The sequence below is a fragment of the Pseudoxanthomonas suwonensis 11-1 genome, assembly GCF_000185965.1.
Classification (GTDB): domain Bacteria; phylum Pseudomonadota; class Gammaproteobacteria; order Xanthomonadales; family Xanthomonadaceae; genus Pseudoxanthomonas; species Pseudoxanthomonas suwonensis_A.
Window position 1 is genome coordinate 3300423 of record NC_014924.1, and the last position, 57671, is coordinate 3358093.

The window sequence follows — 57671 nt, forward strand, 5'->3', positions numbered from 1 at the left end:
CTGGCCGCCTGCGCCAACAACGGCACCCTGAGCGAAGAGGAAGAGCAGGAGCAGGCACTGCTCGCGGCACGCCGGGCGCTCGAGTCCGCCGCCGATCCCGGCGAGGCGGCGACCGCGCCGCCGCCGGCCAGCTGCGACGCCACCGCGGTGCAGGGCCTGGTCGGCGAGGACGCCAGCGAGGCCGTCGTCGAGCAGGCACGCACCGATGCCGGCGCCGATTCCGTGCGCACCCTGCGCCCGGGCCAGGCGGTGACGCTCGAGTTCAACGGCGCCCGCCTCAACGTCGAACTCGACGACGGGAACCGCATCGTTTCCCTGCGTTGCGGATAAGCCTGCCGGGCCGTTACGCGGCGCGCGGAAGACGGTTGCAATTGCATGTATTTTCCGTGCGCCCGCGCACCTTGCGGCACCGCAGCAACTGTGTTTAATTCGGGTATTCCGGCGGCAAACTGGTAGCGCACGTTTCTTCTGAAACGTTGTGCGGTGCCGCCCTCGCCCGCGTTCGGGAAACACGACCCGGACGCACGCTTTACTCGAGGCACAGATGGCCCTCCGTAACCGCCACGGGCACCAGCAACCGCACGGGCTCTACGATCCTTCCTCCGAGCGCGATGCATGCGGCTTCGGCATGATCGCCCAGCTCGACGACCAGCCTTCGCGCGGACTCGTCGACACCGCGATCGCCGCCCTCTCGCGCATGACCCACCGCGGCGGCGTCGCCGCCGACGGGCTCACCGGCGATGGCTGCGGCCTGCTGATCCGCCGGCCGGAAACCTTCCTGCGCACCCTCGCCCACGAGGCCGGGATCCCGCTGGAGGACGGCGGGCGCTTCGCCTCGGGCCTGGTGTTCCTGCCGGACGAACAGGCGCTGGCGCAGCGCTGTCGCGAGACCCTGGAGCACGAGCTCCGCCGTGCCGGCCTCAGCATCCTTGGCTGGCGGGCGGTACCCACAGACACGCGTGTCTGTGGGGAACTGGCACGGCAGACCCTGCCACTGATCGAACAGATCTACGTCCAGGCCGGCGCCGGGCAGGACGAGGAAGCATTCAACCTGGCGCTGTTCCTGGCACGGCGCCGCAGCGAGCGGCAGCTGGCCGACGCGGCGAACTACTACGTGGTGACCCTTTCGGCCCACGCCATCGGCTACAAGGGCATGGTCCTGCCGGACAAGCTCTCCGGCTTCTACCTGGACCTGCAGCGCCCCGAACTGGCCTCCAGCGCCATCGTCTTCCACCAGCGCTTCTCGACCAACACCCTGCCGCGCTGGCCGCTGGCGCATCCGTTCCGGCTGCTCGCCCACAACGGCGAGATCAACACCATCGAGGGCAACCGTCGCTGGGCCCAGGCGCGCGGCAAGGTGTGGAAGACCCCACGCTTCGACATCGCCGAGCTCGAACCGATCGTGTCCATGCACGGCTCTGACTCGCAGAGCCTGGACAACATGCTCGAGCTGCTGGTCAACGGCGGCATGGAGCTGATCCAGGCGCTGCGCATCCTGGTGCCGCCGGCGACCCAGTCGCTGGAGTTCAAGGATCCGGACCTGGCCGCGTTCTACGAGTTCTACGGCCTCAACACCGAGCCGTGGGACGGCCCGGCCGGCATCGTGTCGATGGATGCGCGCTACGCGGTGTGCACCCTGGACCGCAACGGCCTGCGTCCCTCACGCTGGATGCTCACCTCCGACCGCCACTTCATCGTCGCCTCCGAGGCTGGCGTGTGGGAGGTGCCGACCGAGCGCGTGGTGCGCAAGGGCAAGCTGGGCCCGGGCGAGATGATCGCCATCGACCTGCGCCGCGGCGACCTGCTCGACAGCGAGGCGGTGGACCGCATCAACCGCACCCGCGCCCCGTACAAGCAGTGGCTGCACAGCGGCGTGACCTGGCTGCAGACCGAGCTGATCGACCCGTCGCTGGCCGAGGAGCCGTTCGACGAGAAGACCCTGCGCAGCTACCACAAGCTGTTCCAGCTCACGACCGAAGAGGTGGAGCTGGTACTGCGGCCGATGGCCGAGACCGAGCAGGAAGCCACCGGTTCGATGGGCGACGACACGCCCATGGCGGTGCTCAGCCAGCGCAACCGGCCGCTGTACGACTACTTCCGCCAGGCGTTCGCGCAGGTGACCAACCCGCCGATCGACCCGCTGCGGGAAGACTGCGTGATGTCGCTGTACACCCAGCTGGGCAAGGAGACCAACATCTTCCATGCCGGCCCGGAGACGGTGAACCACGTCATCCTCAACTCGCCGGTGCTGTCCCAGCGCAAGCTGCGCCAGCTGCTGCAGATGCCGCAGTACGCCGAGCGCAACCGCCTGATCGACCTGTCCTACTCGGTCGAGGAAGGGCTCAAGGCCGGCATCGAGCGGATCTGCCGCGAGGCCGAGCAGGCCGCGCGCGACGGCATCGTCATGCTGCTGCTGTCCGACCGCTACCCGGTGCCGGAGCGGCCGATGATGCATGCGCTGCTGGCCACCGGCGCGGTCCACCACCACCTGTGCCGGGTGGGCCTGCGTTGCGACGTCAACCTGATCATCGAGACCGGCACCGCGCGCGACGCGCACCACATGGCCTGCCTGCTGGGCTATGGCGCCACCGCGGTGTACCCGTACCTGTCGTACCAGACCCTGTTCGACATGGGCCGGCGCGGGATCCTGCAGCTGAAGAAGGGCGAGGTCGCCCAGGTCGGCCGCAGCTACCGCAAGGGCCTGTACAAGGGCCTGAGCAAGATCATCTCCAAGATGGGCATCGCCACCATCGCCAGCTACCGCGGCGCGCAGCTGTTCGAGATCGTCGGCCTGGAGCCGGAGGTGGTGGAGCTGTGCTTCGGCGGTACGCCCTCGCGCGTGGGCGGCGCCGGCTTCGCGCGGCTGGATGCCGATGCGCGTGCGCTGCAGTCCGCGGCCTGGAACGAGCTGAAGAAGCCCGAGGTCGGGGGCCTGATCAAGTACGTCCACGGCGGCGAGTACCACATGTACAACCCGGACGTGGTCATGACCCTGCAGAAGGCCACGCGCAGCGGCCGTCCGGAGGACTGGAAGGCCTACACCGAGGCGGTGCACTCGCGTCCGCCGTCGGCGCTGCGCGACCTGCTGGAGCTCAGGCCGGCCGACGCGCCGACGCCGCTGGAGGAGGTCGCGCCGGCCTCGGACCTGCTGCGCCGCTTCGATACCGCCGCGATCTCGCTGGGCGCGCTGTCGCCGGAGGCGCACGAGGCCCTGGCCATCGCCATGAACCGCCTCGGCGGCCGCTCGAACTCGGGCGAAGGCGGCGAGGATCCGGCGCGCTACGGCACCGAGAAGCGCTCCAAGATCAAGCAGGTCGCCTCGGGCCGCTTCGGCGTCACCCCGGAGTACCTGGTCAACGCCGAGGTGCTGCAGATCAAGGTCGCCCAGGGCGCCAAGCCCGGCGAGGGCGGCCAGTTGCCGGGCCACAAGGTCAACGAGCTGATCGCGCGCCTGCGTTATGCACGCCCCGGCATCGGCCTGATCAGCCCGCCGCCGCACCATGACATCTACTCGATCGAGGACCTGGCCCAGCTGATCTTCGACCTCAAGCAGGTCAATCCACAGGCGCTGGTCTCGGTGAAGCTGGTCTCGCACGCTGGCGTGGGCACGATCGCCGCCGGCGTGGTCAAGGCCGGCGCCGACCTGATCACCGTGTCCGGCCATGACGGCGGCACCGGTGCCAGCCCGGTCAGCTCGATCCGCTACGCGGGCGGGCCGTGGGAGCTGGGCGTGGCCGAATCGCACCAGGCGCTGGTGGCCAACGACCTGCGCGACCGCGCCATCCTGCAGACCGACGGCGGCCTGAAGACCGGCCTGGACGTGGTCAAGGCCGCGCTGCTGGGCGCCGACAGCTTCGGCTTCGGCACCGCGCCGATGATCGTGCTGGGCTGCAAGTACCTGCGCATCTGCCACCTCAACAACTGCGCCACCGGCGTGGCCACCCAGGACGAGCGCCTGCGCATGGACCACTTCACCGGCCTGCCGGAACGGGTGGAGAACTTCTTCCGCCTGCTGGCGGAGGAAGTGCGCGGCTGGCTGTCCTACCTGGGCGCGCGTTCGCTGGACGAGATCGTCGGCCGCACCGACCTGCTGCGGCAGATCGAGGCCGCGCCGCGCGAAGGCGTGCGCCTGGACCTGTCGAAGCTGCTGGTGCCCAGCCCGCGCGACGAGGAGCGTTGTGCCGCCGCGCGCCTGTACGAGTCGCCGGACAGCCTGGCGACCCAGCTGGACGTGCAGCTGGCCGACGCCATCGCCAACAAGACCGGCGGCGACCACCGCTTCCTGATCCACAACACCGACCGCAGCATCGGCGCGCGCCTGTCCGGCACGATCGCGCGCATCCATGGCAACCACGGCATGGAGGATGCACCGCTCACCCTGCATTTCCGCGGCACCTCGGGCCAGAGCTTCGGCGCGTTCAACGCCGGCGGCCTGAACCTGGAGCTGGAGGGCGAGGCCAACGACTACGTCGGCAAGGGCATGGCCGGCGGCCGCCTGGTGGTGCGCCCGCCGCGTGGCGCGCGCTTCGAGGCGCGCAGCACCCCGATCATCGGCAACACCTGCCTGTACGGCGCCACCGGCGGCGAGCTGTATGCCGCCGGCCGCGCCGGCGAGCGCTTCGGCGTGCGCAACTCCGGCGCGCTGGCGGTGGTCGAGGGCGCGGGCGACCACTGCTGCGAGTACATGACCGGCGGTTGCGTGCTGGTGCTGGGCCGCGTGGGCCTGAACTTCGGCGCCGGCTTCACCGGCGGCCTGGCCTACGTGCTCGACCAGGACCGCGACTTCGTCGACCGCTACAACCACGAGCTGATCGACATCCATCGCATCAGCCCGGAGGGCTTCGAGAGCTACCGCCAGCACCTGCACCGGCTGATCAGCCGGCACCGCGAGCTGACCGGCAGCATCTGGGCCCAGCAGATCCTGGACGAGTTCCGCGACTACGTGGGCAAGTTCTGGCTGGTCAAGCCCAAGGCCGCGAGCATCGAATCGCTGGCCGACAGCCTGCGGAGGGCCGCGTAATGAGTCGCAAGCAAGTCTTCCAGTTCCTCGAGATGCCGCGCGAGATGCCGCGGCGCATCCCGGTCGAACTGCGTACCGCCGGCGACTGGGGCGAGCTGTACGGCCGCTTCGGCGCCCAGGAAGCCCGCCACCAGTCCGGGCGCTGCCTGGACTGCGGCAACCCGTACTGCAGCTGGAAGTGCCCGGTGCACAACGCCATCCCGCAGTGGCTGCAGCTGGTGCAGGAGAACCGCATCAGCGAGGCCGCGGACCTGTGCCACTCGACCAATCCGCTGCCGGAGGTGTGCGGCCGCGTGTGTCCGCAGGACCGCCTGTGCGAGGGCAGCTGCACGCTCAACGACGGCTTCGGCGCGGTGACCATCGGCGCGGTGGAGAAGTACATCGTCGATACCGCCTTCGAGCAGGGTTGGCGTCCGGACCTGTCGGCGGTGGAGCCGACCGGCTACCGCGTGGCGGTGGTCGGCGCCGGTCCGGCCGGCATCGCCTGTGCGGACCGCCTGGCGCGCGTGGGCGTGCAGGCCGTTATCTACGATCGCTACGAGCAGATTGGCGGCCTGCTGCAGTTCGGCATCCCGACCTTCAAGCTGGACAAGGCGGTGATCGCCCGCCGGCGCGAGGTGCTGGAAGGCATGGGCATCCAGTTCAGGCTTGGCGTCGAGGTCGGCCGCGATGTGAGCATGGAGCAGCTGCTCGAGGAATACGACGCCGTGTTCCTCGGCACCGGCGCCTACCGCTACACCGATGGCGGCCTGCCGGGCCAGGACGCCGAGGGCGTGCTGCCGGCGCTGCCGTTCCTGGTGCAGAACGGACGCATCGTCACCGGTGCCGATCCGGCCACCACCCAGAGCCGCCCGATCGCGGGCTGGGAAGACCTCATCAAGGTGCCCGACCTGGCTGGGCGCCGCGTGGTGGTGCTGGGCGGCGGCGACACCGGCATGGACTGCGTGCGCAGCGCCATCCGCCTCGGCGCCGGCCGCGTCACCTGTGCCTACCGCCGCGACGAGGCTTCCATGCCTGGTTCGGCGCGCGAGGTGGCCAATGCCCGCGAGGAAGGCGTGCGCTTCCTGTTCAACCGCCAGCCGCTGGGCATCGAGACCGACGCGCAGAACCGGGTCACCGGCGTGCGCGTGGTCGAGACCAGGCTCGGCGAGCCGGATGCGCGTGGCCGCCGCGTGGCGGTGCCGATCGAGGGCAGCGAATCGGTGATCGAGGCCGACGTGGTGATCATCGCCTTCGGCTTCTCGCCGACGGTGCCGGAATGGATGACGAAGCTCGGCATCGAGGGCACCTCCAACGGCCGCATCGTCGCCGGTGGCGAGGAGCGCCTGCCCTACCAGACCACCCACCCGCGCGTGTTCGCCGGTGGCGACGCCGTGCGCGGTGCCGACCTGGTCGTGACCGCCGTGGCCGAGGGCCGTGACGCCGCCGCGAGCATCGCCGAGCTGCTCGGCACCCAGACCCCCGTGCGCACCCCTCAGTACGCCGAAGCGGTGGCGTGAGCGATAAAGCCCCTCCCCCACCGGGGAGGGGTTGGGCAGAGGGCCGGGTGCTGAGCCCTGCACGCACCGGCGTCCCTTCTTCCGTCTTTCCGGCAACACATAGCCCGGATAAGGCCGAAGGCCGCATCCGGGACAGCCGCCACGTCGTCCCGCGGTGGTTCCGCAGCGCATAGCGCTGCCACGCACGCACACCTGCGCACGCAACCTCGCGTTATGCGGCGCCAGCCGGAAGGACTGTTGCGTCCTTCCTGCCACAAGCCCGCCGCCCTTGCCCCACAATCCCCCCATGCCCGCCGAATCGCCATTCGCGCGCCTGTGGCGCGACAACTCCGTATCCGCCATTGCCGCCGGCTTCGTCACCGTGCTGGTGGGCTTTGCCAGCTCGGCGGCGATCGTGTTCCAGGCCGCGCAGGCGATGGGTGCTACGCCGGGGCAGACCGCATCGTGGATGTGGGCGCTGGGGCTGGGCATGGGCGCGACCTGCATCGGCCTGTCGCTGCGCTGGAAGATGCCGGTGGTCACTGCCTGGTCCACGCCCGGCGCGGCGATGCTGGTCACCAGTGCGGCCGGTGTACCAATGGCCGAGGCGATCGCAGGCTTCCTGCTCTCCGCCCTGCTGATCACCATCGCCGGCTTCTCCGGCGTGTTCGAGCGGTTGCTCGGACGCATGCCGCTGTCGCTGGCCTCGGGCATGCTCGCCGGCGTGCTGTTGCGCTTCTGCGTGGATGCATTCGGCGCGATCCAGCCGCAGCCGCTGCTGGTGCTCACCATGCTGGTGGCGTGGCTCGCCTCGCGCCGGCTGTGGCCGCGCTACGCCATCATCCTCACCCTCGTCGCCGGCACCCTGGTGGCGGCGCTGACCGCGCAACTGGATGTGGGCCAGCTGCGGCTGGAACTGGCACGTCCGGAATGGACCACGCCACGGCTGAGCCTGGCCGCGGTGCTGGGCGTGGCCCTGCCGCTGTTCGTGGTGACCATGGCTTCGCAGAACGTGCCGGGCGTGGCGGTGATCCGGGCCTCGGGCTATCCGGTGCCGGTATCGCCGGTGATCGGCTGGACCGGCGTGGCGACCCTGCTGCTCGCACCATTCGGCGCGTTCGCGCTGAACCTTGCGGCGATCACCGCGGCCATCTGCATGGGTCCGGAAGCGCATCCCGATCCGGCGCGCCGCTACATGGCCTCGGTGTGGGCGGGCATCTTCTACCTGCTGGTGGGCGTGTTCGGCGCCACCGTGGCCGGGCTGTTCGCCGCATTCCCGCAGGCACTGGTACTGGCGATCGCGGGCATCGCGCTGATCGGCACCCTCGGCAACAGCCTGGCGACTGCGCTGCAGGATCCAGGCGAGCGCGACGCGGCGCTGGTGACCTTCGTTGTTACCGCCTCGGGCCTGTCGCTGCTGGGCGTGGGCGCGGCGTTCTGGGGACTGGTGGCGGGGGTCATCGTGCGGGTGGTGCTGCGGCCCTGACGTACGCGCCTCCCACCCGGGGCGAAGGAGAGCGCGGAGCGGGGGCTGGGGAGGCGGCCGCCCGCAATGTTCTGGATGCGACGCGATCTGTTCCCGTGTCGGTCTCCGACCCTCTCCCCTGCCCCCTCTCCCGCAGGGAGAGGGGAACCCGGGTGCGCTTCGCTTACCCGGGCTACATGGGCAGGCGAGGCGGCCTGGGTCCATGCCAGCACCTGGCCGCCACCGCTGCCCGCGCTCCGTGCGCTGACCCGCGCCCAAGTGGAGCGGCGTCGACGGCGCGGGCGCCAGTAGCCTGCAGGCGCGCGCCTCACCCCCACAGGGAGAGGGGTGTTGCTTCCCTCGGTGGCAGTGGGCCGACAGCACTCCGTGTCATTTCCTCTTGGCGAATCGCCATCAGGAATCGCGGTCATGGGCGTGGACTGGCTTTGTGACGCGCTTCTAGAGTCGTTCCCGTCATAAGCCGAACGCCCGCAGCGGGCCGGCACCCCCAACGAGAACCGATCATGAAGCAGCCCGTTCCCACGGCCGCCGCGCGCCGTCGTCTTGTCCTCGGCCTGGCCATCAGCCATGTCCTCGCCCTTCCCGCGCTGGCCGAGCCACAGGCCACCACCCTCGACAAGGTCGTCGTCAGCGGCGCGCGCGTGGCCGAGGCGGACATCGCCATCGGCACCGACCAGGTGCGCAACACCATCGCCATCGACCACGAGGCGCTGCTGTCGGCGCCGGCGGGCATCTCCGGGCTGAAGATGCTGGAGTCGCTGCCGGGCTTCAACGTGCAGGCGAACGATGCGCTGGGCCTGTACGAGTTCGGCAACTCGGTGTTCGTGCGTGCCTTCGGCTTCCGCCAGATCGGCTTCGTGCTCGATGGCATCCCGCTTGGCCGCAGCGACCAGTTCGGCGGCAGCCCCGTGTTCCGCTACGTGGACAACGAGAACACCTGGCGGGTCACCGCTTCACAGGGCGCCGGCGATGTGTCGGTTCCGAGCTACGCCTCGCTGGGACCGATCGTGCAGTACCAGACCCTGGCCCCGGCGGCGGAGTCCGGCGTGCAGCTGTCGCAGACCTTCGGCGCGGACGACCTCAACCGCAGCTTCATCAAGCTCGACAGCGGCGAGCACCGCGGCTTCTCCGGCTACGTCAGCCGCTCCAAGATCGACAGCGCGCTGTGGCGCGGGCCAGGCACCATCGACCGCGAGCACCTCGAGGCCAGGGGCCGCTACCAGTGGGCCAACGGCAGCACCGTCGACCTGAAGATCGTGCACAACGACTTCTTCGACTACGACACCCCGTCGATCAGCAAGGCCCAGTACCACGGCACCGCCGGCGACATCTTCGGCCGCAGCGGCCGCCACTACGGCTACCTGGGCTACGTGCCCGACCTGCCGCCCACCGCGCCGGGCATCGTCTACAGCAACAGCGCCTACAACCAGTACTACCAGCAGGCGATCAACCAGCGCACCGACACCCTCTACGGCCTCAACGGGGTGTTCGTGGCCGGACCGGAGCTGGAGCTGCGCGCCACCGCCTACTACGAGGACAAGGAAGGCTATGGCGTCTCGCCCGAGGCGTATGCCACCTCGCTGTCCAGCCACAACGCGCAGCGCCTGCTGGTCCCGGGCCTCAACGCGCCGCTGGGCCTGCAGTACGGCCTGTCCACGGTGGCTGGCACCCGCAAGGGCCTGGTCGCCGGAGCGAACTGGGTGGTCGGGGCGCATACGCTCGATGCCGGCGTGTGGCGCGAGCGCGACGAGTACCACCGCACCCAGGCGCGCTACAACCAGGTCGGGGGCAATCCGGCCGGGCGGCCACTGCTGGACCAGCCGGTGCACCTGCAGCGCGATTTCTGGTCCACCCGCGAGAGCACCCAGCTGCATATCAAGGACACCTGGCGCCTGCTCGACGATCGGCTGGCGATCGAACTGGGCGCCAAGGCGCTGGACCTGGACTACCGGATCGCCGGCGCGCGCAATCCGGGCGACTACATCGCCAACCGCCGCCCGGTGATCCGCGACGAGTGGAAGGACAGCTTCCTGCCGCAGGCCGGCGCGGTCTGGTCGTTCGGGCGCGAGCAGCTGTTCGCGTCCTGGTCGCAGACCCTGGCGCTGCCGCAGGGCGCGGACGACATCTACTCGCAGGCCAGCCCGGCCGCGCCCGGGCCCGAGGCCGAGACCGCGGAGAACCTCGAGCTGGGCCTGCGCAGCAACCGCGCCACGTTCAACGGCGTGGTCGCGCTGTACGGCTCGCGCTTCGACAACCGCCTGCAATCCTATGCCTCGCCGGTGCCGGGCAGCGGCACCACCGAGACCTTCTTCCAGAACGTCGGCGCGGTCGAGGCCTACGGCGTGGAGGCCAGCGGCGTGTGGAAGCCGCGCGTGCTTGGCGACCGGGTCGCGTTCAACGGCAACCTCAGCTGGAACCGCGCCGGGTTCAAGGACGACTTCGCCAGCTTCGCCATCGCCGGCAACCGCGTGCCGGACAGCCCGCAGTGGCTGTCGCAGGCCGGCGTCACCTGGGAGGCGGGGCGCTGGGGCGTGCTCAACCTGTCCGGCCGCTATGTCGGCGAGCGCTACAGCAACTACACCAACACCGAGCGCGTGGGCGGCTACGCGGTATGGAATGCATACCTGGACATCGGCGGCGAGGCATTCGGCCAGGGCCTGCTGCGCAACGCGCGGCTGCGGTTCAACGTCGACAACCTGTTCGACCGCGACTACCTTGGGACCATCAACCCGGTGGTCAGTGGCCCGGCCACGTACCGGCCGGGGCCCGACCGCACCTGGCAGGTCTCGCTCAGCGTGGACCTGTAGGCCACCGAGGAAGACCGACGTTGTCCAAGACCGCCGTTCCCGCCCTGCTCGCCCTGGCGCTCGCCGCCGCCCTGCCCGCCCACGCCGCCAAGCCGGAAGGCAGCCCCGCGCGGGCGCTGCATGACCGCATGCTGGTGCTCGACACCCACCTGGATACGCCGCTCAACCTCGGCCGTCCGGGCTGGAGCATCGTCGACGACCATCGCGACGAGGGCCCGTTCTCCCAGGTCGACTACCCGCGCATGGTCGAAGGCGGGCTGGATGGCGGCTTCTGGGTGATCTACACCGGCCAGGGCGACCGCAGCCTGGAGGCCAACCGCAAGACCCGCGACGAGGCGCTGGGCCGGCTGCTGCAGATCCGCGAAATGGTGGCGCGGCATCCGGACAGGTTCGAGCTGGCGCTGACCGCGGACGACGCGCGCCGGATCAAGGCTTCGGGCAGGAAGGTGGTGTTCCTGTCCATGGAGAATGCCTCGCCGCTGGCGCTCGATCCCAGCCTGCTGTCGTTCTTCCATGCCCAGGGCCTGCGCATGGTGGGCATCACCCATATCGGCAACAACGAATTCGGCGATTCCTCCAACCCGCGCGAGGGCGAAGGCGCCGAGTGGGGCGGCTTGAGCCCGGCCGGCAAGGCGCTGGTGGCCGAGGCCAACCGCCTGGGCATCGTGCTCGACCAGTCGCATTCGGCCGACGCGGTGTTCGACGACCTGATCGAACTGTCCAAGGTGCCGTTCGTGCTCTCGCACAGCTCGGCCGACGCGGTGCACGACCACCCGCGCAACATCGACGACGAACGCCTGCGCAAGCTGGCCGCGCATGGCGGCGTGATCCAGGTCAACGCCCTGGGTGCGTACCTGGTCGACACCCCGCCGAATCCGGAGCGCCGCGCCGCATTGAATGCGCTGTTCGACGAGGCCGAGGCCCAGGGTGGGCGCAGTCCCGCCGTGCTGCGCGAGCTTGCGCGCAAGTGGAGCGAGGTCGAGCGTCGCCATCCGGCCCCGGAGGCCACGTTCGAGGACTACATGCAGCACCTGCTGCACATCCTCGAGGTTGCAGGACCGGACCATGTCGGCATCGGCGCCGACTGGGACGGCGGTGGCGGGGTCAAGGGCCTGTCCGACATCTCCCAGATCCCGCGGATCACCGAACGCCTGCTGCAGGCCGGCTACACCGAGCAGCAGATCGCCAACATCTGGGGCGGCAACGTCCTGCGCGTGCTGGAGCAGGCGCAGGCGTATGCGGCGAAGGTGGCGGCGGAGAAGAAGTAGGCCGTTTGAAGCCCCTCCCCAACCGGGGGAGGGGTTTGGCAGGGGGCCGGGCGCCCAGCCAGCAGCACGCCCGCTCCATCGGCCAGGTTCCGGGCATCGGCCACGGCGGAAGCCCTGGACACCATCCCGCGGTAGATGCGCCCTGACCGCGTCCCGGGACCCTGCTCTTCCCGACCCCGAACCCGGACCAGTGGTCCGCAATCGTCGCTTCCCCTCGCCCCGGCGGAAGAGGGGAGATCAAGCTTGTTGCATCCGCAACTCGTGCACGCCGCTAGACTCTGGCCTCCCACAGCCATTGGAGCGCCGTACATGCGTCTGGGCCTTGCCGCCAACCGTCTGCACCATGCCAACGAGGAGGCCGCGCTGTTCCGGCTGCTGCGCGCCAGCGGCCAGGGCATCCGTGAGCTGGGCCTGGAGCTGCATGCGGTGGGACGCACCCACGACGCCATCGCCGCGGCTGGCATGCTCGCCGGCCATCCGGGGCTGAAGCGCTACCCTTACGGCCGCGAGGGCGGGCTGATGAAGCTGGTCGCCGAGATCGTGGGCATGGAAGGCGATGCGCGCACGCTCGATGGCGCGATCTACCTGATCGACCCGGTCGACCCGTCCTCGGTGTTCCCGGAGGCGATCGCGCTCAAGCGCCAGTGCGTGATCCACGGCAAGCCCTTCATCTCCACCGTGGCCAGCGCGCGCGACTGGATCGAGAACGAGCGCATCCACGCCGGGCTGGCACCGGACCCGGGCGCCGACCGCTTCCACGACTTCGAATCGCAGACCCTGGCGCTGATCGCGCACGACGCGATGAAGCCGCAGATGCTGGCCTTCGCCGCCGAGAACTACGACGTGCTGTCGCGCTTCGCCCGGCGCGTGGCCACCGGCACCACCGGCCAGCGCCTCAACGAGATGGCCTGGAGCCGCGGCTGGCCGCAGGACACCCCATGGGTGCACCGTTTCCTCAGTGGCCCGATGGGCGGCGATGCGCAGATCGCCGACCTGGTGCTGGAGCGGCGCTGCCAGCGCGCGGTGTTCTTCGAGGACCCGCACGTGGCGCGCCAGCACGAGGCCGATATCCAGCTGCTGGAGCGTGCGGTGACCACGGTGACCGACGAGGCGGTGTGCATCACCTCGCCGGCGGTCGCGGCCCGCTGGGTCGCCGCGGTGCGCATGCGCCAGGCCCTGCGCGCGGCCTGACATGTGCGTCGTCGCCTTCGCCTGGGATGCGCATCCGCGCTGGCGGCTGGTACTGGCCGGCAACCGCGACGAGTTCCATGCGCGGCCCACGGTGCCGCTGGCGCGCTGGGAGGATGCGCCGGTCATCGGCGGCCGTGACCTGGAGGCCGGCGGCACCTGGCTGGGCGTGGACGACGCCGGCCGCTGCGCGCTGGTCACCAACGTGCGCGACCTCCGCGCGCCGCAGGACGGCCTCTCGCGGGGCCTGCTGGCCAGCGACTGGCTGCGCGGCACGCAGGACGCCGACAGCGCCTCGCGCGACCTGCTCGCACGCGCGGCAACCTATCGCCCGTTCAACCTGCTGCTGGTCGACCGCGGACACTGCACATGGACCAGCAACCTGCCCGCGCCGCGGCGCGCGCTGGTCGGGCCCGGCGTGCACACGCTCTCCAACGCGGCGCTGGATTCCGGCTGGCCGAAGGCGGTGGCACTCGGCACGCGGCTGCGGGCGTGGCTGGATGATGGCGGTGATGGCAATGACCTCTCGCCGCTGTTCGCCGCACTGGCCGACGACCACCTGCATCCGGACGCCGCATTGCCGGATACCGGCATCGGCCTGGAGCGGGAGCGCTGGCTGTCGTCGGCCTTTATCCGCGGCGAGGACTACGGCACCCGGGCGAGCACGGTGGTGCTGCTGGATCGCGACGGCGGCGGCGTAGTCGTCGAGCGGCGCTGGGGGCCGATGGGCGCGGCGCTCGGCGAAACGCGGGTGGAATTGGTTTCGTAGCCCGGATGAGGTCGAAGGCCGCATCGCGCCACTGCGCGGTTGAAGTGCGACGACGCCAGGCCGTCGCCGCGGCCCCGCCCCCTTGAAGCGGGACTCTCGGCTTGCGTAGCCCGGATAAGGCCGAAGGCCGCATCCGGGGTGGAGGGCATGGATCCCGCACTCGTGACACGTCGGCGCCCCGCCCCCTCGCCCGTCACCCCGCTCCGCGCCCCGGCGGGCGTGCATGGGAGGCGGGCGTTCGCCTGGCGCGCGCACCAGTGGCGCGCAAACGCGCCTCCCCAACGGGAGGGAACCCGGGTGCGCTTCGCTTACCCGCGCTACGTCGGTGTCCGATCCTTTCCCGGTCGTGGTTAGGGCTCACCGGCGGGGCGCAGCTGCACCAGCCAGTGCGCGCCGGCTTCGGGCAGGGGTTCGAACTCGAAGGCCCAGGGTGTGCGGCGGCCGTCCTCGCCACGCAGGGGCAGCAGCTCGCGCAGGGATTCGCCCTTCGACAGGCGGCCTTCCAGGTCGCTCCCATCGATCGCGGCAGCCAGGGCCGGGTCGAGGTCGCGCAGGGGCATGCCGAGCGCGGCGCTGGACAAGGTGCCGCTGGCGCGCGCGAAGGCCGGGTTCACGAACACCAGGCGGCTGCGCGGCGGCTCGCCGGTGCGTTCGATGATGGCCACGCCGTGGCGCATGCGCGCGAGGGTGGCTTCCAGCAGGACCAGGTCCTGGCGGTCGCGCTTGCGCTCCATCAGTTCGATCAGCACGCGCAGGCTGCGTGCCGATTCCAGGTGCAACGGCGACCACGCGCGCGAACGGCCCCGCACCGTGTCCTGCCACAGCTCGAAGCTCTTGCGCGGCGACAGCCGGCCCGGAAGGATCTCGAGCTTGGACAGCTGCGGGTTGCCGGCCCAGTTCACCGTGCGCACCTGCTCGCGGCGGGTCCACAGCAGGGCGCTGCGCGCCTTGGGCTGCAGCGGCACGTAGATCAGGCCGGCAGCGTCCGGCGCCAGGTCGGCCAGCTCCGGGAACATGCGTCCGATCTCGGACAGGTGCAGCAGGCCGGCGTGGTCGGTCTCGCGGCGCACGCCGGCACTTTCCTCCAGCGCGGCGCGGATGCGGCGCAGGCCGGCCTCGTCCGGGGTGCGGCCGAGGCGGCTGAGCTGTTCTCCATGGAACACCGCCACGCCGTCGGCATCGACCACGTCCAGCAGGTCGCCGGCCATGTCGGTCAACAGCCCGGGCGTGAAGCCCTCGGCCTCGGAGAAGGCGGTGATCAGCTTCTCGCGCACGGTCAGCAGCGACAGCTCGGCCTCGCTGCGGGTGATCGCCTCCAGGCTGCCGACGCGCGCGGCCAGGGCCAGGGCCACCGCCTCGCAGGCATCGCGCACCACGTGGTCGACGAAACGGGTCTGGTAGTGGTGGCAGGCGATCAGGCCCCACAGGCGGTCGTTGACCACCAGCGAGACCACCAGGGTCGCGGCCACGCCCATGTTGGACAGGTACTCGCAGTGCACCGGGGAGACGCTGCGCAGGCCACAGTCGCTGAGGTCCAGCGGCTGGCCATCGCGCGGATCCAGGGTCGGCCGTACCGGCACCGGGGTGTAGCCCACGTCCACGATCTGGCGGATGCGGCTACGCAGGTACAGTGCGCGCGCCTGGGCGGGGATGTCGGTCGCCGGGTAATGCAGGCCCAGGTAGCTCTCCAGGCCGGGGCGGCGCACCTCGGCGATCACGTCGCCATGCCATTCCTCGTCGAAGCGGTAGACCATCACCCGGTCGTAGCCGGCGAGGGCGCGGATCTCGGCGGCGGCGCGGCGCGCGGCCTCGGTCACGTCGGGCGCGCGGTCGATCTCGCGCTGGGCGCGCAGGGCATCGCCCAGGGCCAGCGACTGCTCGCCCCGGGCCGGCTCCAGCTCCACCAGCCAGCGTTCCGGGTAGAGATGCCAGGCCGCTTTCCAGCGCTGCTCGCCGCTGGCGGCCAGCCGGCACGGCGCATGCAGCAGGTGGAGCGGCTCGCGCACGGGCTGGAGTGACGCCGCCTGGGCCGGATCCGGGTGGAGCAGCGCGTTCCACGGCTGGCCCAGCACCTCGCCCTCGCCACCCAGCAGTGCGGTGGCGGCATTGGCGCTGGCCTGGATCACCCGACCATCGGCCGGATCGATCACCAGCAGGATGCCGTGCGGCTGGATCGAGCCGGGAATATGGATCGGCTCGCGCGCGCAGGCGTCGAGGTCGGGGACTTCTGGAACAGGCGTGCTCATGCGGTAACGGTTCCTGCGTCGCCGGTGACGACGGTGGGCCGGGCAAGCTGCCCGTGGAAATGGCTGAACATGGCCGCCGCCGCGGTTGCGGCGCGGGAGCGCGCGGCGTCATCCGGCAGGGCCTGCTCGAGGGCGGCGCGGAACGCGGGCCAGCCGGGGCCGTCGCCGGCGCTAGCGAAATGGCGGACGACGGCGGCAAGGTCGGGCACGTGCCCGCGGAGGTGGCGTGCGATCAGGCGACCGCCAAGCGCGGAGCCCTCGACCACGTAGAGCATGCCCCAGGCCTCGGCTTCGCAGCCGGCGATCGGCGCAGGCAAGTCCTGGGCAGTCGGGCGCACGCCCAGGGCCATCAGGTCACCGCGAAGCACCTGGGCACGCGGGCGCCAGGGCCAGGGCAATGCCTGCAGGCGCGCGGCATTGGCCTGCTCCCAGCCGGAATGGATGCGCAGCATGCGCTGCAGCACCTCGGCGAGGATTTCGCGGTTCACGTCGGGCGACATCAACTCCGCCATCAGCGGAGCGGCTTCGACCCTGGCGTGAAGCTCAGCAGTGGCGGCCTGCAGGGCGCGCCAGGCGGCATCGGCACGGGGCGCGGCGGCCGGCACGGGGCCGTGCGAATGCGGGGTGGATCCATCCATGGCGCGCAGCCTAGCAGAGCGCCGATAGCTCCCACGGCATGTTCACCGCGCTGAACCGCGCCGGCAGCAGCATTCCCGGATTCACCCGGCGCTGAGCGCAGGGGCGGCAGGGTGCTGCCACACCCGAAGCAGGAGATCGACGATGAAGCGTACCGCCCGATATTCCTTCCCGGCCCTGGTCGCCATTGCCATGGCCCTGCCGGCCGCGGCCAGCGAGCCCACCAAGCCGCTGGACACGCCCGCCCCCACGCGCCAGCAGGCCGCCGACCAGGCCCTGACCGAGGCCCAGGTGCGCAGCCTGCTCACCAGCGCCGGCTACACGAAGATCAACGACGTCGAGTTCGACGACGGCATGTGGGAAGCCGATGCCACCAGCGCCAACGGCAAGAAGGTCGATGTGCGCGTGGACGCCGGCGGCCGCATCTACACCGATGAGCAGGTTTCCAACCTCAGCGCCGAGGACGTGAAGGCGCGCCTGACCGCCGCCGGCTATTCCAAGATCCACGACGTGGACTTCGACGACGGCATCTGGAAGGCCGAGGGCGAGCGCAAGGACGGCCAGGAGGTCGAGATCCGCCTCGACCCGAAGGACGGCCGCATCATCAACGTCGAGAACGACTGACGTAGCCGGCGGGCCGCACATTGCGGCCCGCCGCTTTCAGGCCCCGGCCCGCGGGGTGTAGCGCCAGCCGACCAGGAAGCCGGTGCCCAGCAGCACCGCGGCCAGCAGCCAGGGCGCGCCCGGCAGGCGCAGCGGCGCGTCGTCGCCGATGAAGACCGCGAACACGTTGGCGAAGAGCAGCGGACCGACGATGCCGGCCAGGCTGACCAGGCTCATCAGCGCACCCTGGATGCGGCCCTGCACTTCCGCGCCCACTTCGCGCGTGATCAGCGCCTGGGTTGCCGGCGCCGCCAGCGCCCACAGCGCACTGACCGGCAGAGCCGCCAGGAACAGCCAGGGCGTGCCCGCGAAACCATAGACCGCGAACCCGGCCACGCCGCAGCCCAGGCCCAGCAGCAGGGTGCGGCGCTCGCCAAGCGTGCGCACGGCACGCCCGACCAGCAGCGCGTTGACGATGATGCTCATCACGCCCACCGCCGCCAGCACCCAGCCCACTTCGGTCGGCCCCCAGCCGAAGCGGTAGTCGGCGAACAGCACGAACACGCTCGGATAGACGTAGTGGGCGAGGTTGGCCAGCACGACCACCGCCGCCAGCGCGAATACCTGCGGGTACTGCCGCAGCAGCGCCACCGCGCCGAAGGGGTTGGCGTGGGCGATGTCGAAGCGCGCCGTGCGCCGCCCTGGCGGCAGCGACTCCGGCAGCACTAACAGGCCGTAGAGGAAGTTCAGCAGTGCCAGGCCGGCGGCGAACCAGAACGGCAGGCGCAGGTCGATGCCGCCCAGCCAGCCGCCGATCATCGGCCCGACCACGAAGCCCAGGCCGAAGGCGGCGCCGATCATGCCGTAGCTTTTGGCGCGCTTCTCCGGCGGGGTGACGTCGGCGATATAGGCATTGGCTGTGGTGAAGCTGGCCGAGGCCACGCCGGAGATGATCCGCGCCACCAGCAACATCGGCAGCGAGGTGGCCAGGGCCATGACCACGAAGTCCAGGCCCAGGCCCAGGCAGGAGACCAGGATCACCGGGCGCCGCCCGAAGCGGTCCGACAGCGCGCCCTGCACCGGCGTGGACACGAACTGCACCGCGGCGAAGACCATGCCGAAGATGCCGACCCAGCGCGCGGCGCTGGCCAGGTCGCCGCCGGTGAACTCCTCCACCAGGTGCGGCAGCACCGGGATGATCACGCCGAAGGACAGCACGTCGATCAGCACGGTGATGAAGATGAAGACCAGAGCGGCCGTGCGCCGGGGGTTAGCAGCAGGTTGACTCACGCGGGTGGCCGGCTGGAGTGAGCGCGCATTATCGCCACAGGCGGGAGCTTGCGCGCGCGGGTGGGGGGCCGTTGCCGTGACCGGGGCCACGGTCCACCGCTGACGTGGCGCGACGGAGCAACGGCGAGCCTTGCGTGCGTGCGACGGCTGACCGGAACCACGTGCGGCGGTGCCTGTCGGTCCGCATTGCCGGACGGCGACGTGTCACCGGGTCCCGTTCCTTGGCACCTGGATCTGGAGCGGTGCCCGGGCGAGCCGGGTATCGGCGGCGCCAGCGCGCCAGGGACCGTCCAGCGGACCGGACGCTGGACCTGAAGCTCCCCGCTCCGCAACCGCATGCTTCCGCTGATGCGGGGCGTTTCGACTTCCGCCTGGCCCAGGCCTGGCGGGAAGTGGCCTGCAGCCTCCGCAGCCGTGGACCACGGCCGCACAGGGCCGGGCCGTGCACGCGTGCTATGGCACGGGGAGGGCGGTGGCGGCGCGCAGCGCCTCGAGGATGCGCTGGCCGGCGCGGCCGTCGACGGGGTGCAGGCCTAGGCGGCGCTGCTCGTCGGCGATGGCCTGGCGGGTGCGGGTGCCGACCAGGCCGTCGGGTTCGCCGATGGGATGGCCGCGGGCGAGGAGCAGCTGCTGCAGCTCGCGGCGCTGGGCGCGGGACAGGCCCGGATCGTTGGTCGGCCAGGGCGTGGCCAGGCCGGGGCCACCACGGAGGCGGTCGGCCAGGGTGGCGATGGCCAGGGCATAGCTTTCGGCGGCGTTGTAGGCGTAGATCGCGTCGTAGTTGCGGAACACCAGGAACGCGGGCCCGGTCCTGCCTGCAGGCAGCAGGATGGCGGCGCGCGCATCGGCCGGGCCGAGCTCGCCGCCATCGATGCGGCGCACGCCCAGCGCCAGCCATTCCTGCAGCGGCCTGCGCTTGGTGCGCCCGGCCAGGCTGGCGTCGAAGCCCGGCGGCAGCTGCACCTCATGGCCCCAGTGCCGCCCGGTCTGCCAGCCGGCGCGCTGCAGGTAGTGGGCGGTGGAGGCCAGTGCATCGGGGATGCTGCCGACCAGGTCGCGACGGCCGTCGCCATCGCCATCCACCGCGATCCGCGCATAGGTGCTGGGCATGAACTGGGTGTGGCCAAAGGCGCCGGCCCAGGAGCCGGTGATGCCCGGATCGCGCAGGTCGCCGGCATGCAGCAGCTGCAGCGCGGCCAGGAACTCGCCGCGGAAGAAATCCTGCCGCCGCCCGAAGCAGGACAGTGTCGACAGCGACTGCAGCAGCGGGCGCTTGCCGGAGACGCGGCCGTAGTCGCTCTCCACGCCCCACACCGCCACCACCGTCGCCGGATCAACGCCATGGCGCGCGGACACGGCCGCCAGCAGCTCGCGATGGGTCTCCAGCATGGCCAGGCCATCGGCCACGCGCTCGTCATCGACCAGGCCGGAGAGGTAGTCCCAGATCGGCGTGGTGAACTCCGGCTGGTGGTCAAGCAGGTCGAGCACGCTGCGGTCGGGAACGACCTCGGCCATGTAGCCGTCGAACGCGGCGGCGGGAATGCCGCGCGCCACCGCCTGCGGGCGCAGGCGTTCGTTGACGCAGGTTTCGAAGGCGGCGTCGGCGTGCGCATCCAGCGCGGGCCACAGCAACAGCGCCGCCAGGCAGAAGCTGGCTCTCATGTCGATGCATCCTTGCAGGATGCGGACTATAAGGCCGTGAGCACCGCGACGGTCAGTACGTGCACGCATGGGCTGGCTGCCCCGCGCACGCGCGGATGGCTAGAGCGCTTCGACCGAGACCGCCTGGACCAGGGCGTGTTCCTGGCCGGGGGCCAGTTCGACCAGGTCCGGACCGGCATTGGCCGCCTCCACGCACAGGAAACCGGGCCAGTGCGGACCGACGTCGGCCATCTTCGCCGCGCCGGCTTCGCCCGGGTTCCAGACCACCACGCTGCGTCCGCCCTGCACGTCCAGCCGGATCGCGCGGCCCAGGCCCGGATCGACGATGCGGTAGCGCCCACCCGCGCCCGGATAGGTGCGGTCGCTGCGGCCGGGATCGCGCGGATCGGCCAGGGTCCAGTCGCCGTGCTGGGCGTGGGCGCGGTAGCCGTCGTTCTTGTCCAGGTAGGTGCGCCCGTCCAGGCCCTCGACCCGTACCTGCTCCACGTCGGCGACGCGGAAGTAGTTGTGCAGCGCCTCGGTGAAGACCACCGGCGCGCTGCCGGCGTTGGTGGTCAGCAGCGCCTGGCGCAGGTGGCGGCCGACGTGGACCTCGGTGCGCAGGCGCAGGTCAAGGCCCTGCAGCGCCGGCGGCTCCAGCACCACGGTGATGCCATCGTCCGCCGCGCGTGCCGCCACCAGGCGCCACGGCAGGGTGCGCACGAAGCCATGCGAGGGCACGTCGTTGCCCTGGCCCTGGCGGCCGAAGAACGGCCAGCACACCGGGGTGCCACCGCGGATCGGCGTGGGCAGCTCCGCGCGCAGCGGCGACAGCCAGAACACGTCCTGGCCGCCGCGCGGCACGTACGACAGCACCTGGCCGCCGAACAGCGCGATCGCCGCGCTGGCGTGCGGGGTTTCCACCAGCACCGCGTCCAGGCCCTCGAACCGGCCCAGGCGTACGCCAGGTACATCGATGGCCGTGTCGCTGGCGGTAGTGGCGGGCGACTGCTGCCAGGCGGCGAAGTCGGGAGGCATGCCGAAGACGGTGGGACTGGTCACGGTGGTAGCGGTCGCTGTGGGAGGGGCGGGCGCCGCGTCCGGCAGCGGCGCACGCGCCTCCGGCCCGCTGCAGGCGGTTGCCAGCAGGCAGCACAGGACCAGGCGGATGCGGGACGTCGCTCGGCTCATGCGGTATGCGGACGTGGAATCCGCTGCATGATACCCGGCGCACGTGGCCTGCCCTCGGTCAACGCGCGGCCTGGCGCAGCAGGCGCAGGCCGAAACCCTCCGGCTCGCCACCCCAGCCGTCGACCACCTCCAGCCCGGCGCGCGCGGCCAGCGCGGCGAAGCTCTGGTCGCTGTACTTGTGGCTGTACTCGACCTCGATCGGCTCGCCCTCGGCGAAGTCGAAGGCCAGCCCGGCCACGTGCACGCGCTGCGGCCGCAGGCTCACGATCCGGGTCTCGATGCGCTCGCACTGCGGCACGTAGCGCGCCTGGTGGGCGAAGGCGGAAAGGTCGAAGTCCGCATCCAGCTCGCGGTTGAGCCGCGCCAGCAGGTTGAGGGTGAACTCGGCGGTGACCCCGGCGGCATCGTTGTACGCGGCCTCGAGCACCGCCCGGTCCTTGACCAGATCGATGCCGACCAGCGCGCGGCCGTCGCGACCGATGGTCTCGCGCATCGCTGCCAGCAGCTTTACCGCCTCGGCCGGGGTGAAGTTGCCCAGGGTCGAGCCGGGGAAGAACACCAGGGTGCGGGTCGGCTCGCGTGGTGGAGACGGCAGGCGCAGCGGGCGGGTGAAGTCGGCCTCCAGCGGGAGCATCGCCACCCTGGGGAAGCGCGGGCGCAGCCTCGCCACGCAGCCTTCCAGTGCCGCCGGCGAGATTTCCACCGGGGTGTAGGCCAGCGGGTCCTGCAGGCCGGCCAGCAGGCGCCCGGTCTTCAGGCCACTGCCGCTGCCGTACTCGACCACGTGCACGTCCGGGCCGACCGCGGCGGCGATCGCCGGCATGTGCGTGGCCAGCAACTCCAGCTCGACCCGGGTGAGGTAGTACTCCGGCTGCCGGGTGATCGCCTCGAACAGGGCCGAGCCGCGGGCATCGTAGAAATACTTGGAGGAGATCCGGCGCGGCCGCGCGGCCAGTCCGTCCAGCACGTCGCCGAGCAGGGTGGGATCTACAGGGTCGTGATGGTGGCGGGCGGCGGCTGCGGGGGTCATCAGGGCTCCGGGGGGATCGGCCGGCTCAGTCGCGGGCCAGGCGCAGGCCGGCGAACTGCCAGCGCGCATGCGGGGGAAAGAAATTGCGGTAGCTGGCGCGCATGTGCCCGCGCGGGGTGGCGCAACTGCCCCCGCGCAGCACGAACTGGCCGCTCATGAACTTCGCGTTGTACTCGCCGGTGTCGTCCTGCCAGGGACGGAAGCCGGGATAGGCCAGGTAGGCCCTGCTGGTCCACTCCCACACGTCGCCGAACAGCTGCAGCGGGCCGGGACCGGCAGCGGGCCTGGTCGGGCACGGCTCGAGCATGCCGCAGTCGGCGTAGTGGCCGTCCGGCGGCTGGCGGCGCGCGGCGTGTTCCCACTCCGCCTCGGTGGGCAGGCGCGCCCCGGCCCAGCGGGCGAAGGCATCGGCCTCGTAGTAGCTGACGTGGGACACCGGCGCGTGCGGCGGCAGCGTGCGCATCCCGCCGAGGGTGAAGGCCTGCTCCAGGCCAGGCTCCCAGTACAGCGGGCGCTCCCAGCCCTCGGCCTGGACCCTTGCCCAGCCATCGCTGAGCCACAGCCGCGGATCGCGGTAGCCGCCGTCCTCGACGAACTGGCGGTACTCGGCATTGCTGACCGGCCGGCTGGCCAGGGCGTGCGCCGGCAGCAGCACCCGGTGCGGCGGCGACTCGTTGTCGTAGGCGAAATCCGGCGCCTGCGGCCAGGCCGGCACGCCCATGGCCGCCAGCTGCTCGGGAACGGCGCTCCAGTCCATGGGCAGCGTTTCGGTGGGCGCAGCGGCCGGATCAGGCAGGTCGCTGCGGTAGGCCGGCCGCAGCGGCTGGCTCCACAGCGCGTGCTTGATATCGGTCAGCAGCAGCTCCTGGTGCTGCTGCTCGTGGTTCAGGCCCAGCTCCAGCCGGCGCAGCTGCGGTACGTCCAGGCTGCCGGCCTTCAGGGCACGCATTACCCGCGCATCCACTGCCTCGCGCCAGGCCAGCACCGCCTCCAGCGACGGCCGCGACAGCAGGCCACGACGGGGCCGCGGCTGGCGCGGGCCGGCGCTGTCGTAGTAGCTGTTGAACAGGTAGTGCCACTGCGGCTGCAGCGGCTCCATCCCGGCCGGGGCCAGCACGAAGTGCTCGAAGAACCAGGTGGTGTGGCCAAGATGCCACTTGGCCGGGCTGGCGTCCTCCATGCTCTGCAGCATCGCGTCTTCCGGCGACAGCGGCGCGGCCAGGTCGACCGTAGCGGCGCGCACGCCGGCGTAGCGAGCGGCGGCGGCCTGCAGGTGGCGGGCGGGCGGTGCGACGGAAAGGGCCAGGTCCATCCCGGGCACGCTAGACGCGTGGCCATGAGCATTACGTCAGCGGGGCGTTAGCAGGAAGTAGCGGTCGGGGAGCCCCTCCCTACGGAACGAAGAAGAGCGGTTGCGGACCACGGGTTCCCAGTCCCTAGGCGCCCTGGCTCTGGCGCAAGGGCCGTGGCGCGCACCAGTGGTGCGCAAGCGCAACGTCTCACCCCCTAAGGAGAGGCGAGACCCGGTCAGGAAACGTCGCCGTCCACGTAGAACCAGCGGCCGTTCTCGCGCACGAAGCGGCTGCGTTCGGTCATGCGGACGGCGGAGCGGCCGCCGGTGCGGTAACGGGCGACGAACTCGACCTCGGCGCGGTCGCCGGCGGCGCGGTGGGACTTGATCGCCAGCCCCAGCCAGACCACGCGCAGGCCCTCCGGATCATCCAGGTCCAGCAGGGTGGGCCGGGTCGAAGGGTGCCAGGTGGCACGCAGGTAGTCCGGCAGGCCCAGCACGTAGGCGCTGTAGCGCGAGCGCATCAGCGCCAGCGCGTCGGGGGCCGGTTCGCCGGCGTGCCAGCGGCCGCAGCAGGCCTCGTAGGCCCGGCCGGTGCCGCAGGGACAGTCGCGGGGCTCGACCGCGGCCATGGCCTCAGCGCCGGCCCTCGATGAAGCGCAGGAACTCCGAGCGGGTGCGGGCATCCTCGCGGAAGCTGCCGAGCATGCACGAGGTCACCATGCTCACCCCGCGCTTGTGCACGCCACGGGTGGTCATGCACTCGTGCGCGCCCTCGACCACCACGCCCACGCCGAGCGGGTGCAGGGTTTCCTGGATGCACTGGGCGATCTGCGCGGTCATCTTCTCCTGGACCTGGAAGCGGCGCGCGTAGGCGTCCACCACCCGGGCCAGCTTGCTGATGCCCACCACCTTGCCCGCCGGCAGGTAGCCGACGTGGACCCGGCCGATGATCGGCGCCATGTGGTGCTCGCAGTGGCTTTCGTACTCGATGTCGCGCAGGACGATCATCTCGTCGTAGCCGGCGACCTCCTTGAAGGTCCGGGCCAGGTACTCGCGCGGGTCGTCGCGGTAGCCGCTGAACCAGTCTCCGTAGGCCTCGGCCACCCGGCGCGGGGTGTCCAGCAGGCCCTCCCGCGAGGGATCCTCGCCGGCCCAGCGCAGCAGGGTGCGGACGGCCTCCTCGGCCTGTTCCCGGGTGACCTGGGGGGTGGGGACGCTGGAAGTCATGGCTTTGGCATTGCTGGCTCGGGGGATGGGCATCGTACCCGACCAGCTCCCGACAGGCGGCGCTCAACTTTTCCCGATGGCGGCCGTTCTCGACTGGGACCACTTGTCTCCGGGGGGGCCGCCACAGGGGTCCGGGGGCCCGGGGCGGGAGCCAGATGCCTACAGCAGGACCCATCGCCAGGTTGCGGGAACTCGTGTCGGTGACGTCGGCAGAACCGGCGTTGCTGAAGGCGCAGTATCGCGCGTTCGCCGGGCAGCTCCCGCTGATGTACGTGGTCCTGGCGGCCAATACCTGGCTGCTGGCCTCGACCCATATCGGCCACGCGCCGGCCTGGCTGACCGTGGCGGTGCCGGTCCTGCTGACAATGGCTGCCGCCGCGCGCTGTACCCACTGGTACCGGCGCCGTGGCAAGGGCGCGCCGGATGCGGCCGAGGCCCAGCGTGCCCTGCGCTGGACCGGGCGCCTGGCCCTGGCGATGGCCCTGGCCTTCACCCTGTGGGCGCTGGCCCTGTACCCCTACGGCGACGCCTGGACCCGCTCGCACGTGGCCTTCTACCTGGCCACCACCTCGCTGGTGATCCTGCTCTGCATGATGCACGTGCGCCCGGCGATGCTCAGCGTGGCGCTGGTATTCAACGGCGGCTTCGTCCTGTTCTTCGCCCTCACCGGCCAGGCCACGTTCGTGGCCATGGCCGCCGCCATGGCGACGATGACCCTGGTCTTCATCTACACCCTGCTGCGCCAGTACCGGCGCTTCACCGACCTGGTCGGCGAACGCCTGCGCGCCGAGCGCCTGGGCGCGGAGAACCTGCGCCTGGCCAACCTCGACAGCCTGACCCGGCTGCCCAACCGCCGCGCCTTCTTCACCGCCCTGTCCCGTGCCTGCGAGCGCGCCGACCAGCGACGCACCCGGCTGGCGGTGGGCATCATCGACCTGGACGGGTTCAAGCCGATCAACGACCTGCACGGCCATGCCGCCGGCGACCGCCTGCTCAAGCAGGTGGGCAAGCGCCTGGCGCAGCTGGCCGACGCCCACGTCCACCTGGCCCGCCTGGGCGGCGACGAGTTCGCGATGATCGCCGAGGACCTGGGCGACGACGAGGCCTATGTCGCCTTTGCCCGGCAGGTCTGCGCCCGCCTGCGCGAGCCGTTCCAGCTGCAGGACCTGTCGCTGCATGTCACCGCGACCATGGGCCTGGTGCTCTACCCGGACCTGGCCGGCCATGCCGAGGACCTGTACGAGCGCGCCGACTACGCGCTCTACCACGGCAAGCGCGAGCACCGCGGAGGAGTCAGCCTGTTCTCGGCCGACCACCACCGCCGCATCCAGCACGAGGCGGCGATCGAGCAGGCCCTGCGCAACGCCGACCTGGAGGCGCAGCTGACGGTCGCCTTCCAGCCGATCATGTGCGTGGCCAGCGGCGCCCCGCTGGCGTTCGAGGCCCTCGCACGCTGGTGCCATCCCAAGCTGGGCCAGGTCCCGCCGGCGGACTTCATCCCGGTGGCCGAGCGCACCGGCCTGGTCCACCGCGTCACCCGCATCCTGCTGGCCAAGGCCCTGGCCGAGGCGGTGCACTGGCCGGAGGCGGTGGGCCTTTCGTTCAACCTGTCCATGCACGACCTGGGTTCGGCCGAGGACCTGTCCGGGCTGCTGGAGCTGATCCGCGCCAGCGGCGTGCATCCGGCGCGGATCGACATGGAAATCACCGAGACCGCCATCCTCAACGACACCGCGCAGATGCAGCGCGCGGCCGGGCTGCTGCGCGGCCTGGGCTGCGGCGTGTCGCTGGACGACTTCGGCACCGGCTTCTCCAGCCTCAGCCAGCTGCTGGCGCTGCCGCTGACCAAGATCAAGATCGACCGCCGCTTCGTCACCGGCATCCAGGACAAGCCGACCAGCATGAAGATCGTGCGCTCGCTGCTGGCGCTGAGCCGCGACATGGAACTGGGCTGCGTGATCGAGGGCGTGGAGACGGCCGACGAGCTCGCCGTGCTGCAGGAGCTCGGCGGCAACCTGATGCAGGGCTACCTGTTCGCGCGGCCGATGCCGCCGGAAGCGGTGGCCGGCTGGCTGCGGCACAGCCTGCCAGCGCTGGCCGCGCGCCCCTGATCCTCAGCGTGCGGGCGCCTGCGCGCGTTCGCCCTCCTCCGCCAGCGGACGCACGTGCTGGAGCAGCGCCACCAGGGTGTGGCCCGGCTCCTCCCACGGGATCATGTGCGAGGCCCGCTCGAACCACTCGCCATGGCGGTACGGCGCACGCACCTGGCGCAGCCAGTCCTCGGTGGGCTGGGACGGCGTGGTGTAGTCGTGGCGGCCCATGAACATCACCACCGGGATCGGGAATTCGCGCACGTCGCGGAAGTCGACCTCGAGGAACTCCTCCAGCACCTGGGCCAGGGTGAAGACGTTGCCGTCGTTGATCGCGCAACGGTCGGCATCCTCGTAGTCCGGCGACAGCCGGGGGCCGCGGTAGAACCAGTCCGAGTTGTCGCGGAACGCGCTGAGCCCGCCGTAGAACTGCGGCCACTTGCGGGCGATGACGATGCGCTCGCGGGTCAGCGGCGCATCGCCCGGGTAGGGCGCGATCGACTCCATCTCCGCCACCGCTTCGGCGTTGCCCGCGGCGCGGGCGCGCTGCAGCCCGTAATCGAAGCTGAGCTTCTCGTTGGTGCGCACGTGGATCACCTGGCCCATGCCGACATAGGCGTGGAACAGGTCCGGCCGCTGCAGGGCCGCGTGCATGGCGACGATCGTGCCCCAGCTGTGCGCGGCCAGCACGAGCTTGCGCTTGCCGTAGCGGGTGCGCAGGTGCTCGGCCAGGGCGATGGCGTCGTCCACGTACTGCTGGACCTGCAGGGTGCCCTCGACCGCTTCCGGCGGATTGAGCAGGAAGGTGCGCCCGGCGCCGCGCTGGTCGTAGTGGGCGACGGTGAAGTACTCCTCCAGCGGGCGCTGGAACTGCCACAGGGTCGGGATCACCGGTGATGCCGGGCCGCCATGGATGAACAGCACCAGCGGATTGGCGCGGTCCTGGCCACGCACGTTGACCCAGTGGCGCACGCCGTTGACCGGCACCTCGTAGGCTTCCTGCACGCCTCCGGGCGCGACGATGCGCTCGAGCTCGGCGACCAGTTCGCGTGCCGGCGCATAGGCCGAACGGTCGGGGCACTCGCCTGCGGCAAGGGCTGGGGCACAGGGCACCAGGCAGGCCAGGAGGATGGTCGCGATGCGGCGCATGGGCTTCTCCAGTCGGGCTTGCTTCCAGTCTGGGGACGCGAGGACGCGATGCCATATGCCATGTGTCCCATGTGGCGTGACGTGGTTCGCGCACGCCCATGACCATTTCCACGGTGCGCCGCCACCCCGCCATGCAGCAGAATGCGGCGGTTGTTCCTATCCAGGAGAGTTCCACCGTGCGTCCTGTCATCGCCCGCAGCACCCTCGCCATCGCTCTTGCCCTCGCCCTGCCCCTGGCCGTGTCTTCCTGCAGCCGGGACGACGGTGCCGGCAACGGCAACGGCGCCACCCAGAACGCTGCCGCAACGGACGCGGAGCAGATCCAGGCCGAGAGCCAGCGGCTCAACGCCTGGTTCGACGCCAAGTACGAGGAACTCCTGCAGTTCAGCCCGATCCAGCTGACCTTCCTCGGCCGCAAGGACCTGTACGACCAGATCGAAGACATGTCCGAGGCCGGCCAGCGCAAGCGCGTGGAGTGGCTGGAGGCCACGGTGCGCGAGATGGAGTCGCAGTTCGACTACCAGAAGCTCGACCCGGAGGCCCGCCTGTCCTGGGACCTGTGGAAGAAGCAGTACGAGAACGCCCGCGTCGGCCTGGAGTACGCGGCCCACGACTACCCGTTCGAGCAGATGGGCGGCATGCAGAGCCAGGTGCCGACCTTCCTGATCGGCTTCCACAAGGTCGACGAGGAACAGGACTACGTCGCCTACGTCGCCCGCCTGCAGAAGGTCGGCACCGCCTTCGACCAGCTGCTCGAGCGCGCCCGCGCCTCGGCCGCCGCCGGCATCCTGCCGCCGAAGTTCGCGCTGGAAGGCGTGATCGACCAGTCGCGCAAGGTGATCACAGGTGCGCCGTTCGGCAAGGGCGCCGACAGCGCGCTGTGGGCCGACGCCCAGGCCAAGGCCGACGCCCTGGTCGAGGCCGGCAAGATCAGCGCCGAGCGTGCCGCCGAGCTCAAGGCCGAGGCGCGTGCCGCCCTGGTCGAGTCGCTGGGTCCGGCCTACGGGCGGGTGATCGCCTTCGCCGAAGGCGAGCTGCCCAACGCGCGGGTCAATTCCACCGGCGTGGGCCAGACCCATCCGGACGGCGCCGCGTTCTACGCCGCCCAGCTCAAGCGCCACACCTCCACCGACATGACCGCCGACCAGATCCACGAGCTGGGCCTGTCCGAGGTCGCGCGCCTGCGTGGGGAGCTGGAGCAGGTGCAGAAGCAGCTGGGCGTGGAAGGCGACCTGCAGGCGTTCTTCAAGCAGGTCTCGGTCGATCCCAAGCGCCTGTACCCGAACACCGATGCCGGCCGCCAGGCCTACATCGACGACGCCACCGCCAAGATCGACAACATCAAGAAGCAGCTGCCGGAGTACTTCGGCCTGCTGCCGAAGGCCGACCTGGTGGTCAAGCGCGTGGAAGCCTTCCGCGAGCAGGACGGCGCCGCCCAGCACTACTACCCGGGCACCCCGGATGGATCGCGTCCGGGCATCTACTACGCGCACCTTTCGGACATGAACGCCATGCCGAAGACCGAGCTGGAGGTGATTGCGTACCACGAGGGCCTGCCGGGCCACCACATGCAGATCGCCATCGCCCAGGAGCTGACCGGCGTGCCGCAGTTCCGCACCCAGATGTTCGACACCGCCTACACCGAGGGCTGGGGCCTGTACTCGGAGTGGTTGGCCAAGGAGATGCCGGGCACCTACGAGGATCCGTATTCCGAGTACGGCCGCCTGATGTCGGAGATGTGGCGCGCGATCCGGCTGGTGGTGGATACCGGCATGCACGCCAAGGGCTGGACCGAGGAGCAGGCGGTGCAGTACTTCCGCGACAACAGCTCGGTGCCGGATGCGGCGATCCGTTCGGAGATCCAGCGTTACCTGGTGATCCCCGGCCAGGCCACCGCCTACAAGGTCGGCATGATCCGCATCCAGCAGCTGCGCAGGAAGGCCGAGGAAGCGCTGGGCGAGCGCTTCGACATCCGCGGCTTCCACGATGCCGTGCTGGGTGGCGGCGCCATGCCGCTGGACCTGCTGGAGCGCCGCGTGGACGCCTGGATCGAGTCGCAGAAGCAGGCCTGATCCAAGCCCAGGAAGCAGGAAAGGCCCGGCGAAAGCCGGGCCTTTTTTTCACCACATGAGGCGGGACAGAGCCTTGCAGGCTCCAGGCGGAGGGGCTGGACTACGCCGGGTGTGCCCCGACTGCGCTCCGTTGCCGTTTGCGCAAGTAACTGCGACAAGCCCGGGAATCGCAACCCCGCTACCGGTCAGCGCTCTTAACGAATCACCAATCACGAATCCCCAATCACCAGTCACCAATCACGAATCCCGGCTCCATGCGCCCCACCTCCCAGCAGCCGCGCCGGCAACATCAGCAGCGCGCGCAGGAACTCGAACAGGGCCGAGCAGGTAATGCCGACCAGGCGCAACGGCAGCGAAAGCAGCCACAGCACCGGCCAGGCGACGAGGGCCAGCAGCGCCAGCGGCCAGCACAGGACCAGCAGCACGCACCAGGCGGCAACGGCGAACAGGGTGCTCATCGGCGGGGTTCCTCCATCAGGCAGGGCCACAGGCTGGCGCCTGCCCCGCCAGCCCTTCAAATGGTTTGCGACGGAACCGGGAATACGCCGACAAGGCACGGCCGGCGGCGCATGAATCCAAATGCCGCTTCCGATCCCCTGCCTGCTCCGCGCGTCGGATCGCGCCAGCGCGAAGTGCCCGATGGGAGCGCGAACCGATAGTCCCGGGCAGTCCCCGAACGCTCGCTCCTGGCCCCCACGCAAGGCGGAACCACGACGCACGCTGGCGCTATGGCGCCGCCTCCGGTGCGGCGAAGGACTTGCTGTAGATGCCGGAGCGGTCGAAGCAGCAGGCGCGGCGCTTGCCCTTGGCGAGCATGTCGCAGGCGCTGGCGATGCGCTTGCCGCGGGTCTCGGCCTTCTTTCCGGAGGTGATCCACTGGATCCAGTCGCGGCGTGCGACCGCGGTGATGTCGCGCCAGGTGGCCAGGGCCTGCGGGTTGGCCTGCAGCGCCTGCTCCAAGTCCTCCGGCACCTGCGGCTCGGGCTCCTGCGCCAGCGGCGCGATCACCACCTCGACGTCCCGGCCTGGTTCGACAGCGGCGGCCACGCATAGCGCGGGCTCGACCCGCAGCCAGTGGCTGCCGCGACCGTCCGGCTCGAGCGTGGCCTGGAACGGCTGGCCGGCGAGCGTGCCGGAGACGCTGACCTGGCTGCGGCTGGGCAGGCGGGCGCTGGCTTCGGCGGGCAGGACGAGGAAGCTCCACGCGGCCCCAGCCGGCTCGAGTGGCCGGCACAGGCGGGCGCGGAAGCGGATCTTCGTGGATGGAGTCCGGGCCATGGGCCCAACTTACACCGGCCGCTCACGGCCGGGCTCGATAAAGTCACCGTGGCCGCGCCCCTCCCCCCGGGACGCGGCCACGGCCAGCGGGTCACCAGGTTGAGGCGGTAGCCGCCGCGACCCCCGTCACGGCGTCACGTCCCAGCGCCTCGCGGCGGTGGTCGTGTGACAGTTCCAGCCTGCCAATTGTCCGGTACATCCGAACCCCCTTTGGACCCCTGTACCCGACCGCTCACGCTGCCGGGGGGAGGCGACCCCGGCTTGCGCCGGGACTGCTGAGGCGCTGCGCTCCCCCGAGTCGCGCGCCCCTCCCGGTTGCAACATAGCGCGGTTTTTTCCCTGTGGGAACGCTACCAAGCCTGCGGCGTATGGTGCAGCGCAATACCAGCGCGCCGGGACGGGCACCGATACACTGCTTTCATCGCGGTGAACCTCAACAAAATCTTCACGGAACAAGGGTTTGCAATTTAATTAATTCGCCAATTAAATCCTTGGCATGACTTCCAAGGCTCCCTCCCCCAGTGCCGCGGCGTCCGTGACCGCGGTCAACCACCGCGCGGAAACGGCTTCGGACGCGCCCCGCGACACCCCGCCAGCCACCCCGCGTCGCAGCCGCGGACGCCCCCATGGCGACGGCCCGGACCAGCGCCACCGCCTGCTCGATGCCGCCCTGGCGTGCTACGTCGCCCGCGGCATGGCCGCGACCCGCCTGCGCGACATCGCCGCCGAGGCCGAGGTGACCCCGGCACTGGTGCACTACTACTTCAACGACGCCACCGGCCTACGCGAGGCGGTCATTGCCGAACGCCTGATGCCGGTGTTCGAGCAGGTCCGCGACAGCCTGCTGGGCATGCCCGACGCGCCCCTGCGCGAGGTCGTGACCGCCTTCGTCGACGGCATCTGCGCCCAGGTCGAACGCCATCCCTGGCTGCCCGGACTCTGGATCCGCGAGGTGGTCAGCGACGGCGGCGACCTGCGCGACCTGCTCGTCACCCGCCTGGCGCCGCAGATCGCCACGGTGATGGCCGCGCGCTTCGCCGCCGAGCAGGCCGCCGGCCGCCTCAACCCGGCGCTGGACCCGCGCCTGCTGATGGTCTCGCTGGTCGGCCTGACCCTGTTCCCCGCCTCCGGCACGCCCATCTGGCGGCAGCTGTTCGACGCCGCCGACCTGGGCATCGAGGACATCCGCAAACACGCGCTCGCGCTGCTGGGGCACGGCCTGGAGCTTCCCGCATGAGCCGCCTTTCTTTCGCCCGCGCGGTGCGCGCTGCCGGCCTCGCGCTGCTCGCCATCCTCGCCCTCGGCGCCTGCACCCCGGCCGCGGACCAGGCGCTGGGCACGCTGGAATACGACCGCATCACCCTGCCCGCTCCGGCCGCCGAGCGCATCGCCAGCATCGAGGTGCGCGAGGGCGAGCGGGTCGAGGCGGGCCAGCGCCTGCTGGTGCTGGAGGGCAACCGTGGCGAGGCCCAGCTGGCGGCCAGCGAGGCCGAGGTCGCGCGCCAGCGCCAGGTGCTGGAGGAACTGCGCAACGGCGCGCGCAGCGAGGACATCGCCCAGGCCCGCGCCAACCTGGCCGCGGCCGAGGCCCAGGCCCGCGATGCGCGTGCCTACTACCAGCGCGTGCAGCCGCTCGGCGCGCGCCAGCTGGTGGCGGCGGCCGAGGTCGATCGTGCCCGCGCTGCCGCCGGCAGCGCCGATGCCCAGGTCGCCGTGGCCCGCGCGGCGCTGCAGGAGCTGCAGAACGGCGCCCGCCCCGAGCAGGTTGCCCAGGCCGAGGCCGCGCTGGCCGGCGCCGAGGCGCAGCTGCGCGGCCAGGCCGATACCACCGGCCGCCTGGAAGTGGTCGCGCCGCGCGCCGGACGCGTGGACAGCCTGCCCTACCGCGCCGGCGACGAGGCCCCGGTCGGTGCGCCGCTGGCGGTGCTGCTGGTCGGCGAGAACCCGTATGCGCGCATCTACGTGCCCGAGCCATTGCGGCCGCAGGTCGAGGTCGGCCAGGCGGTGCGCGTGCATGTCGGTGCCAAGGGTGAGCGCAGCTATCCGGGCCGCGTGCGCATGGTGCGCAGCGAGCCCGCGTTCACCCCGTACTACGCGCTCACCGGCAAGGACGCCGCGCGCCTGAGCTACCTGGCCGAGGTCGAACTGGAGGGAGCTGGCGACCTGCCTGCGGGCCTGCCGCTCCGGGTGGAGTTCGGCGATGCACGCTGAGGGCGACGGGATCGCCATCCGCGCCCGTGGCCTGAGCAAGTGCTTCGGCCAGCTGCGCGCGGTCGATGGCGTGGACCTGACCGTGCCGCGCGCCAACGTGTACGGCTTCCTCGGGCCGAACGGCTCGGGCAAGTCCACCACCATCCGCATGCTGTGCGGGCTGCTGACGCCCAGCGAGGGCCAGATCGAGGTGCTGGGCCTGCGCGTGCCCGAGCAGGCCGACGAGCTGCGCCTGCGCATCGGCTACATGACCCAGAAGTTCTCGCTGTTCGAGGACCTGTCGGTACGCGAGAACCTGGAATTCCTGGCCGCGGTGTACGGCATGCCGCGCCAGCGCAGCCGCCAGCGCGTGGACGAACTGGTCGAGCGCTACCGCTTCGGCGACCGCCAGCAGCAGTTGGCCGGCACCCTCAGCGGCGGCCAGAAGCAGCGCCTGGCCCTGGCCGGTGCGGTGATCCACGGCCCGGAGCTGCTGTTCCTGGACGAGCCCACCAGCGCGGTGGACCCGGAATCGCGCCGCGACTTCTGGGAGGCGCTGTTCGCCCTGGCCGATGCCGGCACCACCCTGCTGGTCTCCACCCATTACATGGACGAGGCCGAGCGCTGCCATCGCATCGCCATCCTCGACCGCGGCCGGCTGGTGGCCGATGGCAGCCCCGGCGAACTGGCCGGCCAGCTGTCCGGGCGCACGGTGGAAGTGCTGGCGCCGCAGCCGCGGCGCGCGCACGAGGTGCTGGTCGGCCTGCCGCAGGTGATCAGCGTGGCCCAGATCGGCAACAGCCTGCGGGTGCTGGCCACCGCCGACGCGGGCCAGGTCGAGGAGGCGGTGCGCGATGCGCTGCGACGCGCGGGCGTGGCCGGCGAGGTGGGCGCCTCCGAGCCCAACCTGGAAGACGTGTTCGTCGCCGCCACCCGCGGCCGCGCCGGCATGGAGGACGCGGCATGAACCTGCGCCGGGTATGGGCCGTGGTGCTCAAGGAACTGCGCCAGATCCGCCGCGACCGCATCAGCATGTCGATGATCGTGGTGATCCCGGTGATCGACCTGCTGCTGTTCGGCTACGCGATCAACTTCAACCCGCGCAACCTGGCCGCGGCGGTGGCCGACCAGGCCATGACCTCGACCTCGCGCGCGGCGGTGATGGACATCACCGCCACCGGCGTGATCCGCACCCATGCGGTGGCCGACACGCCGCAGGAGCTGGTGGACATGCTGCGCCGGGGCGAAATCAGCGTCGGCATCGCGGTGCCGCCGGACTTCGACCGGCGCCTGGCCGATGGGCGTCCCGCGCTGCAGGTGATGGTCGACGGCACCGACACCGTGGTGCAGGCGGCGGCCAACCAGATCGCGCAGACGCCGCTGGAAGGTACCTCCGGCACGCGCCCTGCGCGGGCCTCGCCGCAGATCGAGGTGGTGAGCTTCTACAACCCGGAGCGGCGCAGCGCGGTCAGCATCGTGCCCGGCCTGATCGGCATCATCCTGACCATGACCATGGTGATGTTCACCGCCATGGCGATCGTGCGCGAGCGCGAGCACGGCAACATGGAGCTGCTGATCGCCACGCCGCTGGACCGCAGCGAGCTGATGGTGGCCAAGGTCCTGCCCTATGCGGCGATCGGCCTGATGCAGACCACGCTGATCCTGGCGCTGGGCATCTGGATGTTCAACGTGCCGCTGCTGGGCAGCCTGCTGCACGTGTACGTCGCCGCGCTGTTGCTGATCGTGGCCAACCTGGCGCTGGGCCTGCTGATCTCCACCCGGGCGCAGTCGCAGTTCCAGGCCATGCAGATGACGATCTTCGTGTTCCTGCCGTCGATCCTGATCTCGGGCTTCATGTTCCCGTTCGCGGGCATGCCGGACCCGGTGCAGTGGGTGGCCGAGGTGCTGCCGATGACCCACTTCCTGCGCCTGATCCGAGGGATCATGCTGCGCGGCGCCAGCCTGTGGGAACTGTGGCCCTCGGTGGCGGCGCTGGTCGGCTTCACCGCGGTGATGATGACGACGGCGATCCTGCGGTTCCGGAAGCGGCTGGACTGACCGGATCGCGCAAGCCCGGACAGGGCCGGAAGGCCGCATCCGGGATCGAGCTCCCCCATGGTCGGCGCGGCACGGCCCCGGGTGCGCTGCGCTTACCCGGGCTACTTCTGCTGGTACGTGGCTGGGCGCCGGGATGCGATGCCTGCTGCCCTCCATGTCCCCCGGCTCCGGCCTCGGGAGGCCGGAGCCTCCTCCTTTACTTCCGGGCAACAGGCATCGCATCCCGGCATTCGACCTTTGCCGGGAGCGTTCCGGAAAAGCCAGAAGCGCCGCAATCGCGTGCCCGCGTAGCCCCGATAAGGCCGGAGGCCGCATCCGGGGCAACGTGCGGGCGGCGTCTTGGCTCCATTGCGCGGTCGTGCCTGCTGCGTGACCCCGGGTGCGCTGCGCTTACCCGGGCTACGCAGCCATGCTTGGGCGCTCCAGCCGCGTGGCCTGCCGGCCGGAAGCAGAGGAGGAGGGCCCGGCGGGGAGGGCGGGACCGGGGGACATGGAGGCCGGCAGGCCACGCGCCGGAACGCCGCGGCGTCAGTGTCCGGGTCTTCCCCACCGCCTGGAACCTTGAAAACGGCCGCCGCGCCAACACATCGGATCCCTGCATTCCGTGTCCCAAGGGACTTTCCGATGACCACCGAGACCACCGAAACGTCCACGCCCGCCCCCGAGACCCGCCGCTTCGAGGCCGAGGTCGCCCAGGTGCTGCACCTGGTGACCCACTCGCTGTACTCGCACAAGGAGATCTTCCTGCGCGAGCTGGTGTCCAACGCCTCCGACGCATGCGACAAGCTGCGCTTCGAGGCCATCGGCAAGCCGGAGCTGCTGGCCGGCGAGGGCGAGCTGCGGATCGAGATCAGCCACGACCGCGACGCCCGCACCCTGAGCATCCGCGACACCGGCATCGGCATGGACCGCGACGAGGTGATCGCCAACATCGGCTCGATCGCCAGCTCCGGCACCCGCCGCTTCCTCGAAGCCCTGGGCGAGGAGCGGAAGGCCGATGCGCGCCTGATCGGCCAGTTCGGCGTGGGTTTCTACTCGGCCTTCGTGGTCGCTGACCGCGTCACCGTGCTCACCCGCCGTGCCGGTACCCCGGCCGAGGCCGGCGTGAAGTGGGAAAGCGATGGCCGCGGCGAGTACACCCTGGAGCCGGCCACGCTCGACAGCCATGGCACCACCATCGTCCTGCAGCTGAAGGACGGCGAGGACGAGTTCCTCGAGGACTGGAATCTGCGCTCGCTGGTGAGCAAGTACTCCGACCACATCGCCTTCCCGATCCGCATGCCGAAGGAAGCGAAGGACGGCGAGGCGCCGGAGTGGGAAACCGTCAACGGCGCCTCGGCGCTGTGGACCCGGCCCAAGAACGAGATCAGCGACGACGACTACCGCGGCTTCTACAAGTCGCTGGGCCATGACTTCGACGATCCGGCGGCCTGGACCCACAACCGGGTCGAAGGCAGCCAGAGCTTCACCACCCTGCTCTACCTGCCCTCGCAGCCGCCGTTCGACGTGCTGATGGGCGGGCGTGACGAGCGCAAGGGGCTGAAGCTGTACATCAAGCGCGTGTTCGTGATGGACGCGGCCGAGGAGCTGCTGCCCAACTACCTGCGCTTCGTGCGCGGCGTGGTCGATGCCGACGACCTGCCGCTCAACGTCAGCCGCGAGATCCTGCAGCAGAACCGGCAGCTGGAGCGGATCAAGGGCGCCTGCGTGAAGCGCGTGCTCGACCTCATCGAGAAGCTCTCGCGCGACGAGCCGGAGAAGTTCGCCGCTTTCCTCAAGGCCTTCGGCAACACGCTCAAGGAAGGCATCGTCGAGGATCCGTCCAACCGCGAGCGGATCGCGAAGCTGCTGCGCTTCGCCTCCACCCGTGGCGGGGACGCGGCGCAGACGGTGTCGCTGGACGACTACATCGGGCGCATGGCCGCCGGCCAGGACGCGATCTGGTACGTCACCGCCGACAGCCATGCCGCCGCGGCCGGCAGCCCGCAGCTGGAGGCGTTCCGCAGCAAGGGCATCGAGGTGTTGCTGATGTCCGACCGGATCGACGAGTGGATGGTCGGCCACCTGCACGAGTACGCCGGCAAGCCGCTGCGCCACGTGGCCAAGGGCGAGTTGCCGCTGGACGAGGCCGAGAAGAAGCAGCAGGAGGAGGCCGCCGCCGCCGCCGCGCCGCTGCTGGAGCGGCTGAAGAAGCTGCTGGACGGCAAGGTCGGGGACGTGCGCGTTTCGGCGCGACTGACCGATTCGCCGGCCTGCCTGGCACTGGCCGAACATGAGATGGCGCCGCACCTGGCGCGCCTGCTGCGCGAGGCTGGCCAGGCGGTGCCGGAAAGCCTGCCGACCCTGGAGATCAATCCGGCCCACGCCCTGCTGCAGCGGATCAGCGCGACGGAGGACGGGACCCAGGCCAGCGACCTGGCCACCCTGCTGCTGGAACAGGCGCAACTGACCGCCGGCGCGCCGCTGGCCGATCCGGCCGCCTTCGTGCAGCGGGTCAACCGCCTGCTGGCAAGCTGACGGTCCGCCGGCCGCGCGTGCCGCCTGCCCCGCGCAGGCGGCGCGCGTGGGCGGCGGCTTCGGCCCGTTCCAGGCGCCGCGCCAGCGCCTGCGGATCGACCAGGGCTTCCACCCGCGCGCTACCGAGGGCCTCGGCCAGGTAACGCGCATTGGCGCCGCCCAGCCACACCGGCAGCTGCGCCGGGCGGCCCTGCTTTGCCGGGACTGCCCCGCCCCCGGGACCTCCGGCACTGCCCTGCCCCGGGCCCCGGGCGCATGCTGGGACCAATGGCCGGCGATCCTGACCGGCCCCTCCTGGAGCCCTACATGCTGCGCAAGCTGCTACTTTCCTCGGCGATCGCCGTGGCCCTGACCGCCTGCGGCGACCGTTCCGCCAACGAAAACGCCATGCCCGATTCCAATCCCCCCGCTTCCGGCGCCGCCCAGGGCGACAACGCCCTGCTGGCCGCCAGCACCCTGCCCTTCCAGGCCCCGCCGTTCGACCGGATCAAGGACGGCGACTACCAGCCGGCGATCGAGGAAGGCATGCGCCAGCACCTGGCCGAGGTGCGCGCCATAGCCGACAACCCGGAGCCGCCGACCTTCGCCAACACCTTCGAGGCGCTGGAGCGCAGCGGCGAGCTGCTGACCCGCGCGGTAACGGTGTTCTTCGCGATGACCTCGGCCAATACCAACCCGACCCTGCAGGCCGCCGAGGAAGCCCTGGCGCCCAAGCTGGCCGAGCACAGCGACACCATCCACCTGGATCCGAAGCTGTTCGCGCGGGTGAAGACCATCTACGACCAGCGCGACAGCCTGGGCCTGACCGAGGAGCAGAAGACCCTGGTCGAGCACCAGTACGAGGGCTTCGTCCGCGCCGGCGCCCTGCTCTCGGAGGCCGACCAGGCCGAGCTGCGCAAGCTCAACAGCGAGGAGTCCTCGCTGACCACCGCCTTCGGCAACAAGCTGCTGGCCGCGACCAATGCCGGCGGCGTGCTGGTCACCGACAAGGCGCGCCTGGACGGCCTGGACGAAGGCACCATCGCCGCCGCTGCCGAGGCCGCCAAGGCCGCGGGCAAGGAAGGCTGGCTGCTGGTGCTGCAGAACACCACCCAGCAGCCGGTGCTCGGCTCGCTGAAGGACCGCAGCCTGCGCGAGGAAGTGCTGGCCGCGTCGCTCAACCGCGCCGCGAAGGGTGATGCCAACGACACCCGCGCCACCATCCAGCGCCTGGCCGAGCTGCGCGCACGCAAGGCCCAGCTGCTGGGCTACGAGAACTACGCCGCCTACTCCATCGCCGACCAGATGGCCGGCACCCCGGAAGTGGCGCTGAAGCTGCTGACCGACACCGTGCCGGCGGCCACCGCCCGCGCCCGCGCCGAGCTGGCCAAGATCCAGTCGGTGGTCGACAAGCAGGGCGGCGGCTTCACCGCCGGCGCCGCGGACTGGGACTTCTACGCCGAGCAGGTGCGCAAGGCCGAGTACGACCTGGACGAGTCGCAGATCAAGCCGTACTTCGAGCTGGACCGCGTGCTCAAGGACGGCGTGTTCTTCGCCGCCAACCAGCTGTACGGCATCACCCTGAAGGAACGCACCGACCTGCCGGTCTACCACCCGGACGTGCGCGTGTTCGACGTGTTCGACGAGGACGGCACCCAGCTGGCGCTGTTCTACCTCGACCCGTTCAAGCGCGACAGCAAGCAGGGTGGCGCATGGATGGGCAACTTCGTCGAGCAGGACGGCCTGACCGGCGCCATCCCGGTGATCTACAACGTCGAGAACTTCACCAAGCCCGCGCCCGGCCAGCCGGCGCTGCTGAGCTTCGACGACGTCACCACCCTGTTCCACGAGTTCGGCCACGCCCTGCACGGCATCTTCTCGAAGACGACCTACCCGAGCGTGGCCGGCACCAACGTGCCGCGCGACTTCGTCGAGTTCCCCTCGCAGTTCAACGAGCACTGGGCGCTGGACCCGAAGGTGTTCGCCAACTATGCCAAGCACCACCAGACCGGCGAGCCGATGCCGAAGGAACTGGTGGAGAAGATCGTGCGCGCCCGTACCTTCAACCAGGGCTACGCCACCACCGAGTACCTGTCGGCGGCCCTGCTCGACCTGGCCTGGCACACCCTGCCGGCCGGAGAGGCGAAGAAGGACGTGGATGCGTTCGAGAAGGAGGCGCTGGCGAAGTACAAGGTAGACCTGGCCGCGGTGCCGCCGCGCTACCGCACCAACTACTTCAGCCACGTCTGGGGCGGCGGCTACGCGGCCGGCTACTACGCCTACTTCGGCGCCGAGGTGCTGGACCACGACGCCTTCCAGTGGTTCCGCGAGAACGGCGGCCTGACCCGCGAGAACGGCAAGGTCTTCCGCGAGAAGATCCTCTCCATCGGCCACTCGCGCGACCTGGCCACCGCCTACCGCGAGTTCCGCGGCAAGGAGCCCAGCGTCGAGCCGCTGCTGGAGCACCGCGGCCTGAAGTAAGCCGCCTGCTACAGACGCAGCAAAAGGAAGGCCCGCGCAAGCGGGCCTTCTTCTTTCCAGCTCCGGACGGCGCTTCGGTCGCTGTACCGGTTCAGTCAAACCTCCCTTGCGAAGCCGGCCGCGGCGCCAGCAGATGTATATTCACCCTCGGCCACGGACTGGGTCTCAGGGGAAGCAATGCCATGGCTGTGCTAATTCCAAGCCGCGGAACCTGCGCAGGGCGGATGACGCCCGGCGAACGGCGCTTCTCACAGCGCATCGAGGACAAGCTCGAAGACGATTACGTGTGCTGGTACGACGTACCCGTCGGACCCAGCTACCGGCATCCCGACTTCGTCGTCCTGCATCCCAACCGAGGAATCCTGATCCTTGAGGTCAAGGACTGGAAGCCGGAGACGCTGGCCGAAATAGACCGGGACCGCGCGGTGCTGAACACCGAGCGTGGACGTGTGGTCGAAGCCAACCCGCTGCGACAGGCTCGGGATTACGCGATGGAGATCCATCGCCTTCTCCAGACCGACCCCGCCCTCCTGCAGCCAGCGGGCCACCGTCGCGAGGGCAAGCTGGTCATGCCGTGGGGCTTCGGGGTGGTCCTCACCAATATCTCCCGCAGCCAGTTCGAGCAGATGGAACTGGAAAACTGCCTCTCTCCGGCCAGCGTTATCTGCCGGGACGAGATGACCGAAAGCGCCGATGCGGAAGGGTTCCAGAAGCGGCTGTGGGACATGTTCATGATGCCTTTCCCCTGCCAGCTGACCGTGCCCCAGATCGATCGCGTGCGCTGGCACCTTTTCCCGCAGCTTCGCATCCAGCAGCAGGGTGAGCTTCTGCCCACCCTTACGCCAGCGATCCAGACCGCGCCGATGGAAATTCCAGACATCATCCGCGTCATGGACTTGCAGCAGGAGCAGCTCGCACGCTCGCTGGGTGACGGCCACAGGGTGATCCATGGGGTCGCGGGATCCGGAAAGACCATGATCCTCGGTTACCGCTGCGTGGAGCTCGCGCGAAGGATGCACAAGCCCGTGCTCGTGCTCTGTTTCAACAAGACGCTTGCCAGCCGGCTCGAGCAGCTCATGGTGCAACATGACGTACACGACCGCGTCGCCGTGCGTCACTTCCATGGATGGTGCAAGGAACAGCTGCAGACGTACGGCGTAAGGACGCCACCCTCCCAGCCCAGTGCAGACAGGTACGCGGCCGCGCTGGTGGATGCCGTTGTCGCAGGCCTGGAATCCAACGCAGTACCGCGCGCCCAGTATGGAGCCGTGCTGATCGACGAAGGCCACGACTTCGCGCCGGAGTGGTTGCAGCTCGTCTCGCAGATGGTCGATCCGGAGACCAATTCGCTGCTGTTGCTGTATGACGATGCCCAGACCCTCTATGGAGCTGGAGCGCGTCGCAAGTTCAGCTTTGCAAGTGTCGGCATCCAGGCAAGGGGGCGTACCACGATCCTCCGCCTTAACTACCGCAACACGCTTGAAGTGCTTTCGGTGGCCAAGGCTTTCGCGGAGGAAGTATTGGCACCCCAGGAAACGGATGACGACCATGTTCCGGTCATCCCACCGGAAAGCGCAGGCCGACGTGGCCCGATGCCGGAAATCTGGAAGGCCCGGAATATCTGGAGTGAAGCCGACCTGATCGCCCAGCGTATTGCTGATGCGTTGGCGAATGGCGCGAATCCAAATGATTTCGCCGTACTCTGCCACTCAAGAAGTCTTGCCGACTTGGTCGGCAGGCAACTGGAGAAGCAAAATCTCCCGGTGCTGGTCGCAAGCGACCAGCGACGGCGCGAGCTGTTCAATGGCGATGCTTCGGTAAAGGTAATGACCATGCACTCCAGCAAGGGCCTGGAGTTCGACACTGTCTTCATCCCTGGCATTTGCGAGCTCGCTTCGCGCGACGCGGATGTCGACCGGCGGCAACAGCAGGTCCGCCTGCTTTACGTAGCAATGACCCGTGCGCTCCGGCAGCTCGAGATTTCCCATCACGGTGAGAGCCCGATGGTCGATCAGGTGCGTGGCGTCGTGGAGAATGTTTCCCGTCAGCTGGCAGCCTGACTGGCTCCCCTACCCCTCTCCATCAACGCAGAAGCAGAAAGCCCGCGCACGCCGGCCTTCTCTTTGCCTTCTTCGAGGAGAGGACTCAGGGGACAAGGGGCGGGCGCCGAAGCGCCCGCATCGTCAACGCTTCAGGCTGGCGACGACCTCAGGGACGGTCAGGCCGATCTCCAGCTGCACGCGCACGTACTCGCGCTCCTTGCGCGACAGGGTGCGGCCAACCTCCAGGCGCACGTCCTCGGCCTGCAGGATGCGCATGATCCGCGGCAGCGCCGAGCCCACCACGTCGGGGCCATAACCGGCTTCGAGCAGCGCGGCGCGCATTACATCTTCAACGTCCATGACCATCCGGTTCATGCGGGGGAGGCGGCCATTCTGCCTGATGCTGGGCCAGACCGTACTTGCAGCATTGGAGTGCTCGATCAGAGCAGTCTCTTCGCTTCAATCAAATCGATGCGGGCCTTATGTCCATGGTCTGCGAGCAAGGACAGCAAGTTGCCTCCGTTCAAAAGCGTAATCGGCTTTCCTTGGGCGAACTTGTAGGCATCTGGACCGTAGTTCGAAGTCGTCACGAGGATCCCGCGATTCGCACCCTCGTTTAATACTGTTCCATAGAGATCTCGTACGGCGCTAACTCCCACCACATTGGTGTATCGCTTCGCCTGAATCACGATCTTCCCACCCTTGATCGGATCGGGGTCGAACGCTATCGCATCCACGCCACCGTCCCGCGATGCGCGTGTGACATGTACCTCGGAGCCGCCGCTGGAGAAGATCTTGGAAAATAACTCGCGAACCAAGTGCTCAAAGTCTTCCCATGGCATGGCCGCTAAGTTGAGCGAATCATCCAGTGAGTCAGCGACAGCACGGCCTGGAACAAGCCGTGAGTCATCCGTGTCCAGCACGAGGATCGGTCGAACTGGAGCCAACCCCGAAAGGGAGCTTGCCGCAACGCCTTTGAGCGCCTTGAAGCACGCCTTTGGATCGACGTTGGCGAGATCGAAACCAAGGAACTCACCCTTGTCTGCTCTAACAGAGAGGATGCAACTCCTCTCCAGACGGCCATTGGCAGTATTGACCGCCTCCACCCATCCATTGAACGTTATCGCTTGGATAGCATTTGCCTCGTCCGCCTCAAACAGCTCGTGGACGGTACGCAGAGCGATCTGATAACAGACGCTGTCATACAGCGTCTTCTTCTTGGCCTCCGTCAGGTGCTTCTCTACTCGCTCATTTCGCGCCTTCACGAAAGACACCCTCTCCAGGGAGGGAGTCTCTTCGGGTGCGGGCAGGCGATAGTCCACAACCATATTGCCGGAGGATTCTTCGAACGCAACGGAATAATCGATCTTCATCCATTGCGGATATTTGGAACCAGAAAGAACGAGGTCAGCGTGTTCCGTCACTCCGTTCTGGTCACCCCTCAACCAAGCGTCTCTGATCGCATCAATCTTCTCGTCCGACGCCCTGCATGTCTGTTCGTACTCTGCCTTCGCGCGCTCAAAAGCTGTCTTCTGCTGCAAAAATGCCCTTTCCCTCTCCGCATCATTGTCTCTAGCTTCGGCACACTGTTGCTCAAAGAGCCTAAGCTCGGCACTCCAGCGTTCACGCGCCTCCGCGCGCTTCTTCGACACAGCGCCGGGGATCAGGTAATGGAACCATCCAATCTTTGGGCGAAAGGACGTCTGGTCCGGCTCGCGTGGCTTGTTGGTTGGCTGAATACCTAGGGGGCGATTTCCTGCGCCATAACGGATGATCGGCAGCTTAGTGCCATCCCACACGAACGGCGGATGCTGCTTTAGTGAGTTCCAGTTGATTCGATCATCGGCTGCGAGAGACGCAGCGAGCAAACGATGGCATTCTGCTAGCGCCTGTTGCGCGGTCTGACTCTCCGCAGCCGCGCTCTCAGCTGTGGCCTGTAGCTCTAACCTGCGCTTCATTACCTCCCATTTGTCACTCCACTTGAGGAGGGCAGCATCGACTTTGCTCTCGAGTACGTTTAGATCGGCGCTCTTGATCTCGCGATGCTCACCTAGACCATCGTGCCAAAGCTCTACGAAATAGGATGAGATCTTTCCTGTAGACGTGTATCTGGCTCGAGTTGGCCCGATACGCACTTCTGGGTCTGAGGTGTGCATTCAAGACTCCCTTGTCTTTAACCGGTGAGCCGAGGGCTCCAAGCTGACAGCACATTAGCCGGATCACTTTCACGATAAAAGGCAGGCGCAATACAGAGAAAGGGGCTGCCCAAGCAGCCCCTTCCCTTTCCGTCCGGTATCGCTGGCCTGGATTACCAGATCCGCACGCGGTCTTCCGGCTTGATGTACAGCGGGTCGCCTTCCTTGATGCCGAAGGCGTCGTACCAGGCGTCGATGTTGCGCAGCGGGGCGAAGGCGCGGATGTGGCCCGGCGAGTGGGTGCCGTTGACCAGCTGCTGGCGCAGGGCGTCGTCGCGCCACAGGGTGCGCCACACCTGGGCCCAGCCCAGGAAGAAGCGCTGCTCGCCGGTGAAGCCGTCGATCACCGGGGCCGGCTTGCCGCCCAGCGAGCGGCGGTAGGCCTCCAGGGCAATGGTCAGGCCGCCGAGGTCGCCGATGTTCTCGCCCATCGCGGTGCGGCCGTTGATGTGCAGGCCGGGCAGCTGCGGGAACTCGTAGGACTCGTACTGCGCGCCGAGCTTCGCCGCCTGCGCCTCGAACTTGGCCGCGTCCTCGGCGGTCCACCAGTCGCGCAGCACGCCGGCGCCGTCGGACTTGCGGCCCTGGTCGTCGAAGCCATGGATGATCTCGTGGCCGATCACGCCGCCGATGCCGCCGTAGTTCACCGCCGGGTCGGCGTCCGGGTCGAAGAACGGCGGCTGCAGGATCGCCGCCGGGAACACGATCTCGTTCTTGACCGAGTTGTAGTAGGCGTTGACGGTCTGCGGGGTCATGCCCCACTCGTCCTTGTCGACCTGCTTGCCGAGGCGGGCACGACGGTAGTCCCACTCGAACTGGCGCGAGCGCAGCACGTTGCCGACCACGTCGCCGTTGGCGATGCGCAGGCCGCTGTAGTCGCGCCACTTCTCCGGGTGGCCGATCTTCAGGCCGAAGCCCTTGAGCTTGGCGTGGGCCTCGGCCCTGGTCGCCGGGCTCATCCACTCCAGCTGGTCGATGCGTGCGCCCATGGCGGCCTTCACGTTGGCCACCAGCTCGTCCATCTTGGCCTTGGCGTCGGCGGTGAAGTACAGCTTGACGTACTCGCGGCCCACGGCCTCGCCGAGGCTGGACTCGACCAGGTGCACGGCGCGCTTCCAGCGCTCGCGCTGCTCCAGCTGGCCGCTCATGAACTTGTCGCGGAACTCGAAGTGGGCATTGGCGAAGCGCGACGACAGCAGCGGCGCGGCATCGTCGATGGCGTGGAACGCCTGCCAGGCCTGCAGGGTGGCCACGTCGGCGGCGGCGAAGATCCTGGCCAGCTTCGGGATCGCGGTGCCCTGGCGGACCACGGCCACGGAGCCGTGGTCGACGCCGGCGGCCTTGAAGTACGAGGCCCAGGGGAAGCCCGGGGCGTAGGCGTCGAAGCGCTCGAACGGCACCGGGTTGTAGGTCCTGTCGCGGTCGCGGCTCTCGGCGCGGGTCCAGTGGGCCTCGGCCACCTTCGTCTCGAACGCCATCACCGCCTTGGCGGCGGCTTCCGGGTCCTTCCAGCCGCCCAGCTCCAGCAGCCGGGTGATGTAGGCCAGGTAGCGCTCGCGCTGCGGGGCGAAGTTGTCGCGCAGGTACATCTCGCGGTCGCCCAGGCCCAGGCCGGACTGGTTCATGTACAGGGTGTAGCGGTCCGGATCGCGCTGGTCGTCGGACACGCCCAGGCCGAACAGGGTGACGGCGAAGGTGTCGCGCGCGGCCATCAGGCGGGCGATCTCCTCGTGCGAGCCGGCCTTGCGCACGCGCTCAAGCAGCGGCTTCAGCGGGGCGTCGTCGAGCTTCTCGATGCCCGCCTCGTCCATGAAGCCCTGGTAGACCGCGGCGATCCTGGCGGTGTCGCCGCCGGTGGCCGGGTCGGCCAGCGGGTAGCCCTCGACCAGCTTGTGCAGGCGGGCCTCGGACAGGTCGCGCAGGACGCGGAAGTTGCCGTAGCTGGACTGGTCGGCCGGGATCGGGGTGTTCTTCGCCCAGTTGCCGCTGGCATAGGCGAAGAAGTCCTCGCCGGGCTTGGCGCTGGTGTCCATGCCGGCGGTGTCGAAGCCCCAGGTGCCGAGGCGCGCGGCGGGGATCGTGCCACCGCCGGCGGCGTCATCGGCGGCGTACAGCAGCTGCATGGTGCAGGCGCTGTCGACGCAGGCGTGGGCGTCATGGGCGCTGGCGTTGGCCGCCAGGCCAAGGGCGACCAGGGTCGCGGCGGTGAGCAGGGTCTTCTTCAAGGCGATCTCCATTCGGGTTGCACGCACGAGGGCGCCGCCCAGCATAGTTGCAAGTGGGATCAATGGCGGGTGCCGGAGGTTGGGTCCCGGCGCGGGGCTCAGGCCAGGGCGGCGCCGTCCCGCAGCGCGCGCACGTGGTCGACCAGGGCGCGCAGCTTGGGCGGGGCGTGGCGGCGGTCGGGGTAGTACAGGAAGAAGCCGGGGAACGACGGCAGGTAGTCCTGCAGCAGCGGCACCAGCTCGCCGCGTTCCAGCCACGGCCGGAAGCAGGCCTCGATGCCGAAGGTGATGCCGCCCCCGGCCAGGGCGGCATTGATCATCAGCGACAGGTCGTTGGTGGTGACCTGGGGATCGACCTGGACGTCGAACGGCCGGCCGTCCTCGACGAATTCCCAGCGGTGCGGGGCCACGTCCGGACGCCGGCGCCAGCCGATGCAGCGGTGCCGCACCAGCTCGCGCGGGTGCGCCGGGGTGCCGTGCGCGGCGATATAGGCCGGCGCCGCCACCGCCAGCTCGCGCTGCGGGCCGCCCAGCGGCACGGCGACCATGTCCTGCTCGATGACCTCGCCCAGGCGCACGCCGGCGTCGAAGCCGGCGGCGACGATGTCGAACTCCTCGTCGGTGACGGTCACGTCCAGGGTGATGCCCGGATGCGCCTGCGCGAACGAGGCCACCAGCTGGCCGCCCAGGAAGGGCTCGGCGATCGAGGTCACGGCCAGCTTCAGCACCCCGCGCGGGGAGGCGTCGCCACCGGCCTCGTCCAGCGCGGCGGACAGGGTCGACAGCGGACCGGCCACCTGGCGGTGCAGGCGCTGCCCCGCCTCGGTCAGGCGCACGCTGCGGGTGGAGCGCTGGACCAGGGCCACCCCCAGTCCGTCCTCGAGCTTGCGCACCGCCTGGCTCACCGCCGAGCGGGTGACGCCGAGACGGTCGGCCGCAGCGCGGAAGTTGTGGGATTCGGCCACGGCCTGGAACAGTCGCAGCAGGTTGAGGTCCGGCTCCATCGGCGGCTCCGCGCGGATTGGTTAGCCAGTCTAACCAGCTGGTCCAGCGCGAGGGGAATTCTCTTGACAGGGAAGCAGGCCTAGTTTGGCCCTACCCCCGACGGAGAACCCCGATGACCCGCGCACCCTCCCCCACCGGCCGCCCGTCGCTGCTGGCCACCGCTGCCGTGGCCGGGCTGCTCGCCCATGGCGCCGCCCATGCCGCCGGACGCCCCCTGCCCGGTCCCATCCCGGCCACCCGGGCCAGCGCGACGGCCCCCGCGGAAGCCGCCACTCCGGATCCCGCGTCGTCCCGCAAGGCCCAGGACCGGAACGCCGCGCCTGCACCCCACCCCTACGTGGGCATGTGGGTGACCGACGACGGCTACATCCGCCACGAGCTGCGTGCCGACGGCCGCTACGACGAGGCCCGCGGCCACCTCCGCAGTGCCTACCAGGGCCGCTACACGATCAGCGGCAACCACGTGGACTACCTGGACGACAGCGGCTTCACCGCCGATGGCGAGTTCATCAACGGCGTCCTGCACCACGGCGGCATGGTCCTGCGCCGGGTGCGGGCCACCCCGGCGTCCACGGCCGACTGATCCCCTTCCCCCAACTCCCGAGCTCCCATGAACGAAAACATCTACGGCAAGGTCGTGCTCGTCACCGGCGCCAGCAGCGGCATCGGCCAGGCCACCGCCAGCATGCTCGCAGCGCGCGGCGCGAAGGTCGTGCTCGGCGCGCGTCGCCTCGATCGCCTGCAGGAACTGGCGGCGTCGATCACCCGCGAGCGCAACGAGGCCATTGCCCACGCGCTGGACGTCACCGACCGCGGCAGCATGCAGGCCTTCGCCGACCACGCACTGCAGCGCTTCGGCCGCATCGACGTGCTGGTCAACAACGCCGGGATCATGCCGCTGTCGCCGATGGCGGCGCTGAAGGTCGACGAATGGGACGCCATGCTCGACGTCAACATCCGCGGCGTGCTGCACGGCATCGCCGCGGTGCTGCCGGCCATGCAGGTCCAGGGCAGCGGACATGTCATCAATGTGTCCTCCATCGGCGGGCTGTATGCGATGCCCACGGCGGCTGTGTACTGCGCCACCAAGTTCGCGGTACGCGCGATCTCCGACGGCCTGCGCCAGGAGAACGACCGCATCCGCGTCACCTGCGTGTATCCGGGCGTGGTCGAGTCCGAGCTGGCTTCGACCATCACCGATGCCGATACCGCCGCCGCGATCGCCGCGTTCCGCAAGGTCGCGCTCAAGCCGGAAGCCATCGCCGCGGCCATCGTCCACGCCATCGGCCAGCCGGAGGAGGTGGATACCAGCGACATCGTGGTGCGCCCGGTGGCGCATCCGGCCTGATCCGCCAGGAGAACCGCCATGCACATCCGCACCCTTCCGTGGCGCCTGCTGGCCTGCTGCCTGCTCGCCCTGCCCCTGCCCCTGCCCCTGCCCCTGCCCCTGCCCGCCGCGTACGCAGCGGAGCCCGCCACGGCCAGCGGCAACGCCGCCCTGGTACGCCAGGCCTTCGAGGCCTGGCGCGACGGCCGCGGCAGCGTGTGCGACCTGCTGCACGAGGAGGTCGAGTGGACCGTCGCCGGCGACAGCCCCGTATCCGGCGTCTACTGGTCCCGCGCCCAGTTCCTGGGCCAGGCGGTGGCGCCGATCACCGCGCGCCTGGCGACGCCGATCGTGCCCACCGTCGAGCACGTGGTGGCCCAGGACGACGCGGTGGTGGTGGTCTGGTCCGGCCAGGCCACGGCGAAGGACGGCCATGCCTACCGCAACCGCTATGCCTGGCACCTGCAGCTGCGCGAGGGCCGCATCGTGCGCGCGGTCGCCTTCCTCGACACCTGGGCGCTGGCACAGCTGATGCGCTGAGCCGCGTTCAGGGCCCGCGGCGGAAGCGTGGCAGGAACAGGGTGGCGAGCTTGAACAGCTCCGCGGCGAGCAGCACCGCGATGGCGATGGCGACCGCGGCGCCCCCCGGCAGCTTCGTAGCCCAGCCGCCCGGCCACAGCAGGATGGCGCCGGTCGGTACGGCAAGCAGCAGGCGCGGCAAGGCCTGGACCGCGGCCAGCCACGCGCCCGCGGGTCGGCGTTGGAGCAGCAGGACGCCGGAGACCGGTAGCGAGACGTAGACGAGCAGGCTGGCCGCGGCCAGCCACATCGGCACGGCGTTGCCATGGACGGCCGCGGTGTCGCGGGCGGCGGCGAGGTCGCCCAGCAGCGGCGTCATCCCGCGGCCGATGCTGTCGACCACGTAGTGCGCGAAGTAGGCCAGGTCCAGCAGGCCCCACGCGACCATCCACCTGCCCGCATTGACCCCGCGCGGGCCCTGCATCGCTGCCGTGCCTGTCATTGGATTCCCCTTCCCATCCTGGCGCCGCGATGCACGCACGGCATGCAACCTGCCGCCGCACGATATGCAGCAGCGACATGCCGCGCAATGCAGCCGCGGTGTGCTGGACCGGAGGCGGTGGAAGACCTGCGCCCTTCGCGCTACCAGAGCAGCAGGTAGCGCACGCGCCTGCAGCGGCAGCGCATGCCACCGTCGCGGGTAGGCCGTTCGTAGCGATGGAATCCCAACAGGCAGGACAAGCAGGAAAGCAGGCGAGACATGGCGACGATCCCCTGTCGCGCACCCGGCCCTCTCCCCGCCCGGGCCGGAAACCGGGGGCGTGCTGGCCGCTGCGCGTACGACGAGATTCGCGCCACGCCAGTGGCACGGGAATCGGCGTTGTCTCATTTGTGGCGGTGCAGCAGGTTCCCCCCGACCCGGCTCCGCCTCCCCCTACGAGGCTGCTAGCGCAGCTGGTAGCGGATGCGACGACAGTGGCAGCGCATGCCGCCATCCGGCGTCGGCCTCGAATAACGGTGGATCCCCAACAGACACAACAGCCTTTGCAGACGTGACACGAACACCTCCCCCCAAGGGCGCGCCAGCGTGTCCAGACGGACAGGTATGGTTGACGCACGTCACGAATATCCCATTGCCGCCGGGGCACGGCAACGGGTCATCCGACGAACGGACGAGGTAACCGGGAGACTACGGGTCGAGCGCTTCGCGCCCGGCATAGTCGCCGCGGACGTGGCGGTTGATGTAGGTGTTGAGCCCGTCCCCGGCCGCGGCCAGGCGCTGCATTTCCAGCACGTGCCCGGTGCCGGGATGGCGGGCGTCGTAGCGGTAGGTGCCGCCGTGGCGGAAGCGCACCGCGATCCAGCCGGGTCCGCACTCGTAGGCCTCGATGCCCGAATCGCCGTCGCTGCCCTGGTAAGGCTTCATCGCCGCCGTCTCCGATGCCGCCCGTCTGGTGCGTCCATGTCAGCACGGCATGCGTGCAGGCCGGATCAGCAGCGGCTGCTAGCGGCTCCGGCCGGCCCCCAGCCGCCAGGCCAGGCCGGACACGCGGCTGACATGGCGCGACAGCGCGGTGCCCAGGATCGACGGATCGGCGCACAGGTGCAGGGAATCGCGGGCGCGCGTCAGGCCGGTGTAGACCAGTTCGCGCGAGAGCACGCGGCTGTCCCTGGCGGGCAGCACCAGCCACACCTCGTTGAACTCCGAGCCCTGGGCCTTGTGCACGGTCATGGCGAAGGCGCTGGAGTGCGCGGGCAGGGCGGCCGGATGGAACGCGCGCGGCGCGTCCGGCATCTCGCCCGGGAACCAGGCCATCAGCTGGCCCTGCGCGTCGCGCAGGCAGATGCCGATGTCGCCGTTGAACAGGCGATGGCGGTAGTGGTTCTCGGTGACCAGCAGCAGGCGGCCGTGGAAGAAGCCATCGCTGCGCGTGCGCGGCTGGTGCTGGGCGAGGCGGTCGGCCAGCAGGGCCTCGATCCGCCGGTTGAGTCCGGCCGCGCCCTGCGGGCCCTCGCGCACCGCGGTGAGGATGCGCAGGCGACCGGCCAGGGCCAGGGCCTCGGCGGGCGAGGGCGCATCGGCCAGCGCGGTCCAGTGGGCGAGGAAATGCTCGCGTCGCGCCGGATCCTGCAGCAGGTCGGGGACGGCGTCGTGGTAGTGCACGCCATCGAGCCTGCCCTCGCGCAGCAGTTCCAGCGCACGGGCCTGGTCGCCGACACGCACGGCGGCCGCCAGCGGTGCCAGGTCCAGCGCCGCGGACTGGCGCCAGCCGCGCACCAGGTGCACGTGGCGGGCAGGGAAGGGCGTGGCGGTATCCGCCTCGATCGCCGATGCCTCGACCTCGCCCAGCAGCGGCTGCAGGGTGCGCGCATCGGATGCGGCCAGGTGCATGCCGTCGCCGGCGGCGGCGAGGATGCCGCTGAGCACGTCGCCGGCCTCGACCGAGGGCAGCTGGTCCGGATCGCCGAGCAGGACCAGGCGCGCGCCATCGGGCACGGCCTCGACCAGCTTGGCCATCAGCGGCAGGTCGATCATCGAGGCCTCGTCGACCACCACGATGTCCACGGCCAGCGGATTGCCCGCGTGGTGGCGGAAGCGCGGCGAGTCCGGGATGGTGCCGAGCAGGCGGTGCAGGGTGCGGCCGGTGGTGGCCAGCGGTGCCAGCAACCCGTCCTCGATGCCTTCGGCGGACAGCTGCTGCGCGGCGCGGCGCAGGCTCTCGGCCATGCGCTCGGCGGCGCGGCCGGTGGGCGCGGCCAGGGCGATACGCGGCGCCGGTTGTCCGGCGGCCGCGGCGCGTGCGCCGAGCAGCACCAGCAGCCTGGCGATCGTGGTGGTCTTGCCGGTACCGGGGCCGCCGGTCACCAGCAGCAGGCGGTGGAGCAGGGCGACCGCGGCGGCACGCGCCTGGTGGTCGCCACCGCCGGCCGCCTGCGGGAACAGGCGCGCGAACAGCGGCGCCAGCGCATCGATGCCGTCGGGCTCGACCGCACCCCTGCCCAGCCGCCGGAGGCCCGCGGCCAGGCGACGCTCGTATTCGCGGTAGCGGCGCAGGTAGAGCAGGCCGTCCTCCAGCACCAGCGGCGCGCTGCCCTGCGCCTCGTCGGCCGGATCGGCGGGACGGGCGACCCAGCGCGAGGCTTCCAGCCCAGCCTGCCACTGCGCCGGCGCGGGCCATTCCAGGGCCAGGTCGACCAGGGCGCGCGGCTGGTCGATGCGGAAACCAGCGTGGCCGGCCGAGACCGCCAGCGAAGCCAGCGCCGCGGCGACGGCGACGGCATCGGGCGTGCTGGGGTCAAGCCGGCGCAGGCTCAGGGCCAGGGCATGGTCGAGGGTGCGCAGCGCGCCTTCCCGGCGCAGGTCCTCCAGCAGGCTCATGCCGCCACCTCCGCGCTGGCACGGCCGGCGAACAGTGCATCCACCGCTTCCACCAGTTGCGGCTCGAAGCGCCAGGCCTGCACGCCGGGACGCACGCCATCCACCGGGGCGGCGCTGGCATCCAGGCCACGGCAGAACAGGTAGCGAACGCCGCCGAAGTCGCGCGCGTAGTCGTAGGCCTCGCCCAGGCGGAAGCGCAGCCAGCGGTGCAGGGCGACGGTGTAGATCAACGCCTGCAGCTGGTACTCGCTGTGTTCCATGGCCTCGGCCATCTGTTGCGGGCCGTAGCCGGGCAGGCGGTTGGACTTGTAGTCGAGCACGTACCAGCGTCCGTCGTGCAGGTAGGTCAGGTCGATCAGGCCGGTCATCAGTCCTTCCAGCCGGCGGCGGCCGCCGAAGCCGCTGCGCCCGTGCAGCAGGCCATGGCGGTGCAGCAGCGACAGCAGGGCATCGGTGCGCGTGGGCGCCAGCGCGAACTGGAACTCGATCTCTGCCCGGCGCTGGTCTTCCGGCAACGCCGCCAGGCGCGCGCCCTCGGGCAGCGGCACGGTCAGGGTGTGGCCGGCCAGGCGGGTGAGCACGGCGATGCCGTCCTCGAGGTCGGTCTCCGCATAACCGGCATTGCGCAGCGCCTTCCCGATGCGCTGTTCCTCGCCGGCAGGTGCCGGATCGCCCGGCTGCCAGTCCTGCCAGGCGGCGAAGTCGGCGAATTCCAGCACCTCGTGCAGCACCACGCCGAAGCGCGAGCCGCTGAAACGCGGATCATAGGCCTCGTCCACCGGCGCTTCGGCCTCGGGCGAAGCCGGCTCGTCGCGACCACCCGGCGCGGGCTGGGTGGCAGCGCTGGAGGTATCGCCCGCGCCATCGGCATTGGCCAGCTGGGTGAAGCTGTACACCCACCAGTCGCTAGCCAGCGGGCGCGAGAGCTCGCGCGCCGGCGGCACCTGGCCTTCGGCCTCGGCCGGCAGCCAGGGCAGGTCGACGGGGGGCTCGCCCGCGTCCAGGACGATGGCGCCTGGCAGGGCCTTTGCCAGCTCCTGCGGGTCGCTGACCATCGGCCACAACGCGGTCTTGCCGTGGTTGTAGAACTCGCCGGTGGCCAGCCACAGCGCATCGCGCGCACGGGTCAGGCCCACGTACAGCAGGCGCGCGTCCTCTGCCGCTTCGCCGGTCTTCCATTCGTCCACGGCCTGGTTCCAGCCGCTGGTGTCGGCCTGCAGCTTCCAGTGCAGCACCGGCGCCCGGTCGTGCGGATCGCGCGCGGTGATGCAGCGGCCCGGGTCGCGGACCTTGCCGCCGATGCCCACGTACGGCAGGAACACCAGCGGGTATTCCAGGCCCTTGCTCTTGTGCAGGGTCACGATCTGCACCCGGTGCGCGTCCGATTCCAGGCGCAGCAGCTGGGTCTCGTCGTCGCTGCTGGCCTGGGCGATGGCGCGCTCCAGCCAGTCGACCAGGCCGTGCGGGCCCAGCGCGTGGCGCCACGCTACCTGCAGCTGTTCGGCCAGCTGCAGGTAGTTGGTGAGGCGGCGCTCGCCATCGACCAGGGCCAGCAGGCGGGTGGCCTGCCGGGCGCAGAGTTCGCCGATGAGGACCAGCGGCTTGCCCTGGTCCAGGCGCTCGCGCCAGCCCAGCGCGGTGGCGCGCCAGGCCTGCATGGCCGGGCCGTCGGCATCGAGCGCGGCGATGTGCTGCGCGTCCTGGCCGACCAGCACCGTGGCCAGCGCGGCGCGCAGGCGGCTGTCGTCGTCGCCGTGCAGCAGCGCCTGCAGCAGCGCCAGCAGTTCATGCGCCTCGTCGGTGCAGAACAGGCTCAGGTTGCCGGCGGCCACGGCGGGGATGCCGACCTTGGCCAATGCCTGGCGGATGCGGGTGGCCTCGTGGTGCTTGCGCACCAGCACCGCGATGTCGCCGGGGCGCACCGGGCGGCCATCGATGCTGGCGCGGCCGGCGCGGGCATCGACCAGCACCGAGTGGATCGCGGCGACGCAGGCGGCGGTGGCCAGGTCGCGCGACTTGCCGGCGGGCCAGGGCTTGCGCTTGCCGTTGGAATCCACCGGCGGTGCAGGCGCCTGCCACAGGGTCAGCGCGGGCGCGGTGGTGCCGTCGCGCTGGAATCCGGCGTCCGCGCGCTTGCCGCCCGGCTGCACCGGATGGAACACGATGCGCCCGTCGACGAAGGCGGTCGCGCCGGCACGCGTGTACATCGCCTCGATCGCCGACAGCACCGCGGGCCGCGAGCGGAAGTTGCGGTCCAGCGGCGGCGCGGCCTTGGCGGTCCCGCGCGCGGCCAGGTAGGTTTCCACGTCGCCGCCGCGGAAGCGGTAGATCGCCTGCTTCGGATCGCCGATCAGGAACAGCGCCGGATCGCCGCTGGCGGCGCCGAACACGCGCTCGAAGATGCGCCACTGGCGCAGGTCGGTGTCCTGGAACTCGTCGACCAGGGCGATCGCGTACTGTTCGCGCAGGCGCCCGGCCAGCTCGTCGGCGTGCGGGCCTTCCAGGGCATTGGCGACGTCGTCGATCAGGTCGTCGTAGGTCTGCACCCGCAGCTGCCGCTTGAGCGTGGCCAGGCGCCGGCGCGCGTCGGCACGCACCTGGTGCAGCATCGCCACGCAGCGCGCCTCGCGGTACGCGGACACCTGCTCCACCGCCTGGGCGTAGGCTTCGACCGCCGCGCACAGCGGCGAATCCGGGGTCTTGCCCGCACCATCCTTGCTGGTGCACTTGAGCAGGGTGGCGCGGTACAGCTGGCCCAGCTTGGGATGGGCGAACGGCACGTGCGGCTCGCCGGCCTGGCACCAGCGCCGCAGCTGGGCGAACAGGTCCGCGATCCACGCCGCCTTGTAGCTGCCGCCGTGCAGCACCTTGCCGGCCACGGCCGACAACAGCGCCTCGCGCAGGTCGTCGGCATGGGCGAGCCCGGCCTGCAGCAGTTCGCGGCCGGCGGCCTCCAGCTCTGGCTGCGGATCAGGCGGCAGCGCCTTGCCCGGCTCCGGGCGCAGCCGCGGCTGGCGCACCAGCGCCGGCAGGTCGGCGGCCAGCGCCTGCGGATTGCCCCAGAGGCCCTCGAGGTCGGCGACGCTGTCGGCGTCGATCGCATGCGCGCGCCACAGGTCGGCAGCCACCGCCTCGCGCAGGCCGATGTCGTTTGCCAGCAGCTCCGGCGGATCGAAGCCCTGGCCGCTTTCCAGCGCGTGCTCGCGCAACACCCGCGCGCAGAAACCGTGGATGGTGAACACCGCGGCCTGGTCGATGCTGTCGGCGGCCAGGCGCAGGCGGCGCGCCACCTGGGTGATCTCTTCCCCGCTGGCATCGAGGTGCGCCTGCAGCAGCTGCGCGGTGAGCTGCGCCTCGCCCGGGCCGTCGGCGGGGACGGTGCCGGCAGCCACCTCGGCAGCCAGCACCAGGCGCTTGCGCACGCGGGAACGCAGTTCCTGGGTGGCGGCCTCGGTGAAGGTCACCGCGAGGATGCGCTCCACCGGCAGCGCGCGCTCCAGCACCAGGCGCACGACCAGCGTGGCCAGGGTGAAGGTCTTGCCGGTACCAGCGGAGGCTTCGATCGAGCGCACCCCGCCCAGCGGCATGGTCAGGAAATCGCCGTTCGCGCTCATGCCGCGTCCTCCGCGTCATGGCGGCTGGCCAGGCCCTTGAGCATCAACGGATCGACCGGAGAGGAAAGAGCGGCCCCGGTCACCGCTGCATAGATCGAATGCGAAGCCTCGACGAAGCGGCGCAGCATCGCCGGCTCCGCGAACGGATCGCAGCCGCGCAGCGCCAGCCGCACCGATGCATCCTCGCCCTCGGCGAAGAACTGGCCGTTGCCATGCCAGCGCCCGCGCGCTTTGGGCACGCTGCGTTCGTAGTCGTCCATGCCCTGGTGGATCTCCCAGCCGCTGTACGGCATGAATGGCAGTGGCGCCGCCAGCCCCTGTTCGCGCAGCTGCAGCAGGGCGGCAAGGGCCGCCTTCGCCTGGTCCTGTGTAGGTGG

At 70.3% G+C, this 57671-nt stretch carries 42 protein-coding genes and 1 pseudogene (2 of these 43 cut by a window edge); 21 read left to right on the forward strand and 22 right to left on the reverse strand.

Going from position 1 to position 57671, the window contains the following annotated elements; translation table 11 throughout:
• From PSESU_RS16600 to PSESU_RS15110, 8 genes are all read left to right on the forward strand, one after another.
• On the forward strand, positions 1–330 hold the 3' portion of the coding sequence (locus tag PSESU_RS16600; RefSeq protein ID WP_013536658.1) for an I78 family peptidase inhibitor. The gene continues 45 nt to the left of window position 1, outside the view; the window shows 330 of its 375 coding nt (coding positions 46–375); the start codon falls outside the window, past its left edge; the stop codon is at positions 328–330.
• A 214-nt stretch (positions 331–544) separates the two neighbouring features.
• A complete protein-coding gene (gene gltB, locus PSESU_RS15080) occupies positions 545–5020 on the forward strand; it encodes a glutamate synthase large subunit (RefSeq protein ID WP_013536659.1) in 4476 nt (1491 codons plus the stop codon).
• Complete coding sequence (locus PSESU_RS15085) at positions 5020–6519, forward strand: FAD-dependent oxidoreductase (RefSeq protein ID WP_013536660.1); 1500 nt, start codon at positions 5020–5022, stop codon at positions 6517–6519. Before gltB ends, PSESU_RS15085 begins: the two co-directional genes overlap by 1 nt.
• Before the next feature lie 286 nt (positions 6520–6805).
• A complete protein-coding gene (locus tag PSESU_RS15090) occupies positions 6806–7984 on the forward strand; it encodes a benzoate/H(+) symporter BenE family transporter (RefSeq protein WP_013536661.1) in 1179 nt (392 codons plus the stop codon).
• 503 nt (positions 7985–8487) lie between these two features.
• Positions 8488–10791: a TonB-dependent receptor gene (locus tag PSESU_RS15095; RefSeq protein WP_013536662.1), complete on the forward strand. Its 2304-nt coding sequence runs from the start codon at positions 8488–8490 to the stop codon at positions 10789–10791.
• Positions 10792–10811: 20 nt separating this feature from the next.
• The gene (locus PSESU_RS15100; protein WP_013536663.1) at positions 10812–12059 is read left to right on the forward strand and encodes a dipeptidase; all 1248 of its coding nucleotides are present in this window, start codon (positions 10812–10814) and stop codon (positions 12057–12059) included.
• Positions 12060–12368: 309 nt separating this feature from the next.
• The gene (locus PSESU_RS15105) at positions 12369–13250 is read left to right on the forward strand and encodes a methylglyoxal synthase (protein ID WP_013536664.1); all 882 of its coding nucleotides are present in this window, start codon (positions 12369–12371) and stop codon (positions 13248–13250) included.
• 1 nt (position 13251) lies between these two features.
• Complete coding sequence (locus PSESU_RS15110; protein ID WP_013536665.1) at positions 13252–14016, forward strand: NRDE family protein; 765 nt, start codon at positions 13252–13254, stop codon at positions 14014–14016.
• A 350-nt stretch (positions 14017–14366) separates the two neighbouring features.
• Here PSESU_RS15110 and bphP read toward each other — a convergent pair whose 3' ends face one another.
• Positions 14367–16262: a bacteriophytochrome BphP gene (gene bphP, locus PSESU_RS15115; RefSeq protein ID WP_013536666.1), complete on the reverse strand. Its 1896-nt coding sequence runs from the start codon at positions 16260–16262 to the stop codon at positions 14367–14369.
• On the reverse strand, positions 16259–16867 hold the full coding sequence (locus tag PSESU_RS15120) for a biliverdin-producing heme oxygenase (RefSeq protein ID WP_233275236.1): 609 nt from the start codon (positions 16865–16867) through the stop codon (positions 16259–16261). Before PSESU_RS15120 ends, bphP begins: the two co-directional genes overlap by 4 nt.
• 175 nt (positions 16868–17042) lie before the next feature.
• Here PSESU_RS15120 and PSESU_RS15125 point away from each other — a divergent pair, with 175 nt between their 5' ends.
• Entirely contained in the window at positions 17043–17522 is a 480-nt protein-coding gene (locus tag PSESU_RS15125) for a PepSY domain-containing protein (RefSeq protein ID WP_013536668.1), read from the forward strand.
• A 36-nt stretch (positions 17523–17558) separates the two neighbouring features.
• On the opposite strand, the gene PSESU_RS15130 is transcribed toward PSESU_RS15125, so the two are convergent.
• From PSESU_RS15130 to folE, 7 genes and pseudogenes are all read right to left on the reverse strand, one after another.
• A complete protein-coding gene (locus PSESU_RS15130; protein WP_013536669.1) occupies positions 17559–18791 on the reverse strand; it encodes a TCR/Tet family MFS transporter in 1233 nt (410 codons plus the stop codon).
• Positions 18792–19048: 257 nt separating this feature from the next.
• Positions 19049–20453 (reverse strand): annotated as a pseudogene (locus PSESU_RS15135) (lytic murein transglycosylase); the annotation flags it as partial.
• A 99-nt stretch (positions 20454–20552) separates the two neighbouring features.
• Entirely contained in the window at positions 20553–21623 is a 1071-nt protein-coding gene (locus PSESU_RS15140; RefSeq protein WP_013536671.1) for a D-hexose-6-phosphate mutarotase, read from the reverse strand.
• Positions 21624–21681: 58 nt separating this feature from the next.
• Entirely contained in the window at positions 21682–22653 is a 972-nt protein-coding gene (egtD, locus tag PSESU_RS15145) for an L-histidine N(alpha)-methyltransferase (protein WP_013536672.1), read from the reverse strand.
• Between the two features lie 25 nt (positions 22654–22678).
• On the reverse strand, positions 22679–23965 hold the full coding sequence (egtB, locus tag PSESU_RS15150) for an ergothioneine biosynthesis protein EgtB (protein ID WP_013536673.1): 1287 nt from the start codon (positions 23963–23965) through the stop codon (positions 22679–22681).
• Positions 23966–24180: 215 nt separating this feature from the next.
• Complete coding sequence (locus tag PSESU_RS15155; RefSeq protein WP_013536674.1) at positions 24181–24576, reverse strand: YchJ family protein; 396 nt, start codon at positions 24574–24576, stop codon at positions 24181–24183.
• A gap of 4 nt (positions 24577–24580) precedes the next feature.
• The gene (gene folE / locus PSESU_RS15160) at positions 24581–25174 is read right to left on the reverse strand and encodes a GTP cyclohydrolase I FolE (RefSeq protein WP_013536675.1); all 594 of its coding nucleotides are present in this window, start codon (positions 25172–25174) and stop codon (positions 24581–24583) included.
• A 200-nt stretch (positions 25175–25374) separates the two neighbouring features.
• On the opposite strand from folE, the gene PSESU_RS15165 reads away from it, so the two are divergent.
• Entirely contained in the window at positions 25375–27285 is a 1911-nt protein-coding gene (locus PSESU_RS15165; protein ID WP_233275237.1) for a putative bifunctional diguanylate cyclase/phosphodiesterase, read from the forward strand.
• A gap of 3 nt (positions 27286–27288) precedes the next feature.
• On the opposite strand, the gene PSESU_RS15170 is transcribed toward PSESU_RS15165, so the two are convergent.
• On the reverse strand, positions 27289–28413 hold the full coding sequence (locus tag PSESU_RS15170) for an alpha/beta fold hydrolase (protein ID WP_013536677.1): 1125 nt from the start codon (positions 28411–28413) through the stop codon (positions 27289–27291).
• 176 nt (positions 28414–28589) lie between these two features.
• Between PSESU_RS15170 and PSESU_RS15175 the strand changes: the two genes are divergently transcribed.
• Positions 28590–30485, forward strand: a complete 1896-nt coding sequence (locus PSESU_RS15175) for a DUF885 domain-containing protein (RefSeq protein WP_041764220.1) — start codon at positions 28590–28592, stop codon at positions 30483–30485.
• A 230-nt stretch (positions 30486–30715) separates the two neighbouring features.
• Here PSESU_RS15175 and PSESU_RS15180 read toward each other — a convergent pair whose 3' ends face one another.
• Positions 30716–30943: a hypothetical protein gene (locus tag PSESU_RS15180; RefSeq protein WP_013536679.1), complete on the reverse strand. Its 228-nt coding sequence runs from the start codon at positions 30941–30943 to the stop codon at positions 30716–30718.
• A 268-nt stretch (positions 30944–31211) separates the two neighbouring features.
• Positions 31212–31763: a YdeI/OmpD-associated family protein gene (locus PSESU_RS15185; protein ID WP_013536680.1), complete on the reverse strand. Its 552-nt coding sequence runs from the start codon at positions 31761–31763 to the stop codon at positions 31212–31214.
• Between the two features lie 496 nt (positions 31764–32259).
• Between PSESU_RS15185 and PSESU_RS15190 the strand changes: the two genes are divergently transcribed.
• The 5 genes from PSESU_RS15190 (at position 32260) to htpG (ending at position 38528) form a co-directional block, all read left to right on the forward strand.
• Positions 32260–33000, forward strand: a complete 741-nt coding sequence (locus tag PSESU_RS15190; RefSeq protein WP_013536681.1) for a TetR/AcrR family transcriptional regulator — start codon at positions 32260–32262, stop codon at positions 32998–33000.
• Positions 32997–33974, forward strand: coding sequence for an HlyD family secretion protein (locus tag PSESU_RS15195; RefSeq protein WP_013536682.1), 978 nt, complete (start codon positions 32997–32999; stop codon positions 33972–33974). The genes PSESU_RS15190 and PSESU_RS15195 overlap by 4 nt, the downstream gene beginning before the upstream one ends.
• Positions 33964–34920 (forward strand): ABC transporter ATP-binding protein, encoded by a 957-nt coding sequence (locus PSESU_RS15200; protein ID WP_013536683.1) that lies wholly within the window; start codon positions 33964–33966, stop codon positions 34918–34920. The genes PSESU_RS15195 and PSESU_RS15200 overlap by 11 nt, the downstream gene beginning before the upstream one ends.
• On the forward strand, positions 34917–36011 hold the full coding sequence (locus PSESU_RS15205) for an ABC transporter permease (protein ID WP_013536684.1): 1095 nt from the start codon (positions 34917–34919) through the stop codon (positions 36009–36011). The genes PSESU_RS15200 and PSESU_RS15205 overlap by 4 nt, the downstream gene beginning before the upstream one ends.
• Positions 36012–36635: 624 nt before the next feature.
• The gene (gene htpG / locus PSESU_RS15210) at positions 36636–38528 is read left to right on the forward strand and encodes a molecular chaperone HtpG (RefSeq protein WP_013536685.1); all 1893 of its coding nucleotides are present in this window, start codon (positions 36636–36638) and stop codon (positions 38526–38528) included.
• Here the strand turns inward: htpG and PSESU_RS16350 are convergent.
• Positions 38506–38697, reverse strand: a complete 192-nt coding sequence (locus PSESU_RS16350; RefSeq protein WP_041764221.1) for a hypothetical protein — start codon at positions 38695–38697, stop codon at positions 38506–38508. The genes htpG and PSESU_RS16350 overlap by 23 nt on opposite strands.
• A gap of 137 nt (positions 38698–38834) precedes the next feature.
• Here PSESU_RS16350 and dcp point away from each other — a divergent pair, with 137 nt between their 5' ends.
• Together dcp and PSESU_RS15225 are read left to right on the forward strand one after the other, a co-directional pair.
• Positions 38835–40988 carry a peptidyl-dipeptidase Dcp gene (gene dcp, locus PSESU_RS15220; protein ID WP_013536686.1) on the forward strand — a complete coding sequence of 718 codons (2154 nt, stop codon included), beginning with the start codon at positions 38835–38837 and terminating at the stop codon, positions 40986–40988.
• Positions 40989–41212: 224 nt separating this feature from the next.
• The gene (locus PSESU_RS15225; protein ID WP_041764222.1) at positions 41213–43048 is read left to right on the forward strand and encodes a 3'-5' exonuclease; all 1836 of its coding nucleotides are present in this window, start codon (positions 41213–41215) and stop codon (positions 43046–43048) included.
• Between the two features lie 123 nt (positions 43049–43171).
• Here the strand turns inward: PSESU_RS15225 and PSESU_RS15230 are convergent, their stop codons facing one another.
• The 4 genes from PSESU_RS15230 to PSESU_RS15240 form a co-directional block, all read right to left on the reverse strand.
• Positions 43172–43390: a hypothetical protein gene (locus PSESU_RS15230; protein WP_013536688.1), complete on the reverse strand. Its 219-nt coding sequence runs from the start codon at positions 43388–43390 to the stop codon at positions 43172–43174.
• An 80-nt stretch (positions 43391–43470) separates the two neighbouring features.
• Positions 43471–45186 carry a restriction endonuclease gene (locus tag PSESU_RS16050; protein ID WP_013536689.1) on the reverse strand — a complete coding sequence of 572 codons (1716 nt, stop codon included), beginning with the start codon at positions 45184–45186 and terminating at the stop codon, positions 43471–43473.
• A 152-nt stretch (positions 45187–45338) separates the two neighbouring features.
• Positions 45339–47450 (reverse strand): M13 family metallopeptidase, encoded by a 2112-nt coding sequence (locus PSESU_RS15235; protein ID WP_041765194.1) that lies wholly within the window; start codon positions 47448–47450, stop codon positions 45339–45341.
• Positions 47451–47548: 98 nt separating this feature from the next.
• On the reverse strand, positions 47549–48454 hold the full coding sequence (locus PSESU_RS15240; RefSeq protein ID WP_013536691.1) for a LysR family transcriptional regulator: 906 nt from the start codon (positions 48452–48454) through the stop codon (positions 47549–47551).
• Between the two features lie 113 nt (positions 48455–48567).
• Between PSESU_RS15240 and PSESU_RS16055 the strand changes: the two genes are divergently transcribed.
• Genes PSESU_RS16055 through PSESU_RS15255 form a run of 3 tightly spaced genes read left to right on the forward strand, consistent with a single transcriptional unit; the run spans position 48568 to position 50322 of the window.
• On the forward strand, positions 48568–49038 hold the full coding sequence (locus PSESU_RS16055) for an Atu4866 domain-containing protein (protein WP_013536692.1): 471 nt from the start codon (positions 48568–48570) through the stop codon (positions 49036–49038).
• A gap of 27 nt (positions 49039–49065) precedes the next feature.
• Positions 49066–49803 carry an SDR family oxidoreductase gene (locus PSESU_RS15250; RefSeq protein ID WP_013536693.1) on the forward strand — a complete coding sequence of 246 codons (738 nt, stop codon included), beginning with the start codon at positions 49066–49068 and terminating at the stop codon, positions 49801–49803.
• Positions 49804–49821: 18 nt separating this feature from the next.
• On the forward strand, positions 49822–50322 hold the full coding sequence (locus PSESU_RS15255; RefSeq protein WP_013536694.1) for a nuclear transport factor 2 family protein: 501 nt from the start codon (positions 49822–49824) through the stop codon (positions 50320–50322).
• Positions 50323–50329: 7 nt separating this feature from the next.
• Here PSESU_RS15255 and PSESU_RS15260 read toward each other — a convergent pair whose 3' ends face one another.
• The 5 genes from PSESU_RS15260 to recC form a co-directional block, all read right to left on the reverse strand.
• Positions 50330–50803, reverse strand: a complete 474-nt coding sequence (locus PSESU_RS15260; protein ID WP_155942792.1) for a hypothetical protein — start codon at positions 50801–50803, stop codon at positions 50330–50332.
• A 687-nt stretch (positions 50804–51490) separates the two neighbouring features.
• Positions 51491–51727, reverse strand: coding sequence for a hypothetical protein (locus tag PSESU_RS15265; RefSeq protein WP_013536696.1), 237 nt, complete (start codon positions 51725–51727; stop codon positions 51491–51493).
• Between the two features lie 78 nt (positions 51728–51805).
• The gene (recD, locus tag PSESU_RS15270; RefSeq protein WP_013536697.1) at positions 51806–53680 is read right to left on the reverse strand and encodes an exodeoxyribonuclease V subunit alpha; all 1875 of its coding nucleotides are present in this window, start codon (positions 53678–53680) and stop codon (positions 51806–51808) included.
• Positions 53677–57294: a UvrD-helicase domain-containing protein gene (locus tag PSESU_RS15275; RefSeq protein ID WP_013536698.1), complete on the reverse strand. Its 3618-nt coding sequence runs from the start codon at positions 57292–57294 to the stop codon at positions 53677–53679. Before PSESU_RS15275 ends, recD begins: the two co-directional genes overlap by 4 nt.
• Positions 57291–57671, reverse strand: partial view of an exodeoxyribonuclease V subunit gamma gene (recC, locus tag PSESU_RS15280; RefSeq protein ID WP_013536699.1) — the 3' portion only. 3042 nt of this gene lie beyond the right edge of the window; 381 of the gene's 3423 nt are visible here — the last part of the coding sequence; its start codon lies off the right edge, out of view; it ends in the stop codon at positions 57291–57293. Before recC ends, PSESU_RS15275 begins: the two co-directional genes overlap by 4 nt.

Bases quoted from the DNA above. Each gene is read 5' to 3' on its own strand.
- PSESU_RS15125 (WP_013536668.1), top strand. From the start codon at position 17,043: ATGAAGCGTACCGCCCGATATTCCTTCCCGGCCCTGGTCGCCATTGCC.
- PSESU_RS15180 (WP_013536679.1), bottom strand. From the start codon at position 30,943: ATGAGCACCCTGTTCGCCGTTGCCGCCTGGTGCGTGCTGCTGGTCCTG.
- PSESU_RS16050 (WP_013536689.1), bottom strand. From the start codon at position 45,186: ATGCACACCTCAGACCCAGAAGTGCGTATCGGGCCAACTCGAGCCAGA.
- PSESU_RS15240 (WP_013536691.1), bottom strand. From the start codon at position 48,454: ATGGAGCCGGACCTCAACCTGCTGCGACTGTTCCAGGCCGTGGCCGAA.
- PSESU_RS15110 (WP_013536665.1), top strand. From the start codon at position 13,252: ATGTGCGTCGTCGCCTTCGCCTGGGATGCGCATCCGCGCTGGCGGCTG.
- PSESU_RS15230 (WP_013536688.1), bottom strand. From the start codon at position 43,390: ATGGACGTTGAAGATGTAATGCGCGCCGCGCTGCTCGAAGCCGGTTAT.
- PSESU_RS15090 (WP_013536661.1), top strand. From the start codon at position 6,806: ATGCCCGCCGAATCGCCATTCGCGCGCCTGTGGCGCGACAACTCCGTA.
- PSESU_RS15225 (WP_041764222.1), top strand. From the start codon at position 41,213: ATGACGCCCGGCGAACGGCGCTTCTCACAGCGCATCGAGGACAAGCTC.
- PSESU_RS15265 (WP_013536696.1), bottom strand. From the start codon at position 51,727: ATGAAGCCTTACCAGGGCAGCGACGGCGATTCGGGCATCGAGGCCTAC.
- PSESU_RS15095 (WP_013536662.1), top strand. From the start codon at position 8,488: ATGAAGCAGCCCGTTCCCACGGCCGCCGCGCGCCGTCGTCTTGTCCTC.
- PSESU_RS15190 (WP_013536681.1), top strand. From the start codon at position 32,260: ATGACTTCCAAGGCTCCCTCCCCCAGTGCCGCGGCGTCCGTGACCGCG.
- PSESU_RS15170 (WP_013536677.1), bottom strand. From the start codon at position 28,413: ATGCGCCGCATCGCGACCATCCTCCTGGCCTGCCTGGTGCCCTGTGCC.
- PSESU_RS15250 (WP_013536693.1), top strand. From the start codon at position 49,066: ATGAACGAAAACATCTACGGCAAGGTCGTGCTCGTCACCGGCGCCAGC.
- egtD (WP_013536672.1), bottom strand. From the start codon at position 22,653: ATGACCCCCGCAGCCGCCGCCCGCCACCATCACGACCCTGTAGATCCC.
- PSESU_RS15140 (WP_013536671.1), bottom strand. From the start codon at position 21,623: ATGAGCCGAGCGACGTCCCGCATCCGCCTGGTCCTGTGCTGCCTGCTG.
- bphP (WP_013536666.1), bottom strand. From the start codon at position 16,262: ATGAGCACGCCTGTTCCAGAAGTCCCCGACCTCGACGCCTGCGCGCGC.
- PSESU_RS15260 (WP_155942792.1), bottom strand. From the start codon at position 50,803: ATGACAGGCACGGCAGCGATGCAGGGCCCGCGCGGGGTCAATGCGGGC.
- PSESU_RS15275 (WP_013536698.1), bottom strand. From the start codon at position 57,294: ATGAGCGCGAACGGCGATTTCCTGACCATGCCGCTGGGCGGGGTGCGC.
- folE (WP_013536675.1), bottom strand. From the start codon at position 25,174: ATGACTTCCAGCGTCCCCACCCCCCAGGTCACCCGGGAACAGGCCGAG.
- PSESU_RS15185 (WP_013536680.1), bottom strand. From the start codon at position 31,763: ATGGCCCGGACTCCATCCACGAAGATCCGCTTCCGCGCCCGCCTGTGC.
- PSESU_RS15200 (WP_013536683.1), top strand. From the start codon at position 33,964: ATGCACGCTGAGGGCGACGGGATCGCCATCCGCGCCCGTGGCCTGAGC.
- PSESU_RS15105 (WP_013536664.1), top strand. From the start codon at position 12,369: ATGCGTCTGGGCCTTGCCGCCAACCGTCTGCACCATGCCAACGAGGAG.
- htpG (WP_013536685.1), top strand. From the start codon at position 36,636: ATGACCACCGAGACCACCGAAACGTCCACGCCCGCCCCCGAGACCCGC.
- PSESU_RS15255 (WP_013536694.1), top strand. From the start codon at position 49,822: ATGCACATCCGCACCCTTCCGTGGCGCCTGCTGGCCTGCTGCCTGCTC.
- dcp (WP_013536686.1), top strand. From the start codon at position 38,835: ATGCTGCGCAAGCTGCTACTTTCCTCGGCGATCGCCGTGGCCCTGACC.
- PSESU_RS16055 (WP_013536692.1), top strand. From the start codon at position 48,568: ATGACCCGCGCACCCTCCCCCACCGGCCGCCCGTCGCTGCTGGCCACC.
- PSESU_RS15195 (WP_013536682.1), top strand. From the start codon at position 32,997: ATGAGCCGCCTTTCTTTCGCCCGCGCGGTGCGCGCTGCCGGCCTCGCG.
- PSESU_RS15085 (WP_013536660.1), top strand. From the start codon at position 5,020: ATGAGTCGCAAGCAAGTCTTCCAGTTCCTCGAGATGCCGCGCGAGATG.
- PSESU_RS15155 (WP_013536674.1), bottom strand. From the start codon at position 24,576: ATGGCCGCGGTCGAGCCCCGCGACTGTCCCTGCGGCACCGGCCGGGCC.
- recD (WP_013536697.1), bottom strand. From the start codon at position 53,680: ATGAGCCTGCTGGAGGACCTGCGCCGGGAAGGCGCGCTGCGCACCCTC.
- gltB (WP_013536659.1), top strand. From the start codon at position 545: ATGGCCCTCCGTAACCGCCACGGGCACCAGCAACCGCACGGGCTCTAC.
- PSESU_RS15205 (WP_013536684.1), top strand. From the start codon at position 34,917: ATGAACCTGCGCCGGGTATGGGCCGTGGTGCTCAAGGAACTGCGCCAG.
- egtB (WP_013536673.1), bottom strand. From the start codon at position 23,965: ATGGACCTGGCCCTTTCCGTCGCACCGCCCGCCCGCCACCTGCAGGCC.